This is a genomic window from Streptomyces sp. NPDC001889 (genome assembly GCF_053594535.1).
Genome location: NZ_JBSFER010000008.1, coordinates 172,296 through 229,151 on the forward strand (window position 1 = coordinate 172,296; position 56,856 = coordinate 229,151).

At 73.7% G+C, this 56,856-nt stretch carries 48 protein-coding genes, 4 tRNA genes and 1 other RNA gene (2 of these 53 running past the window's edge); 23 read left to right on the forward strand and 30 right to left on the reverse strand.

Annotation, left to right across the window (positions count from 1 at the left end; all coding sequences use genetic code 11):
• On the forward strand, positions 1-2,613 hold the 3' portion of the coding sequence (locus ACWCRA_RS11075) for a CHAT domain-containing protein (RefSeq protein ID WP_451067280.1). Its footprint begins 1,857 nt before the window's first position; only the last 2,613 of its 4,470 coding nucleotides appear in the window; the start codon falls outside the window, past its left edge; its stop codon occupies positions 2,611-2,613.
• The gene (locus ACWCRA_RS11080) at positions 2,607-3,272 is read left to right on the forward strand and encodes an RES family NAD+ phosphorylase (protein ID WP_451067281.1); all 666 of its coding nucleotides are present in this window, start codon (positions 2,607-2,609) and stop codon (positions 3,270-3,272) included. The genes ACWCRA_RS11075 and ACWCRA_RS11080 overlap by 7 nt, the downstream gene beginning before the upstream one ends.
• Positions 3,273-3,381: 109 nt before the next feature.
• On the opposite strand, the gene ACWCRA_RS11085 is transcribed toward ACWCRA_RS11080, so the two are convergent.
• The 4 genes from ACWCRA_RS11085 to ACWCRA_RS11100 form a co-directional block, all read right to left on the reverse strand.
• Positions 3,382-3,891 carry an FHA domain-containing protein gene (locus ACWCRA_RS11085; protein ID WP_451067282.1) on the reverse strand — a complete coding sequence of 170 codons (510 nt, stop codon included), beginning with the start codon at positions 3,889-3,891 and terminating at the stop codon, positions 3,382-3,384.
• 227 nt (positions 3,892-4,118) lie between these two features.
• On the reverse strand, positions 4,119-6,251 hold the full coding sequence (locus tag ACWCRA_RS11090; RefSeq protein ID WP_451067283.1) for an AAA family ATPase: 2,133 nt from the start codon (positions 6,249-6,251) through the stop codon (positions 4,119-4,121).
• Positions 6,252-6,631: 380 nt separating this feature from the next.
• Positions 6,632-8,338: a hypothetical protein gene (locus ACWCRA_RS11095; protein ID WP_451067284.1), complete on the reverse strand. Its 1,707-nt coding sequence runs from the start codon at positions 8,336-8,338 to the stop codon at positions 6,632-6,634.
• Positions 8,335-10,851: a protein kinase domain-containing protein gene (locus ACWCRA_RS11100; RefSeq protein ID WP_451067285.1), complete on the reverse strand. Its 2,517-nt coding sequence runs from the start codon at positions 10,849-10,851 to the stop codon at positions 8,335-8,337. The genes ACWCRA_RS11095 and ACWCRA_RS11100 overlap by 4 nt, the downstream gene beginning before the upstream one ends.
• Before the next feature lie 101 nt (positions 10,852-10,952).
• Here ACWCRA_RS11100 and ACWCRA_RS11105 point away from each other — a divergent pair, with 101 nt between their 5' ends.
• Together ACWCRA_RS11105 and ACWCRA_RS11110 are read left to right on the forward strand one after the other, a co-directional pair.
• Complete coding sequence (locus ACWCRA_RS11105; protein ID WP_351544870.1) at positions 10,953-11,336, forward strand: hypothetical protein; 384 nt, start codon at positions 10,953-10,955, stop codon at positions 11,334-11,336.
• Positions 11,337-11,468: 132 nt separating this feature from the next.
• A complete protein-coding gene (locus tag ACWCRA_RS11110; RefSeq protein WP_351544867.1) occupies positions 11,469-12,608 on the forward strand; it encodes a macro domain-containing protein in 1,140 nt (379 codons plus the stop codon).
• A 193-nt stretch (positions 12,609-12,801) separates the two neighbouring features.
• Here the strand turns inward: ACWCRA_RS11110 and ACWCRA_RS11115 are convergent, their stop codons facing one another.
• Positions 12,802-13,506, reverse strand: coding sequence for a 4Fe-4S cluster-binding domain-containing protein (locus ACWCRA_RS11115; protein ID WP_451067286.1), 705 nt, complete (start codon positions 13,504-13,506; stop codon positions 12,802-12,804).
• Positions 13,507-14,134: 628 nt separating this feature from the next.
• On the opposite strand from ACWCRA_RS11115, the gene ACWCRA_RS11120 reads away from it, so the two are divergent.
• The 4 genes from ACWCRA_RS11120 (at position 14,135) to ACWCRA_RS11135 (ending at position 17,741) form a co-directional block, all read left to right on the forward strand.
• Positions 14,135-14,800, forward strand: a complete 666-nt coding sequence (locus tag ACWCRA_RS11120; RefSeq protein ID WP_351544862.1) for a hypothetical protein — start codon at positions 14,135-14,137, stop codon at positions 14,798-14,800.
• Complete coding sequence (locus ACWCRA_RS11125; RefSeq protein WP_351544859.1) at positions 14,797-15,585, forward strand: hypothetical protein; 789 nt, start codon at positions 14,797-14,799, stop codon at positions 15,583-15,585. The genes ACWCRA_RS11120 and ACWCRA_RS11125 overlap by 4 nt, the downstream gene beginning before the upstream one ends.
• Positions 15,563-17,062 (forward strand): hypothetical protein, encoded by a 1,500-nt coding sequence (locus tag ACWCRA_RS11130; RefSeq protein WP_451067287.1) that lies wholly within the window; start codon positions 15,563-15,565, stop codon positions 17,060-17,062. Before ACWCRA_RS11125 ends, ACWCRA_RS11130 begins: the two co-directional genes overlap by 23 nt.
• A 532-nt stretch (positions 17,063-17,594) precedes the next feature.
• Entirely contained in the window at positions 17,595-17,741 is a 147-nt protein-coding gene (locus ACWCRA_RS11135; RefSeq protein ID WP_351544853.1) for a hypothetical protein, read from the forward strand.
• Positions 17,742-17,778: 37 nt separating this feature from the next.
• Here the strand turns inward: ACWCRA_RS11135 and ACWCRA_RS11140 are convergent, their stop codons facing one another.
• The 7 genes from ACWCRA_RS11140 to ACWCRA_RS11170 all read right to left on the reverse strand — a co-directional run bounded on the left by ACWCRA_RS11140 (position 17,779) and on the right by ACWCRA_RS11170 (position 23,890).
• Entirely contained in the window at positions 17,779-18,372 is a 594-nt protein-coding gene (locus tag ACWCRA_RS11140) for a hypothetical protein (protein ID WP_451067288.1), read from the reverse strand.
• A 132-nt stretch (positions 18,373-18,504) separates the two neighbouring features.
• A complete protein-coding gene (locus ACWCRA_RS11145) occupies positions 18,505-19,746 on the reverse strand; it encodes a hypothetical protein (RefSeq protein WP_351544847.1) in 1,242 nt (413 codons plus the stop codon).
• 270 nt (positions 19,747-20,016) lie between these two features.
• The gene (locus ACWCRA_RS11150; RefSeq protein ID WP_451067289.1) at positions 20,017-20,505 is read right to left on the reverse strand and encodes a hypothetical protein; all 489 of its coding nucleotides are present in this window, start codon (positions 20,503-20,505) and stop codon (positions 20,017-20,019) included.
• A complete protein-coding gene (locus ACWCRA_RS11155) occupies positions 20,492-20,998 on the reverse strand; it encodes a SigE family RNA polymerase sigma factor (protein WP_351550760.1) in 507 nt (168 codons plus the stop codon). Before ACWCRA_RS11155 ends, ACWCRA_RS11150 begins: the two co-directional genes overlap by 14 nt.
• 96 nt (positions 20,999-21,094) lie before the next feature.
• Positions 21,095-22,516, reverse strand: a complete 1,422-nt coding sequence (locus ACWCRA_RS11160; RefSeq protein ID WP_351550757.1) for a DUF2252 domain-containing protein — start codon at positions 22,514-22,516, stop codon at positions 21,095-21,097.
• Between the two features lie 152 nt (positions 22,517-22,668).
• Positions 22,669-23,259, reverse strand: a complete 591-nt coding sequence (locus tag ACWCRA_RS11165; protein WP_351550754.1) for a lytic polysaccharide monooxygenase auxiliary activity family 9 protein — start codon at positions 23,257-23,259, stop codon at positions 22,669-22,671.
• A gap of 298 nt (positions 23,260-23,557) precedes the next feature.
• Positions 23,558-23,890: a cupin domain-containing protein gene (locus ACWCRA_RS11170; protein ID WP_351550751.1), complete on the reverse strand. Its 333-nt coding sequence runs from the start codon at positions 23,888-23,890 to the stop codon at positions 23,558-23,560.
• A 71-nt stretch (positions 23,891-23,961) separates the two neighbouring features.
• Between ACWCRA_RS11170 and ACWCRA_RS11175 the strand changes: the two genes are divergently transcribed.
• Positions 23,962-24,912, forward strand: coding sequence for a helix-turn-helix domain-containing protein (locus ACWCRA_RS11175; RefSeq protein ID WP_451067290.1), 951 nt, complete (start codon positions 23,962-23,964; stop codon positions 24,910-24,912).
• Positions 24,913-25,380: 468 nt separating this feature from the next.
• On the opposite strand, the gene ACWCRA_RS11180 is transcribed toward ACWCRA_RS11175, so the two are convergent.
• The 9 genes from ACWCRA_RS11180 to ACWCRA_RS11220 all read right to left on the reverse strand — a co-directional run bounded on the left by ACWCRA_RS11180 (position 25,381) and on the right by ACWCRA_RS11220 (position 34,145).
• Entirely contained in the window at positions 25,381-26,457 is a 1,077-nt protein-coding gene (locus ACWCRA_RS11180) for a hypothetical protein (RefSeq protein ID WP_451067291.1), read from the reverse strand.
• 534 nt (positions 26,458-26,991) lie between these two features.
• Positions 26,992-27,585 carry a histidine phosphatase family protein gene (locus tag ACWCRA_RS11185; protein ID WP_451067292.1) on the reverse strand — a complete coding sequence of 198 codons (594 nt, stop codon included), beginning with the start codon at positions 27,583-27,585 and terminating at the stop codon, positions 26,992-26,994.
• Positions 27,578-28,339: an SDR family NAD(P)-dependent oxidoreductase gene (locus ACWCRA_RS11190; protein ID WP_451067293.1), complete on the reverse strand. Its 762-nt coding sequence runs from the start codon at positions 28,337-28,339 to the stop codon at positions 27,578-27,580. The genes ACWCRA_RS11185 and ACWCRA_RS11190 overlap by 8 nt, the downstream gene beginning before the upstream one ends.
• Positions 28,324-29,460 (reverse strand): hypothetical protein, encoded by a 1,137-nt coding sequence (locus ACWCRA_RS11195; protein ID WP_451067294.1) that lies wholly within the window; start codon positions 29,458-29,460, stop codon positions 28,324-28,326. Before ACWCRA_RS11195 ends, ACWCRA_RS11190 begins: the two co-directional genes overlap by 16 nt.
• Positions 29,457-30,569 (reverse strand): glycosyltransferase family 9 protein, encoded by a 1,113-nt coding sequence (locus ACWCRA_RS11200; protein WP_451067295.1) that lies wholly within the window; start codon positions 30,567-30,569, stop codon positions 29,457-29,459. The genes ACWCRA_RS11195 and ACWCRA_RS11200 overlap by 4 nt, the downstream gene beginning before the upstream one ends.
• 41 nt (positions 30,570-30,610) lie before the next feature.
• Positions 30,611-31,186, reverse strand: a complete 576-nt coding sequence (locus ACWCRA_RS11205; protein ID WP_451067296.1) for a phosphoribosyltransferase — start codon at positions 31,184-31,186, stop codon at positions 30,611-30,613.
• A gap of 44 nt (positions 31,187-31,230) precedes the next feature.
• The gene (locus ACWCRA_RS11210; RefSeq protein WP_451067297.1) at positions 31,231-33,030 is read right to left on the reverse strand and encodes a DUF4254 domain-containing protein; all 1,800 of its coding nucleotides are present in this window, start codon (positions 33,028-33,030) and stop codon (positions 31,231-31,233) included.
• A complete protein-coding gene (locus tag ACWCRA_RS11215; RefSeq protein WP_351550726.1) occupies positions 33,027-33,674 on the reverse strand; it encodes a hypothetical protein in 648 nt (215 codons plus the stop codon). The genes ACWCRA_RS11210 and ACWCRA_RS11215 overlap by 4 nt, the downstream gene beginning before the upstream one ends.
• A 3-nt stretch (positions 33,675-33,677) precedes the next feature.
• Positions 33,678-34,145, reverse strand: a complete 468-nt coding sequence (locus ACWCRA_RS11220) for an NUDIX hydrolase (RefSeq protein WP_351550724.1) — start codon at positions 34,143-34,145, stop codon at positions 33,678-33,680.
• A gap of 271 nt (positions 34,146-34,416) precedes the next feature.
• Here ACWCRA_RS11220 and ACWCRA_RS11225 point away from each other — a divergent pair, with 271 nt between their 5' ends.
• The 3 genes from ACWCRA_RS11225 to ACWCRA_RS11235 are packed head-to-tail and all read left to right on the forward strand — an operon-like array spanning position 34,417 to position 37,004.
• A complete protein-coding gene (locus ACWCRA_RS11225; protein WP_451067298.1) occupies positions 34,417-35,490 on the forward strand; it encodes a helix-turn-helix domain-containing protein in 1,074 nt (357 codons plus the stop codon).
• A 25-nt stretch (positions 35,491-35,515) separates the two neighbouring features.
• A complete protein-coding gene (locus ACWCRA_RS11230; RefSeq protein WP_351550718.1) occupies positions 35,516-36,085 on the forward strand; it encodes a cysteine hydrolase in 570 nt (189 codons plus the stop codon).
• 4 nt (positions 36,086-36,089) lie between these two features.
• Complete coding sequence (locus ACWCRA_RS11235) at positions 36,090-37,004, forward strand: FAD-dependent oxidoreductase (RefSeq protein ID WP_351550715.1); 915 nt, start codon at positions 36,090-36,092, stop codon at positions 37,002-37,004.
• Positions 37,005-37,395: 391 nt separating this feature from the next.
• Here the strand turns inward: ACWCRA_RS11235 and ACWCRA_RS11240 are convergent.
• Positions 37,396-37,483: transfer RNA gene (locus ACWCRA_RS11240), tRNA-Ser, on the reverse strand.
• Positions 37,484-37,555: 72 nt separating this feature from the next.
• Between ACWCRA_RS11240 and ffs the strand changes: the two genes are divergently transcribed.
• The 6 genes from ffs to ACWCRA_RS11270 all read left to right on the forward strand — a co-directional run bounded on the left by ffs (position 37,556) and on the right by ACWCRA_RS11270 (position 46,704).
• An RNA gene (gene ffs / locus ACWCRA_RS11245) (signal recognition particle sRNA small type) lies at positions 37,556-37,654 on the forward strand.
• A 64-nt stretch (positions 37,655-37,718) separates the two neighbouring features.
• Positions 37,719-39,980, forward strand: coding sequence for a DNA polymerase III subunit gamma and tau (locus ACWCRA_RS11250; RefSeq protein WP_351550712.1), 2,262 nt, complete (start codon positions 37,719-37,721; stop codon positions 39,978-39,980).
• Between the two features lie 59 nt (positions 39,981-40,039).
• Positions 40,040-41,290 (forward strand): phosphoribosylamine--glycine ligase, encoded by a 1,251-nt coding sequence (gene purD / locus ACWCRA_RS11255; protein WP_351550709.1) that lies wholly within the window; start codon positions 40,040-40,042, stop codon positions 41,288-41,290.
• A 909-nt stretch (positions 41,291-42,199) separates the two neighbouring features.
• On the forward strand, positions 42,200-43,882 hold the full coding sequence (locus tag ACWCRA_RS11260; protein WP_351550706.1) for a hypothetical protein: 1,683 nt from the start codon (positions 42,200-42,202) through the stop codon (positions 43,880-43,882).
• A gap of 325 nt (positions 43,883-44,207) precedes the next feature.
• Positions 44,208-45,674, forward strand: a complete 1,467-nt coding sequence (locus ACWCRA_RS11265) for a N,N-dimethylformamidase beta subunit family domain-containing protein (RefSeq protein ID WP_351550703.1) — start codon at positions 44,208-44,210, stop codon at positions 45,672-45,674.
• Between the two features lie 106 nt (positions 45,675-45,780).
• Entirely contained in the window at positions 45,781-46,704 is a 924-nt protein-coding gene (locus ACWCRA_RS11270) for a phosphoribosylaminoimidazolesuccinocarboxamide synthase (RefSeq protein WP_351550700.1), read from the forward strand.
• A gap of 60 nt (positions 46,705-46,764) precedes the next feature.
• Here ACWCRA_RS11270 and ACWCRA_RS11275 read toward each other — a convergent pair.
• The 8 genes from ACWCRA_RS11275 to ACWCRA_RS11310 all read right to left on the reverse strand — a co-directional run bounded on the left by ACWCRA_RS11275 (position 46,765) and on the right by ACWCRA_RS11310 (position 51,781).
• A tRNA-Gly gene (locus ACWCRA_RS11275) sits at positions 46,765-46,837 on the reverse strand.
• Positions 46,838-46,859: 22 nt separating this feature from the next.
• Positions 46,860-47,468 carry a response regulator transcription factor gene (locus tag ACWCRA_RS11280; RefSeq protein ID WP_351550698.1) on the reverse strand — a complete coding sequence of 203 codons (609 nt, stop codon included), beginning with the start codon at positions 47,466-47,468 and terminating at the stop codon, positions 46,860-46,862.
• A 49-nt stretch (positions 47,469-47,517) separates the two neighbouring features.
• Positions 47,518-48,903 carry a sensor histidine kinase gene (locus tag ACWCRA_RS11285; RefSeq protein WP_351550697.1) on the reverse strand — a complete coding sequence of 462 codons (1,386 nt, stop codon included), beginning with the start codon at positions 48,901-48,903 and terminating at the stop codon, positions 47,518-47,520.
• Positions 48,904-49,044: 141 nt separating this feature from the next.
• The gene (locus tag ACWCRA_RS11290; RefSeq protein WP_451067299.1) at positions 49,045-49,896 is read right to left on the reverse strand and encodes an ABC transporter permease; all 852 of its coding nucleotides are present in this window, start codon (positions 49,894-49,896) and stop codon (positions 49,045-49,047) included.
• Positions 49,897-49,999: 103 nt separating this feature from the next.
• Entirely contained in the window at positions 50,000-50,917 is a 918-nt protein-coding gene (locus ACWCRA_RS11295; protein ID WP_351550692.1) for an ABC transporter ATP-binding protein, read from the reverse strand.
• 155 nt (positions 50,918-51,072) lie between these two features.
• Positions 51,073-51,148 (reverse strand) — tRNA-Gly (locus tag ACWCRA_RS11300).
• Between the two features lie 78 nt (positions 51,149-51,226).
• Positions 51,227-51,298: transfer RNA gene (locus ACWCRA_RS11305), tRNA-Gly, on the reverse strand.
• Positions 51,299-51,439: 141 nt separating this feature from the next.
• Entirely contained in the window at positions 51,440-51,781 is a 342-nt protein-coding gene (locus tag ACWCRA_RS11310; protein WP_351550689.1) for a histone-like nucleoid-structuring protein Lsr2, read from the reverse strand.
• A gap of 299 nt (positions 51,782-52,080) precedes the next feature.
• Here ACWCRA_RS11310 and purS point away from each other — a divergent pair, with 299 nt between their 5' ends.
• From purS to ACWCRA_RS11335, 5 genes are all read left to right on the forward strand, one after another.
• Positions 52,081-52,326, forward strand: a complete 246-nt coding sequence (gene purS, locus ACWCRA_RS11315) for a phosphoribosylformylglycinamidine synthase subunit PurS (protein ID WP_351550686.1) — start codon at positions 52,081-52,083, stop codon at positions 52,324-52,326.
• Complete coding sequence (gene purQ / locus ACWCRA_RS11320) at positions 52,323-53,003, forward strand: phosphoribosylformylglycinamidine synthase subunit PurQ (protein ID WP_351550683.1); 681 nt, start codon at positions 52,323-52,325, stop codon at positions 53,001-53,003. Before purS ends, purQ begins: the two co-directional genes overlap by 4 nt.
• Entirely contained in the window at positions 53,000-55,249 is a 2,250-nt protein-coding gene (purL, locus tag ACWCRA_RS11325; RefSeq protein ID WP_351550680.1) for a phosphoribosylformylglycinamidine synthase subunit PurL, read from the forward strand. Before purQ ends, purL begins: the two co-directional genes overlap by 4 nt.
• A gap of 102 nt (positions 55,250-55,351) precedes the next feature.
• Positions 55,352-55,897 (forward strand): ArsR/SmtB family transcription factor, encoded by a 546-nt coding sequence (locus ACWCRA_RS11330; protein ID WP_451067300.1) that lies wholly within the window; start codon positions 55,352-55,354, stop codon positions 55,895-55,897.
• 205 nt (positions 55,898-56,102) lie between these two features.
• Positions 56,103-56,856 carry the 5' portion of a M23 family metallopeptidase gene (locus ACWCRA_RS11335; RefSeq protein ID WP_351550674.1) on the forward strand. It continues 110 nt past the right edge of the window, so 754 of the gene's 864 nt are visible here — the first part of the coding sequence; its start codon is at positions 56,103-56,105; its stop codon lies beyond the right edge, outside the window.

Genomic DNA, 56,856 nt, shown 5'->3' on the forward strand with positions numbered 1-56,856 from the left:
CTGGCGAACGCCTACCGCGCGCGCGGCGACCGGGCGCGGGACGACGGCGGGTCCGCCGTCGCCGCCGCCCGGGACTCGCTGCGGGTGCTCGCGGAGGAGGTCCTGCTGCAACTGGGCGCCGAACACGGCCTGGAGGTGGCGAGGACCAGCGCCGAGCGGGGGCTGCCGGCCGCCGGGTGGGCCGCGGGCGATCTGCGCGCGGACCGGGCGGTGGAGGTGCTGGAGACCGGGCGGGCCCTGGTGCTGAGGGCGGCGGCGGCCTCGGCCGGGGTGCCCGAGCAGTTGGCGGCCCGGGGGGAGCCGGAGCTGGCGGCGGAGTGGGAGAACGCGCTGCGGAAGCTGCGCCCGGCGGAGCGGCGGCCGGCACTGCCGGGGGATGCCTCCGCCGACTGGGAGAACGTGGTCGGGCAGATCCTGCCGAGCGGCTCCCCGGAGGAGTTCACCATCCCGAGTACGCTGCGCCGCCGGGCGCTGGGTGTTCTGCGGCAGCCGGACGGGGGCGGCCGGGACTCGCTGCGGGAGCTGCTGGAGGCCCCGGGCATCGCGGAGCTGCGGGAGGGGCTGACGGCGACGGGCGCCGACGCGCTGCTGTATCTGGTGCCGGGGCAGGACTCCATGGACGGGATGGCCGTACTGGTCCGCCCGGAGGGGGAGCCGGAGGTGCTCTGGCTCCCGGGCCTCGGCGCGGCGGGCCGCGGGCCGCTCGAACGCTATCTGGACGCCGGAGCCCACCGCTCGGCCGCCCGGTCCCTGGACCGCGCGGCCCGCGAGGAGGCCCACCGCGCCTGGGAGGCCGCGCTTCTGGAGCTGTGCGCGTGGTCGGGCGAGGCGGTGATGGCCCCCGTGCTGGACGCTCTCGGTGCGCCGTCCCCGGACGGAACGGCCCCGCCCGGGGGCCCCGGGGAGTCTCGGGACGCCCATGGCCCCGGCGGCCAGGCGGCGTCCGGCGGTCCGGTGCCGCCGCTGCCGCCGCCGGTGCGGCTGGTCGTGGTGGCGTGCGGGAATCTCGGGGTCGTGCCGTGGCACGCCGCCCGGCTGGACCTGCCCTCGCCCACGCTGCGCCGCGCCCACAGCCATCTCTGTGAGCACGCCGTCCTCACCTACGCCGCCTCCGGAGCCGAGTTCCTGCGGTCCGCGCGGCGGGCGCGGATGGCCGTCGGGGAGCGGCCCGTGCTGGTCGCCGACCCCACCGGGGACCTGGCCTGGGCGGAGGACGAGGTCAGTGCCCTGCGCACCGCCTACTACCCCGACGCCGCCCTCTACGGCTGGCACGACGACGCACCCGAGGACGCCCCGGGCACCCCGGACGACATCCTCGGCCGGCTCCCCGGCGGCCACCCCACGACACCTCCCGCGAGCCTGCTCCACCTCGTCGTCCACGGACTGGCCGGGCTGAACCCCACCGGCTCCGTCCTCCATCTCGCCCCGCCCGCCGGCGCCGACGCCCGGGGCGACGGCGACAGCGGCGACAGCGGTGACGGCGGGCTGCTCAGCGTCGCCCGGCTGCTCGACGTACCGCACGGACACCGGCCCGACCAGGGCCCGCTCATCGTCCTCAGCGCCTGCGAGACCGATCTGAGCAGCCGGGACCACGACGAGGCGCTCACCCTCTCCACCGCCCTCCTCGCCCGGGGCGCCGCCGATGTCGTGGGCTCCCGCTGGGAGGTCCCCGACACCGCGTCCGCCGCGCTGATGGTCGTCTTCCACCACCACCTCGCCGTCGAGGGGCTCGCCCCGGCCGACGCCCTGCGCGCCGCCCAGGTGTGGATGACCGACCCCGACCGCCGGCCCGTCCCCGGCCTGCGCGGGGACCTCCTCACCGGGGTCGAGCGCGACCCCGGCCACCTCGCCGAACCGGCCTCCTGGGCCGCCTTCACCCACCAGGGCAACCCCGCCCCCCGTCCCCCGCGTCGAAGGGCCGCACCCATGACCTCGGGCACCGATGAACTCCTGGAGCTGCTCCGCGGCCACCAGCCGGAGATCCATGCCTCGCTGACCCCCGGGCAGTTCGACCGCTACCGCGGCGCCGTCCGCGCCCTGCGCGCCGCCGGTGACGACATCCGGGCCGTGCGCGTCGCCGTGCGCGGTGTGCGGCAGGTCCTGCGGGCGCTGCCGCCCGACAGCGAGCCGAGCCGGCTGCTGCGCCAGGTCCGCTCACCCGTCACCGCCGCGGTCCTGCCGGACACGGACCGGCTGGAGTCCCTGATCAGGCTGCTGGAGTCGGTGGACTGGCCGGCCCTGGAGCCCGCGAGCGCGGAACTCGCGCGCGGGGTGCGGGAATGGCTGCTGGCCGCCCCCGCCCGGGGCGCGGACCGGCTCGGCGAGGAGGCGTCCGCCGATCCCGGCGGCGCCGCGCTCATCCGGCTCACCGACGGCGAGGGCACCGCCCGCTACCCGGACTTCCAGTTCGACCCCGATACGGGCGAGCCGCGCCCGGTCGTCCAGCGGATCAACCGGCTGCTCCTGGCCGACCAGGACCCCTGGGGCGCCGCCGACTGGTGGCTCGGCGGCAACGAGTGGCTGAGCGGCACCCCGGCCGCGCTGGTCGGACAGGTGCCGGACGAGGAGCTGACGCGGGCCGCCCACGCGCTGCTGGAGGAGGGCGCGTGGTAGGCCAGCCGCCCCCCGAGGGAGCCGCGATGGAGCCCGCCCTGACCGTGGTCCCGGCCGGTACCGAGCTGTGGCGCTGCCACGCGTCGGCCTACGCGGCCACCGCCTTCAACACATCCCGCGCCCACCCGCACTTCGACGGCGCCCGCTTCGACGGCACGGTGGACGACCCCTACCCCTTCCTGTACGCGGCACCGGAGCCGACCACCGCGCTCGCGGAGGTGCTGCTGCGCTCCGTGCGGTTCTCCGGCCCGGCCGGGACGCGCCAGGTGCCCTGGGCGCTGGCGGCCTCCCGGACCCTGTCCAGGGTGCGGGTGACGGAGGACCTCACCCTGGTCCGGCTGGTCTCCGAGGAGGATCTCGCGGCGGTGTTCCAGAGCTCCTGGCTGCTGGAGGGCGACGAGGGCCGCTATCCGTCGACCCGGTTCTGGGCCCGGGAGATCCGGCGTCAGGAGCGGCGGGCCCAGGGGCTGGTGTGGCAGTCGCGGCGGAACCGGCCGCACCACGCGGTGGTGCTCTTCGGGGACCGCTGCGGCGCCGAGCCGCTGAAGGCCGAGCCGGGGCAGGGCTGCTCGCTCGGCACCTTCGAGGGCGCGATCGAGGCCAACCGGCTGCTGGCGCCGCTGCGGGCCGTCGTCGTCCCGCCGGGGGCGCGGCTCTGAGACGTGGACCGGGCCGCTCGGGGGACGGCCCGGTCCACCTGCCGACCGGCGTTCGGCACCCGGGCCCGTGCGCGGGGCGCGTCCGCCGGACGCGCCTGTGCGGAGCCGGTCACCCCGGTCCGTACAGCCGCACCGAGAAACCGACCACCCGCAGCCCGAGCCGGAGTTCGTCGCCGTCGCGCAGCGGGGTGCGCAGACCCGGGGTGATCCGGGCGCCGTTGAGATAGGTGTGGTTGAGGCTGCCGGACGCCGCCGCCTCCTCCACCCACGCGCTGCCGTCCGCCTCCACCGTGACCGTCGCGTGCCGCCGGGAGATCCTGAGCAGTTCGGTGAAGGCGGCGGCGGTACGGGGGGACCAGCCGGGGTCCCGGCCGAGGTTCAGCGGGGCGCCGGGGCCCTGGGCCAGCTCCAGACAGGGGGAGTCGCAGAGCAGCAGGACATGGGTGCGGGGGCTGCCGCAGGAGGCGCAGAGGGGTTCGCGGGGGTCCAGCGGCTCCCGGCAGTGCCAGCAGTCCCGGGGCCCGTCGCCGGTCGGACCGGGGCGGCTCCCGGGGTCCCCGGGCGGGGTGTGGCGCGGGGCCCCGGGCGGGGCGGGGGCGGCGGGGGCCGGTTCGGGCACGGGCTGCCAGCCGCCGGTTCCGGTTCCGGCTCCGATCGGCCCCGCCGCCGGTTCCGGTTCCGGTTCGGATTCCTGTTCCGCTTCCGGTTCAGGTTCCGTTTCAGGTTCCGTTTCCGGTTCGGATTCCGGTTCGGGGGTGGGGGCGGGGGCCGGGTCCGTCAGCGGGACCCAGCCCCGCGCCCGCCGCCGGAGCGGGCGGGACGCGGACGCCCCGCCCTCCTCCGTACTCACGCCCCGCCCTCCGCCGGCGCCACCCGCAGCTCCAGCTCCGCCGTGCCGTCCCCGTCCAGCCGCACCCGCTCCACCGAGACCGCCGTGCCCCGCAGCGCCCCCTGGTCGAACAGCGCCCGCGCCAGCGGGTTGATCAGATGGGTCTCCAGCAGCATCCCGATGCCCCGGCCGCCGTTGTCCGAGTCGGCCGTGCAGTGCGCGGACAGCGTGCGCCGCGCGGCGTCGGAGAGGCTCAGACGCACACCCTGCTCCTCCCGCAGCACCCGCTGGATGTTGCCGACCTGCGAGTCGAAGATCTCCGCCGCCACCTCGGCCGAGATGTAGTCGAAGACCACCACGTTCCCGCCGAGCCGGTTCATCAGCTCGGGCCGGCCGATCCCCTCCACGAAGTGCTGCTTCACATTGTCCAGGATGATCTCCTCCAGCTCGTGGTACGGCATCCCGGGCACGGCCACCCGGCCGCCGGACACCTCGCCCTGGCCCGGCCGTTCCGCCCGGCTCCGTACCCCCAGATTGGAGGTGAAGATCAGCACGCACTCGCTGAAGTAGGTCGTCACCCCCTGTCCGTCGGTGAGCCGGCCGTCCTCCAGCACCTGGAGGAACTTGTCCAGCACCCCCCGGTCCGCCTTGTCGATCTCGTCGAACAGCACCACCCGGAAGGGGTCGTTGCGGACCGCCGTCGTCAGCTCGCCGCCCGCCTCGTACCCCACGTATCCGGGGGGCGCTCCCACCAGCCGGTCCACCGAGTGGGCCGCCGAGAACTCGCTCATGTCGAAGCGCAGACAGGCCTCCTCGGTGCCGAAGAGAACCTCGGCCACGGACTTGGCCAGCTCCGTCTTGCCGGTCCCGGTCGGCCCGGCGAAGAAGAGCACCCCGCGCGGGCGGCTGCCGGGGTGGGAGGCCTGTGCGCCGGAGAGGCCGAGGGCGGCGCGCTTGAGGATGTCGAGGGTCTTGCCGACCGCCTTCTCCTGGCCCTTCACCCGGCTCCGGATGTAGGTCTCGCCCTTGGTGATCTGCTCCCGCACATGGGAGCGCTGCCAGGGGTTGTCCTCGACACCGAGCTGGTAGACGCGCACCGCGTCGCGCATGGCCGAGAACGGCAGCCCCCGGTCGAGCGCCATATGCGTGCTCTCGCGCATCGCGCGCAGCGTCAGCCCGGCGGTGGCCCGGGCGAAGGTGTCGATGTCCTGGGCGTGGTCGCGCGCGTGGCGCTTCTTGTCGAGCAGGACGGGGCGGCCCTCCCGGAGGGCGCCCGCCCGCTCCTCGTGCTCCTCCGCGAGCAGCCGGGCCATGCGCCGCCGGCCGCCGAGGTCCGGCAGCGGAAGGCCGATGGTGCGGACCCGCTCGCTCCCGGCCACCAGCCAGGTGGGCAGCTCGCGCTCGCCGTCCGCGAGCCAGATCACCGGGTTGAAGACCCGGCGCCCGGTCTCCTCGTCGAGCAGGGGGCGGGCGTCCTCCGCGAGCTTCAGACAGTTGAGGAAGAAGTCCCGCTCGGGGTCGCTGAGCCGGGTGACATCGGTGGGGATGCGGGCCGCGTAGTCGATCAGCAGCGCGGCCCGGTACGGGTCCTTCCGCCGGGCCGCCCCCAGGTGCGGCCTGCCCTCGGCCGGCCGGCGCTCCGCCGCCCCCGGCTGCTGCCAGCCGTTCGCGATCGCGCGGATGGTCTGCTCGGCACCGGCGAGGTGCCCGGGGGGCCGGTCGCGGTCGCCCGGCAGCCGGCCGGCGGTGCGCGGGGACGGCAGCAGGGCGCGGACCTCCTCGGCCGCCGGGCCCGTGACCACCGTGAACCCGTCCACGATGTCGTAGCGGAGGAGGACCTCGTACCCCTCCTGCCAGAGCGCGTTCCACACCACCTCGGTGAGGGTGTGGTGGCCGTCGTGCGGGGCGCCGACGCCGTCGTCGTGGCGGACCAGGTGGATATCGCGGATGTTGCCGTGCAGGACGTACTGCGAGTGGACGCTGAGGGTGCCGGTCAACTCCTCGGCGAACGCGGGCAGCCGCCGCTCCCTGACCCCACCGCCCCCCGGCCCGGCCACCGGCTCCGCTGTCCCCTCCGGTTGGTGTTCCGGTCGCGGGGGTGCCTTCCGCAGCCTGTCCCGGAGCGTCTCCTGCGGTGGCTCCTGTGTCATCGGCGTGCCTCCTGGTGGTGGTGGCGTGGGCTGGGGGGTGCGGTGCGCGGTGCGCCACCGGCGGGGTGGTCGTGGCTTCGGTACGGGGCGTTGTCCGGGGCGGGGGCCGGTGGGCGGGTGTCCGTTTCCGCCGGGGCGGGGTGCTGTCGGTGCGGTGGTCCGGCTGGTACGGGGTGCCGGGGTGCGGGCTGCGGGGCCCGGAGGGGTGTTCCTCCCGGCGGGCTCGGCGTGGCACCGGCGGGGTGGTCGGTGTGCCGGGTGCGGGGGTGGCTCCTCCGCCGGCGGGGCCCCGGCCCGGGGCCCCCGCCCGCACGGGCGCCGCGCGGGGGTCCCCGGTCCGGGCCCGCCCGGACAGGTGGCGGGCGGGGCAGCCCCGGGTCTCATCGGCGAGGGCCTCCGTCGTGGTGGCGGGCCCTGGGGCCCGTGCGGGGGTCCGCGCGGCGCTGCGGGGGCGGGAGGGTGTGCTCCGTGGCCCCGTCGGCCGCCCCCGCCGTGGGGTGCTCCGGTGCCGGCTCGAAGGTGAACCGCAGCCGGAGCCCTGAGCGTTCCGCGACCTCCTCCAGCGCGCTCAGCCGGGCCGGGGCCTCCGCGCAGCGCAGCCGGTCCAGCTCCCGGTCCGCCTCGGTCTCCCCGGTCGCGGTGCGGTCGCGGTGCATCGTGATGACGCGGGCGCTGCCCGATCCGTCCACCAGGACGCGGAGCCAGTGCTCGTCCCCCCAGCCGGGCGGCGTCCAGTCGATGGCCCGCTCAGCGCTCCCGGCGGAGTGCTCCGCCCCCACCTCCCGTACCGCCGTACGGATCACCTCCCCGGTGTACAGCCGCTGGAACACGGCGGTCCGCTCGCCGACCCGCGCCGAGACCCGGGCCGTCTCGGACTCGCTGAGCGCCGTCCCCTCGGCGAGCGCCCGCTCCAGGGCGGCGATCTCGGCGCCGGCGTCCGGCAGCGGGAGACCGGCACCGGGCGGGGTGTGCCGGAGGAAGGCGAGCTTCCGCGCCGCCCACTCCTGATCCCGCTGCCGGCGCTCGGCGGCGCGGGCCGCCCGGTCGGCGAACCGGGTGGCCTCGCGCAGATGGCGCTTGGCCGCCGCGGGCCGCTCGGCGGCCACCTCCGCCGCCGCCGCGATCGTCTCCTCCACCAGCCGGTGGTCCGCCGGGGAGACCGTGTGCGGCAGCCCGGCCAGCAGTTCGGCGCCGATCCGCAGCACCTCCTCGCCGGAGGGCCCGGCGCCCGCGGCCGGCCGGGCCGGTACGGGGTCCGCCGGGGCGGGAGGGCTGCCGGTCCGCTCGTACTCCGCCAGCGCCTCCCGCCGCCGGGCCCGCAGCCGGGTGTGCCAGGCGCTCGCCCCGGCCGTGCCCTCCGCCGCGCCCGCGCCGTCCATCGCGGCCCGCGCCCAGGCGGCCTCGGCCCGGCGCAGCCGGCCCTCGGTGTCGGCGAGCCGCCGCCACATCTCCTCCAGCCTCAGCCCGGCGGGGGCGAGCGGCGGCGGCAGATCGGGCGCCCCGGGGAGCCCGGGCGGCCGGGGCCCGCCGGGCCCGGCCGCCGCGCCCGCCCGCGCGATACGCGCCCGCAGCACATCGAGCCGGGCGTTGACCTGCGCGGCGGCGAACGCGGCGTCCCGCCAGCACGCGGCGGACCGCTGGGCGTCGAGCCGCTGCTCCCGCAGCGCGTCCTGCGCCTGCGCCGCCCGGATCGCCGCCGTCGCGAGCACCTGCGCCCCGGCCATGGCCGCCCGGCCGGCGAGCAGCGCGCCGCTGAGCGAGCCGAGCCCGATCAGAGCGGGCACCAGCAGGTCCTGGAGCTGGTCCACGGCCGAGTCCACGGCCTGGCCCGCCGCGTCCGTGACGGAGAACTCCGGCAGCACGTCGGGGACGCCGATGCTCCCGGGCACCGTGCCGGCCGACCCCGCGGCCTCCCGCAGCACGTCGGGGACGCCGATGTTCCCGGCCGCCGAGCCGGCCGACCCCGCGGCCTCCCGCGCCGCGCCCTCCACGACCCCCTGCGGGAAGGTCACGGCGAACGGGTCCGCCGGGAAGTTCACCTGTGTCATGACCTCGCTGATGCTGGGCAACGCGATTCCTGAGCTCATCCGAGCCCTCCTCTCCGCACCGGGCGCGCGGTCCGCCCGCCCGCCGTCCCGTCCTCGCCGTCCTCGCCGTCTCCGCCGTCTCCGCCGTCTCCGCCGTCTCCGCCGTGTCCGCTGTCCCCGCCGTCCGCACCCTCGCCGTCGCGCCGCCGCCCCCCGGTCCCGGGTCCCACCCGCGCCCGCAGTTCGGCGACGTACACCTGCCAGCGGTACAGCCGCCGTACGCACCACCAGGCCAGCGCCGTCACCGTGACGACCGGCCAGATCCAGCCCGCGTACACCACCGTCAGCCACATCGCCCCCAGCGGCAGGAGCAGCAGCAGCCCGCGGACCGGGAAGCGGGCTCCGGGCTGCCGGATGAACCGGGCGAAGGGCAGCGCCCGGTCGATCACCAGGCCCGCCAGGGAGCGGTCCGGGTGGTAGCCGGGGCTGCCGATGCGGTACGCCGTCCACAGTTCGAGCGCCAGCACGGCGGCGGCCCCCGGGACCGCCAGCAGCCAGGCGATCAGCACACTCCGCTGGTCGGCCCACCCCGCCACATCCGTGATCCCGATGACGAAGATCCACGGCAGGATGAGCGCGGCGGCCCCGCCCACCGCCCAGCCGAGGGTGGGCAGCATGTCCTGCCGCCGCAGCCACAGCGCGGCGGCGTCGAGATCCCGCTGCTGGCGCAGGACCGCGCGGTCCGCCTCGATCCGGGCGTGCGCCTGCCAGGACTCCTCCTCGGCGAGCGGGGCCAGCCGCTCGGCCAGATGCATCCGTACGAGATCGTCGCGGTCGCGCACCAGCCGCTCGTACCAGGCGACGGGCTGCGGCAGGGCCCTGAGGGTGCGGGCCGTCCGCTCGGCGAGCCGGCGGCGGCCCGGTTCGGCGTCGGCCGCCAGCGAGAGCAGGGCGGCCCGCCGGTAGCCGTCGAGCCGGGCGGCGAGACGGATCTCGTCCCGGGCGCCGCGCAGCGAAGGGGTCTCGTCGATCAGCTCCGCCACCAGGTGCTCCCAGCGGGAGAGGGCGGTGAGCCAGCGCCCGTGCACCTCCCGCAGCCCCTCCCCGCCGGGACGGTCGTCGAGCAGCGGCAGGATGGTGTGCCGGCCCAGGTCCGCGACCACGGACCCGGCGAACTCGTCGCCGCGCCCGGCGTCGGTCAGCAGATCCCGCAGCCCCGCCCGGTCCAGCGGCGCTCCCCGGTAGGAGGCCTCCAGGCCGGGGCCCAGCCAGCCGATCAGCCGGACCAGCGTCGCGGGCCCGGGCTCGTTCGCCAACAGCCCGATGAGGGAGGCCAGTTCGGCGCCGTCCCGTCCCGGGGCGCCCTCGAACTGCCGCAGCCAGCGGGTGAAGGTCTCCCGGCCGCGCCGTCGGGCCAGGGCGGCGCGGGCGTGCCGCCAGTTCTCGTCGAAGGCCCTGGCCAGCGGCGCCGGTCGGGTGTACTCCTCGCCGAGGAAGGCGTACGGCTCGACTCCGGGGCCGTCGGCGGGGTCCGGCCCGCCCGGCGCGGAGCCGGGGTCCCACCGGACGTCGGGGGCCTCGCCCGCCAGCCACCGGGCCACCTCGTCGCCGCCCCAGCGGTGGCCGGGGTCGGGGTCGCGGGTGAGCAGCCCCTGGCAGAGCCGGAGCAGCCCGGGGTCGGTGACCAGCCGCAGATCGGGGTCGCGGGAGCTGATCTCCTCCCGCACGGCGTCGTTCTCGTGGTACCGGACGGGGTGCCGTCCGCCGGCCAGCTCGGCGACGATCATGCCCAGCGACCACCAGTCGGCGGGCGGGTGGATGACCTGGTTGCGCAGCGACGCCTGCGGCGACATGTAGCGGGCGGTGCCGGCCCAGCGCTCCCGGCTGTACCGCTCCTCGGGGGCGTGGGCGGAGACTCCGAAGTCGACGAGGACCAGCTCCGGATCGGCCGGGTCCAGGGTGCCGAGCACCACGTTGGCGGGGCTGAGGTCCCGGTGGACGATGTCCAGCTCGTGCAGGGTGGTCAGCGCCCGGTGCAGCTGGCGCACGAGGCTGTGGATGAACACCGGGTCCGCCGGGCCGGGGTTCTGCTCCAGATGGTCCGCGAGGTTGATCTCCCCGTAGGAGGGGGCGAGGTCGTAGGGGTGGCCGTCGGCGCCGGTGGGGTCGGCCTCGGAGAAGTGGGTGAGGTGGGGGCGCGCGCTCTCGCGCAGCAGCGCCCACACCTCGGGGTCCGGGGCGTGCGCGCGGTCGTACCACTTGAGGACGTGGGTGGCGCCGTGCTCGTCCTCGACCCGGAAGACGGCGGCCTGTTCGGGCCGTTCGGCGCGGCGGAGCACGGCCCGCAGCCGGAACCGGGCGCGCAGGGAGGCCGGCAACTGCCCGGTGTCGGCCCGGGGCGCGGTTGCGGGGCCGCCGGTGCGGGGCTGCCCGGCCCGGGTGTCCTCGGTGGGCGGCGCGGCTCCGGGCGGCCGTGGGTCGCGGGCCTCGAACTCGGTGGGCGGCGCGGCTCCGGGGGTGGGGTGACCGGCTTCGTACTCGGTGGGCGGCGGCGGTTCCGGTGGGAGGGTCACTTCAGTCACCTCGTGCGCGGGTGGACGGAGTCGGCGGCGGGGGCGGGTGCAGGGCCAGGGGCGGGTGTCGGTGGCCGGGGTCGGGAGCCGGGGCCGGGGGAGTGGAACGGAGCGGAACGGGCGCTTCGGCCGCCCTTTCCGGGCGGCGGCGGGAATTCCCGGACCCGCGTGCGGGGAATTCGCCGGTCCGGTTCGGCGGACCCGGCCGGAATCCGCGCGGAACCGGCCGCGCGGGCCGTGCCGTGCGTCGGCGCGCGGAATCGCGGCAAAGGCGGCGCCGGCAGCGAGGGTTCGACGGCTCGGACGGTATTGATCGTGCCGGCCCCATCGATGAAACCAACGACGTCAACGACGTCAACGACGTCAACGACCTCAACGTCAACGACCTCAACGACCTCAACGACATGGACGACACCGACGGCGCCGAATTCGGCCGCTTCGGCCGCGAAACCCCCGTACCCCTCCTTGTGCCGCCGCGATCGTAGCGAAGCCCCGGCGACGGCGGGAGGGATTTCCCTTTTCCGCCGTGTCCGGGGGGTGTTCGGCCCGCTGTGCCCCGGGTGCCGGATGTGCGGAAACCGTCGACCGGAGTACGGCCGCTCGCTACCGTGGTGGCCATGAGTCAGGAGCGGTTGCCGCACTCTCTGCCCGCTTATGATCAACTTCTGGAGGAGCTGCGGAATCTGCGCAGGCCCGGCCTGGCCGGTCTGCGCGGAACGGAGTATCCGGCGCTGCGCTCCGCCGCCCTCGCCGGTGGTTTCGGCGACGGCCCGGACGACCTCCCGGCGGGCATCGAGGCCCTGCTCAAGGAGGCCGTGCGACGGCTCGGGGCGGGGGATCTGCTCGGGCGGGCCGCGGCCCACACCTTCGGTCTGCTCCCGGACCGCCGGGGTGCCCCCGCGTCCGAGCGCCGCAAGATGGCGGCGGCGGTGTACGGGGTGACTCCCGAGCGCTTCCGCAAACACCAGGAGCCCCAGGTGGTGCAGCAGTTGGCGGAGGCGGTGCTGACCGTGCTGAGGGAACCGGCGCGCACCGTGGGCGTGGGCGCGGGCACGGCGGCTGCCGAGACCGGGCCCGGCGCCGGGGCGGGGACCGGGGGCGGGCTCGAACCCCCGCGGCAGCCCGCGGGCCGGGTCCCGGTCGGCGCCCACGCCGGCTTCACCCTCCATGTCTCGCCCATCGAACTGCTGCGGGACATCGATGTGCTGGTCTCCTCCGAGAACATCTACCTGGAGATGTCCAAGACCTTCCGCCCCACGGTCTCCGGCTCGCTGCGGCTGGCCGCCGCCGTGCGCGACCCGGCGGGCGAGATAGTCGACGATGTCCTCGCCCGGGAGCTGGGCGAGTGGCTGCGCGCCCATGGCCGCCCCGGACTGCCGGTGCGGCCCGGGACGGTGGTGCCCACTTCGCCGGGAGCGCTGGCGGCCCGCGGGGTGCGGCGGATCTACCACGCGGCGGTGGCCACACCGTACGAGGACACCTACCGGGTCAGCCCGGAGAGCATCGCCCGCGCGGTGGGCGCCTGTTTCGCCCTCGCCCGGGAGGAGGACGCCGCGCTGGCGGCCGATGGCCGGGGCCCGGCCCTCGCCTCGCTCTGCTTTCCGCTGCTCGGGGCCGGGCGCGGTGGGCTGACCCCGCAGGTCAGCGCGGTCTGGCTGCGCTGGGCCATCCGCGACGAACTCGCCCGGGACCCCGGCCGTCAGGTGCATGTGGTGGTGCGCAACCGGAGCACGGCGGAGGCGCTGGGGGAGCTGTGAGAGCGGAGCGCGGGGGCGGCCCTGGCCCTTCTGCCCGCCCTGCCTGCCCTGTTCGCCCTGCCCGCCCTGCCTGCCCTGTTCGCCCTGCCCGCGCAGCCTGCCCTGTTCGCCCTGCCCGCGCTGTCCGCCGCACCCGCCGTGCTCGCCCTGCCGGGGGCGGTGCCCGGGTCGGCGGCGCGGCGGGCGGGGTGTCTCATGGCCGCCAGCTGGGCCCGTCGAGCCCCATCCCCAAGTCCCTGAGCCGCCTTTCCAGCGCGCGGAGTTCACCGCGCCGGGGCACCCCGTAGAGCCGTACATCGCCCTCCCCCTCGACCATGTGCACCTGGAGCCGGGAGCCGGTGTCGGTCCGGTGCAGATGCGGCCCGTACCGCGCCCGTCCCAGCTCCGTCCGTGGCCGCATCCGCTGGTTCGCCGAGCCGCGCCACACCAGCGCGGTCGGCTCGGCCGTCCGGAACCGGCCGGTCACCAGGCAGTCCGCGTGCCGGACCGCCGCCGTGCGCGCCTCGTCCGCCTCGGCCTCGCCGTCCTCGTACCCCGTGTAGAGGAGCAGGTCCGCCTCCCGGCCGGACGCGGAGGCGATCCGCGCGGCGCCCGCGAGCAGGGCCGCCACGGCGGCGGGCTGGTCCAGGGGCTCCCCGCCGCTGACGGTGAGCCCGTCCGCCCCGGCGGCCAGGGCCGCGCGCCAGAGCGCCAGCAGGGACGGGACCGTACGGGCGAGGCCGCCGTGCGGGTCCCAGGTGTGCCGGGACATGCAGCCGGGGCAGCCGAGGCCGCAGCCCTGGACCCAGACGCAGAGCCGCTTCCCCGGCCCCAGCGTCCACACCGGGAAGTGCGTCCCGGAGACCCGCAGCACCGGCCCGTCCTCCGCCGCCTCGTCCTCCGCCGCCTCGTCCTCCACCGCCCCGGCCCCCGCCCGGCCCTCCTCCGTACCGTCCGCCCGCCCGTCCCCGGGCCGCCGTCCCTCGTCCGGCCCGGCACCGGCACCGGCACCGGCACCGGCACCGGCACCGGCACCGGCATCGGCACCGGCACCCGTTCGGGACGCGCTCCCGGGGGCCGTGGACGGGCCCGCTGACAGGCCCGAGGACCCGGTGGTGCCGGCCATCCGCCCCACTCCCTTTCTCTCCCCTGAGGCATTTCAGTATGGCCCGCTGGAGACGGCCCCCGAGGGCGTTCTCCGGTCGGCTTCCGGGCGACTTCGGGAACGGTCGCCGAATTGGGCGTTCTCGGGTACGGAAGCGGGAAACCTCCGCTACGCTCCTGCCAGTTATCGCCTTCAACCACCCGGGGTGCCGCGCTCGACGGAGCCGGCCCGATCCGTATCCGGACCGGCTCCGATCCGTATCCGGACCCCGCGTCGATCCGCATCTCCGATCCGTATCCGATCCGAACTACCGTTCGCGGTCCCGTGGGGGCGGTACCGCGAGCCGGCCGTAAAGGGCCGTATTCGGCATGCGTGAGCACGATGAATTGCACCTCTGTCCGGCGCGGAATTCGCGCTGTGGGAAATCGGGGGAAAGACATCCATGATCAGAGCCGACAGTGTCAACGCGGTGGCCCGCCGGGGCCGGCTCGGCCGCACCACACGAACCGTGGCCGGATGGCGCGGCCGGCGGGACGGCGCCCGGGGTGTCCCCCGCGTCCCGCTCACCCCGGCCGACGGGCCGCCCGCCGGACCGGCCGACACCGACCTCCTGCTGGTCACGCCCTATGTCACCGAGGTACGGGAGACCGCTCGCCGCACCACGGAACAGATGCGCTCCGCCCTGATCCTGCGCAAGCGGGAGCTGATCGCGCGGCTGCGCTCCGAGTCGGTGCGGGTCGTCAACCAGTACGACATCCGGGCCGAGCCGCTGCCCGCCGCGCTGGCCCGCTACGGCCACTGGGTGGGCGAGTGGCGCACCAGCACCGACCTCTGCCGCTCCCGCGCCCAGGCGGTGATCGACCGCTCCAATCAGCAACTCGCCTGCTACTGGGAGGCCGTGTGGATCACCCACCCCCAGCTCTCCCGGCTCGGCCGGCGCCCGAGCGCCGACTGGCTGCCCGGCCGCACGGCGCTGGACGACAGCTGGCGGCGGCCGGAGATCTGGCTCCTCGACGACGACGAGACCGACTCCACGGCGACCTCGCGGGCGCTGCGCATTCTCGACCGGCAGATGCCCGGCAGCGCCGGGAGGAGGACCACCCGATGACCCCGACCCCGACCCGGACCCCCACCGCCACCCCGCCCCCGCCCCGGACCCGCGCCCGGCGCTCGCTCCCCCTGGCCCTGCTGCTCGCCCTCGCCACCACCGCGACCGCCTCCTGCGGGTTCAACGACGAACCGGAGCGCTGGAGCCAGGCCTGCGGGGTGGTGGTCGACGGCTCGGGCTCGGCCGCCGCCACCAAGGACGGCTTCGACGCCAAGGCCAAACTGGACGCGAAACTCGCGGGGTTCCTCGCCGACAACAAGTGCCGCAGGACGGCCTTCGCCCCGATCACCCGGGTCTCCCAGGCGTCCAAGTGCCAGGTCGGCGAGGTCGATCTCGACCCGGACCTGCCCGGCACCGCGGACCGCGACCGCACCCGCACCGCGCTGCGGGCCGCCGCGGTCGCCGGTGCGCGGAAGCTGCTGGCCTGCGCGCAGAAGGAGGAGCCCGGCTCGGACGTCATCGGCGGGCTCTCCCGTATCGCGCTCTCCAGGCCGGACCGGGGGGACACCTCCTTCGAGGTGCTGGTGGTCAGCGACTTCCAGCAGAACGACCCCGAGTTCCGGATGGGGAGGCAGGATCTGTCCACCGCCGCGAAGCGCGAGGCGGTCATCGACGACCTGCTCTCCTCGCACGACATCCCGAAGCTCGACGGCGCGGACATCCACCCCGTCGGGTACGGCATGAAGTTCGACACCAAGTCCTCGCGGTACCGCCAGTTCGACGCCTTCTGGACGGAACTCCTGGAGGGGAGGATCAAGGCCCGTGTCCACACCACTTACCGGTAGGGACGAACGCCCCCGCCGGCTCCGGCCGCGGCGCGGCCGGCCCGCCGACGACCGGGCCCGGCGCGGCCGGCCGGACCCCCGGCTCTTCCCGGACGGCTCGCTGCCCCAGCCGGAGCCCATCGAACCCGCCCTCATCCGGGGCAAGGACACCGAGTGGCTGAGGCGCGGGGCCCGTGAGCACGGCGCCAGGGCGGCGAAGGCCGGGGTCTACGACCCCTGGGTGCTCAGCGGCCCCGAGCCGGTCCCGTACTTCGCCGAGCTGGCGAGCGCGCGGGACCGGGTGCGGCAGCAGCTCACCGTCGAGGCGGCCCGCGCCGAGGAGAGCGCGGCGCTGGAGGCGGGCAGGGTGCGGGCGGCCCTCACCGCCGCCGAAGCGCGGCTCCGGCGCGCGGACGACCGGCGGACGCTGCTGGAGTCCCAGCGGGACCGGGCCACGGCCCAGCTGGACCGGCTCGCCCAGCGGGCCGACCGCTGGCACGCCTTCCGCGACCGGGTGGTGGGCCGGTTCGACCCGCGCGGGACCCGCGCCGGGCTGCCGCCCGACCGGGACGACCCGGAACCGCGCCCCGGCGACGACCGGGAGCCGGCCGCCGGCCACCCGCGCTGGTACGCCCTCTCCGACACCCCGCCCACGGCCCCGGCGGACACCCCGGACCCGCTCCCCGCCCCCGCCGCCGACCCGGCGGCCCGGGCCGCCTGGGAGGGCGCCACCGCCCGCCCCGGCATGCCCGTCTGGGGCCGGCTCGCCCTGCTCGCCCTGCTGGCGCTGGTGGAGATCCCGGTCTACTACGCCGTCTTCACCGAACTCCACGGCACCGGCGACACCGCCGCCGGGCTCACGGTCAGCCTCACCCTCGCCGTGTCCACGGTGATGATCCTCGGCCCGCACTTCGCGGGCCGGATTCTCCGGCGGCGCTCCGCCACCGGCGCGATCCGGCTGGCCGCCCTGCCCGCCCTGGCGGCCCTCGTGGCCTGGGGGTACGGCGCGTGGACGCTCGGCGACATGAGGGCGCGGCTGGTCTTCCGGGAGGAGCCGCCACTCCAGCTCTCCCCCGATGTGGAGCCGATTCCGCAGGTCAGCCTGATCGACTCGCTGAATCTCTCCCCCGACACCGTCTCGCTGATGTTCGTCGCCCTGCTGCTGCTCTCCGGCGGTGTCGCCCTGCTGCTCGGGCTCGGCGACGAGCACCCCCATCTGGGCTCCTACCGGAGCGCGGTCGAAGCCCTGCGCGCCCTGGACGAGCGGATCGAGGAGGAGCAGGCCGGCGCCGAGCGCGCCCGACAGGCCGAGGCGGCCCTCGACATCCGTACGGCCGCCCGGCGCAACGCCCACGACGCCCGGCTCGACGCCGTCGGCCACCTCTACGAGGCGGCGGCCCAGGCCTATCTCGACGGCCTGTCCGGCGCCTCGTCCGACCCCGCGGTGACGGAGGCCGCCATGCGTCTCTCGCGCCGCCGCCCGCTGCTCCCGGCCTGACTCCTCCCCGCAGGCCCTGAGGGAGAGGCCCCGGCCGCCCCCGGTACCGCGCTGAACAGGGGGGCGGCCGCGGGGTGGGCGGGGCGGCGATTCCTCATCGCGCCGGGAAGCGGGCGGTACCGCCCGCTCCCCGAGAGCGAACAGCTCGCCTCCGTGCCCGCCGGCATCCGCGCCGCGACCGGGCACGACGGAGCCGGGCAGAGCCGCCGGAAGCTCCGGCGCCGGCCGGCGGCCGAGCGGGATCTCACCGAGCCCCGGTGCGCGCCGCAGTGCGGGAGCGGTGCGTACGGGAGCTGACGGACGGCACCGAGGGGCTGGTGGCCCGCGCGCCCGGCTCGGTCGTCGTGTACGAGGCACGGTGCGCGCACCCCGGCCGGCCCCCGCTGACCCCAGTCACGCCGGGCCCGCCGGGCCCGCCACCGGATGTGCGGAATCCGGTCTTCGGCCGGCTCGTACCGCCCCGGCCGGGAAGCGCGGCCGGTGGCCGGAGCCGGTCGGGCGCCGGGTCGGCATCGCCGACCGGACGGATCTGGTGGCACCGGCGAAGACGCCGGCGCCGCTGTTCGACGGGCGCGTCGAGGACGTCCTCGTCCACGACGGCGCCGGGGCGCACGGCCTCCGCCCGCATCTCACCGCGCGGGAGACCGGGCAGGCCGTCGCCGGAGCGCCGCGGGGCTGACGGGCCTCACCCGCCGCCGCGCCCCGCGCCCCACGGGTCAGGTCGCGCTGTCCTCGAAGCGCGCGTCCAGCACCGCGTCCAGCTCCGCCGCCCAGGTCTTCAGATCGGCCCGGGTCGGTGCCTCGACATCGTTCTGGAACCAGCGCTGGGTCGAGGTGTAGACCGTGACGCTGAACCGGCGGCCGAAGCGCGGGGTGTCGAACTCCACCGCCTTGATCTCGTCCCAGCCGAAGCCGGCCTCCTCCGTGTCCAGCCGGAAGGTGACGCCCGCGCCGTCCGCGACGATCGCGCCGCGCCGGTCGGAGACCTCGAAGACGGGCCCCTCGTCGGGCGCGCCGCCCTCGCCGCTCCCGTCGGCGTCCTCGGACTCCCGGGGCTTCCCGGACTCCCCGGACTCCCCGGACTCCTCGGGCGCCGCCTCCTCGGGCGGGGCGTTCTCGGGCACGGCATCGGATACGGCGTCCTCCCGGACACCGTCCGGCGGCGGCGCCCCGGTCTCCGGCTCCGGGGTCTCCCCGGTGTCCGCGCCGGCCCCGGCGGGGCGCGCGGGCATGAGCCCGGGGATGTACGCCGGGTCGACTCCGGCCGCGTGCGTCGGCGGGATTTTCGGTCCTATGTGCTTCTGCTCCACGGCAGGAGTATGGCGGACAAAACTGTGCCGGCAACCGCCGGGCCGCCAGGAGGGCGGGACTTCGGGGGGAAACGCCCCCCGTTCGGCAGCTTGTCCCCACTGTCCCGCGGCCCTCCCGCCGGGGCGGCGGCCTCAGATCGCGTACTTCCAGGACGTGAGCATATGGGCGCCGTACCAGCTCCCGAAGAGCGTCGCCGCGGTGAGCGAGACCACGACCGTACGGGTGCCGGCCCGCGCCAGCGCCTGCGCCAGGGGCACCAGGAAGAGCACGGCGGGGATCAGCAGCCGCAGCTTGGAGTGGTAGTAGTTGCTCTGCCCCAGGGTCAGGACGAGCACGGTGGTGCCGTAGACCAGCAGCGGCGGCCAGACACCGCGCCGCCAGGTGACGGCCGTGGCGCAGACCGCGAGGACGAGGAGGACGGCGGTGCTCAACGGCACCCAGTCGTCGCTCCGGAGGAAGGTCCCGCGCAGAAAGTCCACGAAGGCGGCGCCGTTGTCCCAGTGGGTGCCCCACCCCGCCTCCTGGATCACGAACCAGGCGTTGAGCTGCCCGGAGCGCTCCCCGACCCAGGCCAGATAGACGGGGGTGCCGGCGCAGGCCAGCACGACCGCGGCGATCGGGCGCCAGGCGAGATCGCGCCGGCGCCGCAGCTCCAGGAGGGCGGCCAGCGCCAGGGCGAGGGCCAGGGCGAGCGCGGCGGGCCGGGTGAGCCCGGTGAGGAAGGCGAGGACACCGGCGAGAAGCCAGCGCCGGCGGTGGGCGGCGAGCAGCGCCCCCGCCGCGAGCGCGAGGAACAGCGCCTCGCTGTACGCCATGAGGAAGGTCAGCGCCATCGGCTGCGCCCCCGCCAGCAGCACGATGCCGATCGTGGCGGTACGGGGCCCGTACAGCAGGGCCAGCAGACGGTGCACGGCGATGAGCGCGCCCAGCAGCGAGAGGTGTGCCACGACGATGGCGGCGATGCCGGTCTCCAGGCCGGTCAGTTGGTGCACGGACCGGGTGAGCAGCGGATAGAGCGGGAAGAACGCGAGGTTGTTGCCGGTCGGCTCGCCCGTCTCGGAGCGGGTGAGGCCCTGGGGGTAGCCGTCCTCGGCTATGGATATGTAGAGGTGTCCGTCCCAGGCCTGGAGCCGCTCCCGCAGCGGCGGACCGCCCGGACCGCCCATCAGGGCGAGGATCACCAGATGGATCGTGGTGCTCACGGCGTGGACCGCCAGCGCCGTGCCCGCCGTGCGGGCGAGGACATCCCACCGCCGGGCGGGGAAGCCCGCACGGGAACCCGCGAGGAAACGCGCGCCCGTCCGCTTCCGGGTACGGGGGACGGAGACGGCGGCCGGGGGCGGACGGAGGTCGGTCTGTGTGTGGTTGGCCATCGGCTCCTCGCAAGGTCAGTATCTGATGGCCTTACGCCCGGGGCCGGGGCCGGGGTTGACCGAGTGAGAGATGTGTCACTGTGGCCCGCCCCTGCTCGGAGGGGGCCTCCAGGCCGTCTCTTTCGGATCGTGCCGGGCTCGCGAGCCCTGGTGCCGCGCCTTGCCGCGTTGTCGTCGGTCGCCGGTGCTCCGCGTGGGCTCCCTCCTCCGCCTCGCGATCCCCGGCACCGGACCCCGCTCACCGGTCCGGCCCGATCCGAAAGAAACTCCCTAGGGCAGCGGGCCGCGCTCGGGGACGGCCGGCTCGCCCGGCCCGGTGGTGACCGGGCCCGTCGCGTCCGGGAGGGCCGGGGCTCCGGCGTCCCCCCGGGGGGACGCCGGAGCCCCGGTGGGGTCCTGCCCCGGCTCGCGGAAGGCAGTCGTGGCCGGTGGCCGGGAGACGGAGAGACTCCGGGACGGAGCCGGGGCGGGACCGCTCGTCGGGACGGCCGTCGGGGTGCTCGTCGAGGCCGGCACGCTCGCGGGCACGGCGGGCGGCACCGGCTCGGGCTCCCCGCCGCCCGCCAGCAGCGTCACCGCCAGCGACACGGCTGCCGTCAGCCCGCCCGCCCCCGCCGCCACCGTCAGCAGCCGCCGGCGCCGGTGGCCGCGCCGCGCCCGGTCGGTGATCCCGGGTACGTCCATGGGCCGCACCCGCTCCGCCGCCTGATCCGCGGCCTGCCGCAGCTCGGCCGCCAGCCGGCTGTCAAGGTCGGACATCATGGCTCTCCCCGGTGAGCGAAGGATGGTCGAGGCTGTCGGCGAGCCTGGTCCGGGCCCGTGACAGATGGGTCTTGACGGTGCCGGGCGACAGCCGTGTCTCGGCCGCTATCTGCTCCACGGACAGATCGCAGACATAGAACAGCGCGGCGCACTGCCGCTGCCGGGGCGGCATCCGGCGCAGCGCCCGCTCCACATCGACCATCCCCGGCTCCGGCCCCCCGCTGGTCTCCGGATCGGTGCGCCGGCTCCACGCGCGCTGCCCCCGCACCACCCGCCGCCACCGGCTCACCGCGAGCCGCCAGGCCACCGTCCGCACCCAGGCCTCGGGACCGAGATCCCGCTCCAGCTGCCGGCGCCGCCCCCAGGCCCGTACGAAAGCCTCCTGCACCACGTCCTGGGCCTCGTGGAAATCGCCGGTCATCACATACAGCTGGCCCGTGAGCCGGTGGACCGAACGCCGGTAGAACTCGGCGAACTCCTCCTCGGTCAAGCGTCGGCTCTCCTCGTGCGTCTTCCGGATACCCGGGAGACGGTACGCCCGGCCACCCCGCCCCGCGCCGGGCGGGGGCGGGACCGGTGCGCGCGGTCAGGCGGCCGTCGCGGTGACCCTGCCCTCGCGCACCGCCGCCAGCAGCGCCGCGTGGTCGCGCTCGTTCTGGTCGGCGTAGCTCTCCGCGAACCGGGCCAGCGCCCGGTCGAGGACATCGCCGGAGCCCAGATAGGCGGCGATGGCGATCCGGTCACCGGAGCGGGCGTGCGCCCGGGCCAGGGTCGCCCCGCAGAGCTCGCCGAAGATCCGCATGCCCTTCGGGACCATGATCTGCGGCTCGACGATGCCCTTCCAGTCGTGGAGCTGGCGCACATAGAAGTCCCGCCGCCGGCCGTCGAGCCCCTGGACCCGGTCCCAGCCGAGGAACACATCGCCGACGGCCTGCATCAGCCGCTGCCCGGCGACCACCCGCCGGCCCTGGTTGTCGTAGGCGCTCTCGCCGGTGTATTCGGCGAGCACCGAGTGATCGGCCTCCTTGGCCTGGAGGATCAGCGGGTCCTGGTCGTCCTTGCCGAGGAGCAGCAGAATCCAGCAGCGGGTCCCCACACTGCCCACGCCCACCACCTTGCGGGCGATGTCGGCGACCCGGTACTGCCGGAGCAGATGCTTCCGCTCGGTGGTCAGGCTCCGGGCGTACCGGTCGACGAGCCCGTGCAGCTCCGCGACGAACCGGTCCCGCTCGCCGCCGTGCAGCAGCTCCCCGACCGGGACGACCAGCGGCGGGTCGGGGGCGAACCGGCGCTCGCCGTCCTCCAGGCGGGTGAGCTTGGTGAACGCCTTGAGGCTGTCCCGGGTGCGGGCCTTCGCCATGGCGTCGGAGAGGCGCCGGTTGCCGCGCGCGCCGAGCCGCCGGCCGGCCACGGTCCGCAGCTCCTCCATGTCGGCCCGGTCGTACCAGACCTCCAGATTGCCCATTCCGGCGTACGCCCGCATACGCGTCCGGTAGGACCGCACGGTCGCGCGGACGATCCGGGCCCGTACCTCCGCCGGGTAGCCGTTCTCGCGGCCGGCGATGACCAGACTGGCGGCGAGCCGCTTCAGATCCCACTCCCAGGGGCCCGGCAGGGTCTCGTCGAAGTCGTTGATGTCGAAGACCAGCCGGCGCTCGGGGGAGCCGAGGAGCCGGAAGTTCAGCAGATGGGCGTCGCCGCAGAGCTGGGCGGTGAGGCCGGTGTCCGGGGTGGTGGAGAGATCGCCCGCCATGATCGCGGCGGCGCCCCGGTAGAAGCGGAACGGGGACTCGGTCATCCGCCCGTACCGGATGGGGACCAGCTCCGGGACGCGTACGGCCGACTGCGCCTCGATCACGTCGACCGGGTCGCGCCGGCCGGCCCCGGGGGAGAAGTCGCCGTGCCCGGACCTCGGGGCGGCCCGGCGCGCGGCCCGGCCCCGCTCGGCCCGCTCCCGGGGTGTGGGGTGCTCTCTGCTCCTGCCGGAGCCCCCGCTGCCCTTGGCCATGGGAGCCCACCTCCGTCCGAGCGCGCGCGGCTGCCCCCGCCTGCCATTATCCGGCGCGGGGCGGCGCGCGCACCCGGGAACGGCGCGCGGCCGGTCACACGACTGGCCGTGTGACCGGCCGCGCGGGGTTCACCGGGGCATGCCGGGCGGGGTCAGAACCGCACGTCCGAGCAGGCGTAGAAGGCGTTCTCCGTGTTGGAGACATTCCAGACGCCGAGGATCAGATGCTTGCCGGACTTGCGGGGCAGGGTGCCCGAGTGGCTGACGGTGGAGTCCGGCCGCGCACCGCCGAAGGGCACGGTGAGGAAGGGCTGCGGCTCCAGATCGGCCCGGGTGAGCGGCTTGCGGGGGTCGTAGCCGTCCTTGGTGATGTAGTAGCGGAAGTCGGAGGTGTTGTGCCGGGCGGTGATCCGCCAGGTGAAGGTGTGGCTCTGACCGCCGCTGAGCTGCGTGGCGGGCCAGGCGCCGCCGCGCGGGTCGTCCAGCTCGGAGAACCGCCCGTTGCCACCGGCACAGATGGCCCCGTCGACGGGCCCGCGCCCGGGGAACCCCTTGGGCCCCTCGACGCTCGGCGGCTCCCACTGGATCTGACCGCAGTTGCTCACGGTGCCGTTGCCGCAGAGCTGCTGACGGCTGATGGGCGAGTCGGTGTAGCCGTGGCCCTGGGCGCTGCCGGAGGTGGCGAGCAGCGAGACCCCGGCGATACCGAGGCCGAGCAGGGCTGAGGTGATCTTTCTGCGCATACGTCGCTCCTGGGGTGCGTGGGGGGATGCCAGGCTGGCGCAGTTCAGGTCTAGACCAAGTGCGAGGCTAGTGCGGTGCCGGAGGCCTGTCCATACGGCAACGGGGGTGTGTGCGGGTGGAGTTGGCTGGGGCGGGGTTGGCGCGGGCGGCTGGTGCTTGGACGGATGCGGGATGCGGGATGCGGGGCGCGGGGGCCGGGGACGGCGCACGCGGCACCAGCCCGTGCCCCGTGCCCCGTACGCCGTACCCCGCATCCCCCATCCCCGGGGCCCTGTTCTCCGTACCCCCGACGGCCGGTCACCCCTCCGGATAGAAGAGGAACAGCGTGCAGCCCGTCGCCGTCTGCGGGATGTGCGAGGAGCCCGCGGGGGCGTGGATGAAGGAGCCGGCGGGATAGTCCCGGTAGCCGTCGTTGAAGACACCGGAGACCACGAAGACCTCCTCCGGCCCGGGTTCATGGACATCGACCCCCTGCCACCGGGCCCCCGGGTCCATCTCCAGCACATGGGCGGTCGCCCCCTCGTCCCCGCGCCACAGGGTGCGCAGACGGATACCCGGGAAGAGCTCGCGCGCCTCGGCGTCCCGGACGGCGGCCCACACATAACCGGCGGTGCTCTGCTCTGTCGTCATGCGGTCCAGCCTCGCCGCCGGGCGCCGTCCCACCGAGTGTCGGAAAAGACATCCTGCGGTACTTTCCTGCCATGCATCGAGTGGTGGCCCTCGTCCATCCGCCGCAGTCGACGTTCGAACTCGCCTGCGCGGCGGAGGTGTTCGGGATCGAACGGCCCGGACTTCCCGTGCGGTACGCCTTCGGGGTGTGCGCCGAACACCCCGGTCCGGTCCCCACGCCCGCCGGGTACGACATGCTCGTCACGGACGGCCTGGACGCGCTGGACCGGGCGGACACCGTGGTCGTACCGGGATGGCTGCCCATCGGGGAGCCGCCCTCGCCCGCGGTCCTCCGCGCCCTGCTCCGGGCGCACGCCCGCGGGGCCCGGGTGGTCAGCATCTGCTCCGGCGCCGCGGTCCCGGCCCGCGCGGGCCTGCTGGACGGGCGCCGGGCGACCACGCACTGGGCGCTGGCCGAGGAGTTCGCGACGCGCTTCCCGGCCGTCCGCCTCGACCCGGACGTGCTGTACGTGGACCACGGCGACGTCGCCACCAGCGCGGGCGCCGGAGCCGGCATCGACCTCTGTCTGCATCTCGTCCGCCGGGACCAGGGCGCCCGGTACGCCGCACAGGTCGCCCGGAACATGGTCATGCCGCCGCACCGCGAGGGCGGCCAGCTCCAGTACGCGGCGCCGCCGCACCCCGCCCAGATCGACGGCACGCTCGCCCCGCTGCTGGAGTGGGCCACCGGGAGGCTCGGCGAGGAACTGACCCTCACCGGCCTGGCCGCCCGCGCCGGCGTCTCGCCGCGCACCCTGGCCCGCCGGTTCACCGACCAGCTCGGCACCAGCCCCGGCCAGTGGCTCCTCGCCCAGCGGATCACCGCGGCCCGGGAACTGCTGGAGACCTCCGACCTCCCCGTGGAGGCCGTGGCCCGCCGCACCGGCCTCTCCTCGGCCACCAACCTCCGCCGCCGCTTCCTCACCACCCTGGGCACCACCCCGGGCGCCTACCGCCGCGCCTTCCGCACCGGACCGCACTGACCTCTGCGGCGCCGGGCCCTCCGCACGCGAGTGCCCGGTGAGGCACTGGCGGAGGATACGAGATGCGAACTCGTGAGGGGTTGCCCCGAACACCCTTTCCAAATGTTCGTACGGGGGGCCGGTGGGGGTCGTGGGCGTCCTGATCGGCGGTGGAGGGTGGAGCGTTCGCGGTGGCCCCGCCCGAACGGGCCCGGACGGGGGCGAATAAGACCAGAACTGAGACCAGGCTCAGGTCGACCTGATCACTCGATTGCGCGTGGGCTTGATCGCTAGGTGTGGCGCTGCTGGCGGGCGAGGTGTGGTAGTCCGGTCGTTCGGGCCCGCGCACTCCACGTGAGCACGGTGACCACCTGCCGGAACCACTGAGTACGGCACCCCCGCCGCTATTGGGTCAGCACAGCAGGCGCATCGCACCTGGTCCCTTGCCACTGCAACTCCTCTTCAGCTGGCGTTTCCGTCCTGCGGGTGCTAAGCCGTCTCGACGTCCAGGTCCAGTGAATCCTGCTCCACGGCGAGGTAGGTATCTGCCGTCGCAGCCTCAAGGAATCCGTCCTCCGACGGCGACGTGAGGCGCGGTGTGATGGAGATGAGCGCCTCCCAGGGGCTGGCATCACCCGCAGCGAATCCACGCCGAGCAGCCTGGCCGAAATCGTCTCGGTATCGCTCTCGATGGCTGCGCACTCGCTCGTCTCGCTCTGCTATGTGTCTCTTGTATTGCCGCTCACTCGCATCGCTGGGTGCCGTTGCGACAAGGTCCGTGCGTATGACAGGGAGTGGCTGCAGTGTTGAGTACACGTCGGTCATGGCCGAGGTCTCCTGGATCTCCGCGACCATCCTTCTGTCCATCTCCGCCAGCTCCCGGCAGGCCCCGAAGAGACGTCGGGACATGCCGATCATCAGATCGGTGCCCGGAAGCCTTCCTGCCAGCATGTCGACACCGTCCCCTCTCGTGATGGCGGGGCCCGTCGCTCCGCTGTCGAGTCGATGCCGCAGGTCGGCTGTCTCATCGTCGCTTTCGAGGAGGTGGACAAGGCTCCCCGTTCGGCGCCGAGAATTACCAGTTCGTCGGCCGCCCACGGCTGCGAGCTTCAGACTGCCCGGAGGGAGGGACACCAGGGCGAGGTACAACAGCATGCGAGCACGCGCGAGCTCCACTAGCGCGTCGTTGTCGTGCTCCAGTGCGTCATCCATCTGCTCAGAGGAATCGCCGCTCTCTGGGAGGGAGAGACCGCTCTCGATGTCGATCATCATGAAGAGCCGCTGTTGCAGGCTCGTACCGCAGAGAACTTTTTGGTGCCTCACCGGCACGAGAGGGCCCACATCCAGCTGCCGGGCACCCTTTCGGCGGCTGCTCGCACCAAGGGTGCGGCCCCCCTTCGCCTCCACCAGCCAGAGATCAGTTGTCAACGGGTGGGTGCCAAAGAGGTCGGGCAGACTCTTGCGCTTTTGCCAGCCAGGCAGCGCGCCAGGGGGTATGGCGCTCTCGGCATGGGTCGTCGGGCCGAGACCCATAAGCCCTCTGCAGGCCCACTCTGCCATCGTCATGCCGACGTGGTAGCCAAAGGCGGAACGGGTCGAGCTCTCGGTCCCGTGTGTGTATACGACGCTTGGTACAACAGCGTGGCCCGAGCCGTGTTGGTGCGCTGTGGCCCCACTTCGGATCAGGTAGGCGGCGAGCGGGTAGCGCCGTGCAGCGATCTCGCGGCGGGCGAGTCGGGGGACAGCAGTGATCCACGGCGCGATATCCCGGCCCACAGTGGTGGCAGCGTCCAGTACGTCACGCCACGTCGTGGTCACTAGGTAGTCGCCGTCGGGTGGCATGTTCGCGGGCGTCGGCCATGCTTGGTCGGCTTGGGACACCGTTTGCGGCTTCGGGCGCGGCGCTGGCTCCAAGGGCGAGCTCCGTCGTACGAACACGGGGATGTCGAAGGCATCGGGCGCTGACAGAGTGATGTCGGCGGCCCCTTGTGGCGGCAGCATCCGAGCACTGTGTCAGAGAGGTCTGACACTGCCCTTCGGAGTTGAACAGTTCTTACTTCTTGAATGTGATGGGCGCTGGTGCTGCCAGATACAGGCCATTCATCGTTCAGGTTGGTGAAGGCCAGGTGTGTCTCTTGGATGGGCGGGCAGAAGTCGGAGCTCAGTAAACTGCCAAGGCGTTTTCGCGGCGGTGACGAAAGCGGCGGGGCCTTCTGAGAGGTGTGTGAGGACGCCCAGGAGGAGCGTGTGGGAGACGGCCAAGAGGGGGCCGTGGCGCCCGGCGGTGTGGTGGAGGAAGGCGGCGCAGTGGCGGGCGCGGGTGTGGAGGTCGGTGAGGCTTTCGCCGTCTTCGCAGCGTAGGGAGGGGTTGGCGAGGCGGCGGGCTCGCCAGGCGCGGTAGGCCGGCGGGTAGGTCTCGGCGGTTCGGCCGAGGACGATGCTCGGGGCGCGCCATTCGGCCAAGAGGCCGGAGACGGCCACGATCGGCAGGCCCGTGAGGTGCGAGACGAGGGTGGCGGTCTGGCGGGCGCGGGGAACCGGGCTGGTGACGATCGCGGTGATGCCGTCGGGGAGGGGGAGGGAGCGGCGTACCTGGTCGCTGCCCTCCTGCGTGAGGGCGGCATCGTGCGGGGCGTGGTGGCCGGGGCGGTGGCCTTCGTAGGCGCCGTGGCGCATGAGCCAGATGTCAGCCAAGGACCCAGCCCCCGTCCACGCGCAGGGTCTGGCCGGTGATGAAGCCGGCGTCGTCGGTGGCGAGGAAGGCGACGGCGGCGGCGACGTCGTCCGGGCGGCCCCGGCGCTGCACGCACTGGCGGGCGAGTTGGCGGACGGTCATGGCCTCGGGGTCGTCGACGACCGTGTCCTCAGCGGGGACACGGATGGAACCCGGGGCGACGCAGTTGGTGGTGATGCCGGCGGGGCCGAGTTCGCGGGCGAGGGCGCGGGTGAGTCCTTCGAGGCCGGCCTTGGCGCTGATGTAGCCGGCGAGGTCGTGGCGGCCTGCCGTGGCGAGGACGGAGCCGATCGTGATCATCCGGCCCCAGCCGGCGGCCGTCATGGCGGGGGTGAGCTCGTGGGCGAGGAGGTAGTGGCTGGTCAGGTTGGTGGCCAGGGCATCGTCCCAATGGGTGGGCGTCATCTCGGGCCAGGGGCGGCGAGGGTAGGCGCCGGCGTTGCTGACCAGGATGCCGATCGGGCCGAGCCGGTCGTGGGCCTGGTGGCAGAGGGCGGCTACGGACTCGGCGTCGCGGAGGTCGGCTCCCAGGGGGATCGCGGTGCCGCCGCTGTCGGTGATGTGGGTGGCGAGCTCGGCTGCGGCCCGGTCGTCGTCGAGGTGCGCTAGGGCGACGGTGGCACCGTCTGCGGCGAGGCGGCGGGCAATGGCCGAGCCGAGGCCGCCGGTGGCTCCGGTGACCAGGGCGGTGTGGCCGTTCAGGGGGCCGGGCATGGCGACTCCAGCGGGCAGAAGTAGGAGGTGGGGTTGAAGGCAGGACTCATGGCCTCGGCGAGCCGGGCGAGGAGGGCGAGCCGGTCCTCGGGGGCCAGGTCGGCCAGGTTGTAGACGCCGAGGATGCGCATGGCCAGGTAGGGGCGGAGGAGGTTCGCCAGGTCCTCACCGGGCCAGAGGCGGTCGGCGACCGGCCGTACGAGCTGGTTCCAGTACGCGGTCACGGCGGCTCGCCGGGGCGTCGAGAGACGCGGGGCGTAGTTGATGTGGATGGTGCTGGTGGTGTGGTCGACGTCTGCTCGCCGGATCTTCGCGGTGTTGGCCGGGACATGGTCGAAGGTGGCGGGGTGGTCGGCGAAGGCAGTCGGGTTGTGCGTGGGGACGAGCCAGCCGCCGAGGGTGGAGGCGTACCAGAGGAAGTTGGCGAACTCGCCGGGGATGCTGTTCATCCCGGCGGTGTCATAGTCGAACCAGGCGAGCGGGTGGGCGAGATTGACGTCGGTGGGGTCGCCCTGGGTGAGGGCCGCCCAGACCGGCTCGCTCGTGGCGAAGTGGGCACGCAGCCGGCGGAGGGTGGCGGCCCAGCCGAGGCGGTGCCGACGGCCGTTGATGTTCAGGGCGTAGGTGTCGAGGCGGGAGACCGGGATGTCGATGAGGCCATCGGCCATCAGGAAGTCCTTCCCGGCGTAGTACGTGTCGAGTCGGCCACCGGGGGCCGCACGGTCCCAGTACAGCTTGCGGACGACGTGCGCCGGATCGGCCGACCATGCCGTCGTGAGGATGACCTCGCGGTACGCGGACGTGAGTTGGTCCATGTAGATGTGGAGGTCGTCGCTCGGCTCGTCCGCGTTGAGGAGGTCGAGCAGGAGGCCCTGGTCGGTGCCGCCCGGGAGGCGTTCGTACGCGAGGAGGTACCCGCCCGGCACGCGCAGGTGGGCGTGCCGGGCAGGGACGCGGTAGCGCCGGGCCAAGTGGGCGTGGCCGCGGATCTCCTCACGGGCCTCGGCCACATCGCGGGTGTACTTCAGGAGCAGCGGGCGGCCGAGGAGGTCGACGGGGCGGAGCAGATTGCGGGTGAAGCGCCGTACCGGACCGAGCCGAAGGGGTGGCTGGAAGGTCATCGCCTCACCTTGGTAAGCAGTTCGAGGCCGACCTGTGCCAGAGCGGTGGGCGGGAAGGCGTCCATGTGAACGTCCGTGTCCGGGGTGATGGCGTCGCGGACGGGGCAGAGGTCGCCCTGGTGCATGCGGTCGGACAGGTCGGTGGCGACGGCGTGGTGGTGCGGCATGCCGGTGCGCCACTTGCTGTGGCTGTGGCGCGCGTACAGGCCGATGACCGGTGGGCTGCCGCCGTCCCGGTCGCGGGCCATCGCGGCGAGGTGGGTGAGACCGGTGTCGTTGCCGACGATGAGGTGGCAGTGCGGGAAGAGGTCGGCGAGGTGATCGGCCGGCATCCCGTCGAGGCGGAGGACCTGCACATGGCGCCGGGGAGCCTCCGCGGTGACGCGGAGGTCGTCGCCCGGGTTGCCGCCGATGAGCAGCAGCCGGGCCTGGGTCTGTCGGGCCTCGGCGATGTGCTCGGCCAGGGTGATGTAGCGCCGCGCGGTGTAGTCCTTGCGCTCCGGCCAACTGGTGGCGGTGATGGCGGCGATGTTCAGACCGCCGAGCCAGCCCGCCGAGCGCAGTTCCTCCACGAGGTCGTTCGGCCCGGTCGCGAGGGTGGGAGCGAAAGGGGTCGTGCCGGGCAGGCGAATACCGAGGCGGCGCTCCGGCGCCAGGTAGTGGCGGGCGGGCAGATTTGGGTGGGCGCGGCCGTCGGTCGACCAGCAGGGTGGGGCGGCCGGGTCGAGCACCAGGCGCACCGCCGCCGTCGAGCCGTGTGCCTCGATTCCCGCGCGGTCACCGATCACGGCCCGATGGCCGTTCGGCGCGGTTGCCTGGGGCCGCGTGATCAGCCCGGTGCGGGCGATCAACCCCGCGTACGGACCGACTGCCCGGACGGCCACGCGAACCGAGCGCAGCCGCAACCAGTCGAGGATCGCGCGGACCCCCGACAGTGCCAGGAGGGTGTCGCCGAGCTTCCCCTCGAAAGCCGCCACGACCTCGCCGCACCCGCTCAGGCGGTGGACGAGCTCGGCGGAAGCGGCAAGCGGGAGCGGTGCGCCGACGGGAACGCTGTCACGGTCGTATCCGAGCGGGGTGGTGTGGACGGCCCCGGCGGGGATGACCACGGAACCGTGGTGGAACCGGATCCCTGCCGGGGCGACCGCGGTCACGCCGGGCCTTCGATCGTGGTGAGCGAGACCAGGGGCAGACCGAGGTCGGTGAGCAGGTTGCGAGCTCCGCGGGTGGGGTCCTCCACCAGGCAGGCCGCCGCCAGCGGGACGGCGCCCGCCTCGCGGAGGTGGTGGGTGAGGTCGGCCAGGGTCCGGCCGGTGGTGATCTCGTCGTCCACGATGACGATGCGCTGCCCGGGGGCGATGCCGTACGCGAAGACGTCGGTGCGCATCGCGTGGGGCTCGCTGAAGCGGACCGCGCCGTCGAGGGGAAGGTGAAGCTTCCAGGCGATCTTGTACGGGAGATGGGCGGCGCCGGCGAGGGAGACGGTCGGCAGGATGCCGCCGGCGTCCAGGCCGAGGAGGAAGTCCACGGAGCCGAGTCCGTCCGGCACCTGCTCCTGGAGCAGACGCCACAGGTCGGCTCCGGTGTTGGCGAGGGTGTCGGGGTGAACCGGGTCCTCCAGGCCGTCCAGGGAGTGGATGACGCGCTCGCGGCGGCTCGTGGCCCCGACGCTGAGGCGCTCGACGATCCGGGCGGAGAAGGACGGCGTGGTGATGGTTTCGGGCATGGCGAAGCTCCTGTTGGAGGGAGAAGGATGAAGGGGGAGGCTGTTCAGGCGGCGAGCTGGATGGCGTACCAGGTGAGGAACTGGTCGACGGCCGTGACGACGGGCTTGAAGGCACGGTCGGTGTCGCCGTCGCGCCAGGCGCTGGAGATCTCGGCCAGGGAGGGCACCGAGAGGTTGACCAGGCCCGGCATGCGGGAGGCCGCGGTGAGGATCCGGTCGGGTCCGGACTCCCACTGGTTGTGTTCCCGGAGGAGGAGACGGCAGGCGAGCACGAGGTGCTTGTAGAGCTGCCGCAAGGTGGCCGGCCCCGCGTCGGCGCGCAGGCGGCGCATGGTGAGGATGACCTGGGGGAGTTCCCGGACAGCGGCGAGCGCGAGCTCGTCTCGGGTGATCGTCGGCAGTTTGAGGTCGGGTGCGGCGTGCAGGACGGGGCTGCCCTGCTGGAACTGGTGAAGGACGAACGCCAGGCGCGGGGTGAGGCGCCGGGCGGACAGCTCGCCGGGCGTGACGAGGGTGGGGCCGAGGGAGGCCGCGCCGTCCAGGGCGGTCCGGTACTGCTCCAGGGCCTTTTGGACCCGTCCGAGGGCCTCGTGTTCGGCGATGACGAGCAGGTCCAGGTCGGACCAGCCGGCGATCCAGCTGCCCTCGCCGGGGCTGCCGGTCAGGGCGACGAGCCGCACGCCGGGGCCGTATGCCCGTACAGCGTCGGTGAAGTCGGCCGTCGCCGAGGCGACCGCGGCCGGCAGGCCCAGCCCGTATGGGGTGGCCACACGCAGAGCCGTGACCGTCGGCGGGGCGGCGATGCGGCGCAGCCGTGAGCGAAGGGCGGCGATGCTTCCCGTGTTGTCGATGACGTGGTCGGCGAGCGCGGCGACCTGGTGGGCGCCACGGCTCATCTTGATCTCGTCCTTCGCGGCGACGGCCTGGGCCAGCGTCCCGGACCGTTCGACGCGTACGGCGAAGGAGGCATCCAGGTAGACGATCTGGAGCGTGTCGTCCATGAGCTGCTTGAGCTCGGCGATCGAGGCGTCGTCGTGGACGGATTCGATGGTGAACAGCCGTGTGTCGACGTGGGCGTCCGCGAAGCGGTTCAGCTCGCCGAGCAGCAGCTCGGCCTGCCGCCGGGCCGACAGCGCGTACGGGTCCGCAAGGCCCTCCCGGTGGGCAGCCTGCCGCAGCAGGAAGCCGATCTTGAAGCGCTGGGCACCGCACGTGCGCTGGACGAACTCGGCGCTGGTGCTCTTGCCGCACTCGCTCAGGCCACCGAAGGCGATGACCCGGCGCAGGTGCCGACTCGGTTTGACCTCGGCGGGGGCCGCGTCGGCCCGGCCGTACAACTTGAAGCGGGCCGGCACAGGGAGTCGACGGCGTCCGGCGACGACATCGCCGACCAGCGTGTCGAGGGCGGCGCACAGCTCCTCCCGCTGGCTGTGGAGGGCGGGGACGCGGCGGCGGGTCAGCTCGTCCCGGGCCGCCGCCCGCTCGCTGTGCCAGATCCGCAGCGTCAGCACCGACAGACGGTCGACGACGGAGGCGAGTGTCTCGGTATGCAGCGGTGCGTCGGCGCGGCCCGCATCCGCCAGCGAGCCGAGGACCTCGTCGGCCCGCTCGGCGAGCGCGTTGCGTTCGGCGTTGAGCTGATCGATTTCCCGCTTGCAGTCGGCGACCTGCGCGGCGGAGAGCAAGGTGCCGCGCACCCGGTCCTCGGTGCCCCACAGGTGCCCGTTGACGGTGTGGAGTCGGGTGACGGTGTCGTCCAGGCGATGTCGGTCCTTGTTCGGGAGCGTGGCTATGGCGCGGGCGAGGCCGGGCGGCAGGACCAGGGGCGGGGAGTTCTGGGTCACCGGGGACTCCCATCAGTGCGTGTACTGAGGTCAAGGCGATCGAGGATGTTGCTGTGTACGTCGTCCAGAGAGCGGTCCTCGCAATCCACGACCGTGTTGTACGCGCCGTGCGCGGTCTGGTGGAGCAGGACCGCGTGCAGCGACTTCTGATAGGCCGGGTAGATCCCGGTCCACGGGCGGCCCTCGCGAGCGCTCGTCATGGCGTAACTGCGCTCGGCGTCAAGGGACGGGAGCAGGAGAATCGAGGTCTCGGAGGCTGCGGCACGCGAACCGGCGATGCCCGTCACGGTCTTGAACGCCTCGCCGACCGTAAGACCGTCCTTGACCACGCAGGTCGCGGCGGCCACGGCGAGGAGCATGGGCAGGCCCCTATCCAGCAGCCCCGTACGCCCGTCCTCGCGGGCGGCGGCCCGCCTGGCGTGGCCGGCGAGCAGCATCTCGGTCAGCTCGACGGTCGTGGACGTCTCGAACCACCACCGGGCGTAGTCGTCGGCTGCCACCCGCGCCCACGCTTCGGGGTCGTGCTCGTGGACCGCGCCCAGCGGCTGGAAGCCGTCCCACCGCTCGGCCAGCCGTACCAGGTGGGTCGTCTTGCCGGCGTTGTCAGGGCCGTTGAGACTGACGAAGTCCGGGGCGGGCGTCATCGCTCACGCTTCGCGGATGGGGGTGTCGAGGACGGAGACGATCGCGTCCGTGTTGGCGGCGATGAACTCGGCCAGCTCCGGCGGCATCAGGTTCAGCTCACGGACGGCCTTGGCGGTGAACGGCACCCGGACCACGTCGTACCCACCCCGCTCCGGCTTGGCGAACTCCGTGCCCGTACGGGCGGCCAAGTCCATCGACTCCAGGCGCGCGGCGAAGATGTGCTGGACGCCGGCGCCGCCCTCCAGCTCGTCGGTGATCAGGTGGACGAGCTCGGCGCGCTCCAGCTTGCCGCCCAGCTCCTCGAACACCTCCCGGTGCAGCGCCGCCTCGATGGTCGCGTCGTCCGCCTCGACCCCTCCGCCGACGGTCACCCAGTACGGCTCCCTGCCCGGCTTGGTGCGCTTGATGAGGACGAGCTCGTCGCCGTCGACGAGGATGGCGCGGGCGTTGCGCTTGACGATGTCGGTCATGCCATTTGCTCCTTCTGGTGGTGATACCGGAGAGAACGGGCGGAGGGCCGCCTGGTGGCGGTGGACACCCCGGCTCGATGGACCCAGCATGGTGCAGGGCGATGGCGGGGTGTGACGTACGCGCTCTGCAGCAATGCCGCACTGCTGCTGAACGAGGCTGGCCAAGCTGGTCGTTTCGGCGTTCCACCGGGTGAGGACAGGGGGTACGACGGTGGTCACGGTGCAGCGATGGTCCGGTCGGGAAGCCCGGCTGTTACGCGACGCCCTGCGCATGAGCCTGCGGGATTTCGCTGCCTACCTGGGCGTCAGCGACCGGACGGTATCGAACTGGGAGGGCGGCGGAGCGAGGTACCAGCCTCGTGCCGAATCTCAGGCCGTCCTCGACACCGCGCTCGGTCGCGCGTCGGACGACGCGAAGGCCCGGTTCGCGGCGGCGCTGGGAATGAGTGACGCGGGTGCGTCCGTCGCAGGCCGGATCGAAATCGACTCACACAAGTTCCTGCCGGTCTTCATCGGCGTCGAGCGCTCCCGCCGGCTCCGCGCACACATGACACCGAGCGTGGACGACCAGTGGTTGGAGTCCTCATCGGCCCGTGTGGACCATCCTGAAGCGCAGGACTGTGTTCTGCACGTTCTCGCGTGCGGGGTGGCTGTCTTCCACCTCGTCCAGCCGCACGAGCCTGCCGCGCTCACCGACCTCGCCGTCTGGCGCTACCGCTCCTACGCCTCCGATCTGCCCTGGGCGCGAAACAAGCTCCGCGATCTCTTGGACGAAGACCACACCCGCGTCCCCAACCCGGAGTATGTCCTCTCCCTCTACTGGGTCACCTCCGGCCCGTGGGCGGGAGACGTCCACGACACCGCGCTGCGCTTGCTGTCCACGCCCTCGGTTCTCGTCGACCGTGGCGCCCCGGACGGGCCCGCACCCTTGGACGGCACGGTCGAGGAGTCGCTCCTCGCCACCGGCTTTGACCACCCGGACATCGTGTCCTTCGGCGTGCGCGGAGTCTCCACCGGCTACGCCGGCTGGTCCGGCGTCGCCTACGCCTCCCATGCCTGCGAGCGCAGCCTCAGCATCGACGAGCTGGTCGCCTGCGAGCTGACCGTCCAGGCCCTGTGGTGCTTCACGCGCCAGATCCAGCAGATGATCGAGGACGGCCAGGACCCCTCCATGCCCGAGCAGTACGGCTGGCGCTTCCTGCGCGCTGCCTACTCCCGGCTCACCACCGCCCGAGCCCAGGAGACCGCGCAGCACGTCCTGATGCGGGAGGCCATCATGAAGACCAGCGGACTGGCCGAACGGCTACGCGCCGCACAGGACGCTCTACGCGAGAGCGTCGGCTGAGAGCACTGGGCAGGAGAGACACCAGATGGACATCGGCAGTGCCGCGCTGGTCGTGATCGACATGCAGAACGGCTTCGTGAACCACCACAGCCGCCACGCCGTGCCAGCGGTCTCCGACCTGGCCGCCCAGTGGTCCGCCGCTGGCCGACCCGTGATCTTTACCCGGTACTTCAACTATCCGGACAGCCCCTACGAGCGCTTCTTCCAGTGGAGCCGACTCCAGGAACCGCCCGAGACCGACATCGTTCCCGAGCTCGCCGATGCTGCCGCCCACGCACACGCGGTCGTCGACAAGACCGGGTACACGCTCCTCACCCCGGAGGCCGCCGAACTGATCCGCCGGGCCGGCTGGACCGACCTCGTCTTCTGTGGGATCGCCACCGAGAGCTGCGTCCTGAAGTCCGCCGCCGACGCCTTCGAGCACGGCTACGCGCCGTGGATCGTTACCGACGCCTGCGCCAGCGACGCCGGCCCCGACGTCCATGACGCCGGACTCCTCGTCGCCCGCCGCCTGATCGGAACCGGCCAACTCGTCACCACCGAACACGTGATGGGGCAACTCACTGCGTACGCCGGGGCGCCGGTGCTGGAATAGCCTCATGGCCGACGCGCTGTACGACACCGATCTGATCATCATGGGTGGAGGCCCGGCCGGCTGCGCCGCTGCCCGCATGGCCGCCAGCGTCGGCCTGCGCTCGATTCTGGTCGAGCCGGACCGGCTGTGCCGCAACCTCTATCGGATCCCGGCACTGAACAACGTCCTCGGCGGCTACACCAGTGGCCCTGAGCTGGCCGACTCCATCGTCGCGGAGCTGAAGGGCACGGAGCTTTGCCGGCTCGAACTCGGTAGGCGCGTTACCGAGCTTCGTGCCGACGATGTCCACGTGACCGTCACGGTCGACACCGGCGTCCGTCTCACCGCTCCGTACGTCATCGCTGCCACCGGCGTCGGGCCCCTCCAACCCCGCGACGCCACCTGGATCACTGCCCCCGACGGCCTGACCCTGCCCCCGCTCTGGCAGGCCGAGGCGGACGACGCCGAGGGCCGGACACTCCTCGTCCTCGGCGGCGACCGCCCGATCGGCACTTTCCTGCGCGCCCACCCGGCCACCGGCACCCGTCTGCTCGTGGCGTACCCGGCGGTCGACGAATACAAGATCGAAGAGGTCCGCGAGGACCCCCGCGTCACGCCCCTCCCCGTCGAGCACCTGGCGCTTCGGCCCACAGAGGGCACAGGGGTGTCAGCGGAAGCGATGGGCCAGAGCGGCACCCTGCGGACGATCGTGGCGGATGCCGCCTACCTCAGCATCGGCAACGCCCCGACCGCCCCGTCCGGTGACCTGACCCGTGGGGTGGACGGGTACTGTCCGCCGGCTGACCAGCATCCCCGCGTCATCGTGGCCGGCGATCTCCGCTCCGCCCGCTTTCAGCGGATCATGACCGCCTTGGGTTCGGGGAGCGAGGCCGCACTGCATGCCTACTACGCGGCCAGAGAAGTGCTCACCAAGAGCTGAGGCCACCTTGACGGAATGACGCACCTCCGAGACCCGGTAGTCCGTCGGGTCGACGAATGTGCAGTCGTACCTGCCGTCCCCGGTCGACAAGAGCGTTTTGTTCTTATCAGTCCAGGTCGGTTCGAGGCGGTCCTGGTGTCGAGTTCGAGGCCATGCGGCGATCCCTTGCGGTGTGGAGATGACGGTGTCCATCCTGTAGGAGTCCCGACGGAGACCGCGGTGAACCGCGACACTGACCAGGTGCTGGGTGCCTGCTACAGCCGTTCCGGCCGGAGGATCGCGCGACATCCGGACCTGTTACCCACTGTGATGGCCCGGTAACTGAGGCCATGCACGTCGAAGGCCCCCATCTCGCGATGGGGGCCTTCGACGTTAGTGCCCGGTGAGGCACTGGCGGAGGATACGAGATTCGAACTCGTGAGGGGTTGCCCCCAACACGCTTTCCAAGCGTGCGCCCTAGGCCACTAGGCGAATCCTCCGCGGCAAACAATACAAGACGCTGAGGGGTGCTTGCGAACTCGTTCGCACCCCCCACCATCGGGTACCCTGTGCGGAGCCCCTCACGTGGCGCTATCTGACTGAACTCCCCCAGGGCCGGAAGGCAGCAAGGGTAGGTCGGCTCTGGCGGGTGCGTGAGGGGCGCTTGCGTTCCCGGGGGCAGGGGCGGGGCGGGAGCGGAGACGGTTGTCGGTGGGCCCCGATAACCTCGTAGATGTGTCGTCCCTTGCGCTGTATCGCCGCTATCGCCCCGAGTCCTTCGCCGAGGTCATCGGGCAGGAGCATGTCACCGACCCGCTGCAGCAGGCCCTGCGGAACAACCGGGTCAATCACGCGTACCTGTTCAGCGGGCCGCGCGGGTGCGGGAAGACGACCAGTGCGCGCATCCTCGCCCGCTGTCTGAACTGCGAGCAGGGGCCCACACCCACCCCCTGCGGCGAGTGCCAGTCCTGCCAGGACCTCGCGCGCAACGGGCCGGGGTCCATCGATGTCATCGAGATCGACGCCGCCTCCCACGGTGGTGTGGACGACGCCCGCGACCTGCGCGAGAAGGCCTTCTTCGGCCCCGCGAGCAGCCGGTACAAGATCTACATCATCGACGAGGCCCACATGGTCACCCCGCAGGGGTTCAACGCCCTGCTGAAGGTGGTCGAGGAGCCCCCGGAGCACCTCAAGTTCATCTTCGCGACCACCGAGCCCGAGAAGGTCATCGGCACCATCCGGTCGCGTACGCACCACTACCCCTTCCGGCTCGTGCCCCCCGGCACCCTGCGCGAGTACCTCGGGGAGGTCTGCGGCAGGGAGGGCATCCCCGTCGCCGACGGAGTGCTCCCGCTCGTCGTGCGCGCCGGGGCCGGGTCCGTGCGGGACTCGATGTCCGTCATGGACCAGCTGCTCGCCGGAGCCGCCGACGACGGTGTGACGTACGCCATGGCCACCGGCCTCCTCGGCTACACCGACGGCTCGCTGCTCGACTCCGTCGTCGACGCCTTCGCGGCGGGCGACGGCGCCGCCGCGTTCGAGGTCGTGGACCGGGTCATCGAGGGCGGCAACGACCCGCGCCGCTTCGTCGCCGACCTCCTGGAGCGGCTGCGGGACCTGGTGATCCTCGCCGCCGTGCCCGACGCGGGGGAGAAGGGGCTCATCGACGCCCCCGCCGATGTCGTCGAGCGGATGCAGGCGCAGGCGTCCGTCCTCGGGGCGGCCGAACTGAGCCGCGCCGCCGACCTGGTCAACACCGGGCTCACCGAGATGCGCGGCGCGACCTCGCCCCGGTTGCAGCTGGAGCTGATCTGCGCGCGGGTGCTCCTGCCCGCCGCCTACGACGACGAGCGCTCGGTGCAGGCCCGGCTCGACCGGCTGGAGCGCGGCGCCGCCGCCCGCCCCGCCGCCGGTGGTCCCGCGCCCGTCTTCTCGGCCGGCGGGCCCGCCGCGCCGATGGGGTACGTCCCCGGGCCGGAGGCCGCCCCGCACATGCCGGGTCCCGACGGCCCCGTCCCGCCCCCCGCCGCCGCCCCGCCGGCCGCACCGCCCGCGCCGCAGCCCGTCCCGGAGCCTCCCGCCGAGCCCCAGCCCGCCCCGGCGGCGGCCCCCGCCGCCCGCCCGGGCGCCTGGCCCGGCGCCGCCCCCGCCCCCGCTCCGGCCGCCGTGCCCGAGCGGCGGCCCGGAGGATGGCCCACCGCCTCCACACCCGGTCAGGGCGCCCGGCCCGCCACCCCGCAGCAGCCCGCCCAGGCCCCGGCCCAGCCCCCGGCCGCCGCTCCGGCACCCGCCGCGCAGCCCCAGGCACAGGCGCCCGGCATGGCCCAGGGCGCCGGCCAGGTGCGCAACATGTGGCCCGAGATCCTGGAGGCCGTCAAGAACCGACGCCGCTTCACCTGGATTCTCCTCAGCCAGAACGCCCAGGTCACCGGCTTCGACGGCACCACCCTCCAGATCGGCTTCATCAACGCCGGCGCCCGGGACAACTTCTCCGGCAGCGGCAGCGAGGAAGTCCTCAAGCAGGCCCTCGCCGAGCAGTTCCATGTGCAGTGGAAGATCGAGGCGATCGTCGACGTCTCCGGCGGCTCCGCCGGACCGGGCTCCCCGGGCTCCGCGGGTTCCCCGGGCTCCGGCGGCGGTGGCTTCGGCGGCCGGCCGCCCCAGCAGAGCGCCCCCTCCCACCAGCAGCAGCCCGCCGCCACCCCGTACCGGTCCGCCTCCCAGCAGGCGCCCGCCCCGGCACCCGCCGCCCCGGCGGACCGCCCCGGACCGGCCGCGTCCCGGTCCGCCGCGCCCCGGCCCACCGCCGCCGAGCCCGCGCGCCCCGCGTCCGGACCGGCCGCCCCCCCGGCCCCGTACAGCCCGCCCCCGGTCTCCCCCGAGGACGACGTCCCCGAGGACGACGACCCCGATCTCGTCGACTCCGCGCTCTCCGGCCACGACCTGATCGTGCGCGAGCTGGGGGCGACCGTTGTGGAGGAATACACAAACGAGTAGCCGGTCCGCTTCGGTAGGGGCGTACAGGGCCGCGCGCCGCGGCGGTTAGGCTGACTGCCGTGAAGGTCCTTGTCATCGGCGGCGGCGCCCGCGAACATGCCCTGTGCCGCTCTCTCTCCCTCGACCCCGACGTCACCGCTGTGCACTGCGCGCCGGGTAACGCCGGCATCGGCGAGGTCGCCGAACTGCACCCGGTCGACGCCCTGGACGGCGCCGCCGTCGCCCGGCTCGCCACGGACCTGGAGGCCGGGCTCGTCGTCGTCGGGCCCGAGGCGCCCCTGGTCGCCGGGGTGGCCGACGCCGTGCGCGCGGCCGGGGTCCCCTGCTTCGGCCCCTCCCGCGAGGCCGCCCGGCTGGAGGGCTCCAAGGCCTTCGCCAAGGATGTGATGGCCGCGGCCGGGGTGCCCACCGCCCGCAGTTATGTCTGCACGACCCCCGAGGAGATCGACGAGGCCCTCGACGCCTTCGGCGCTCCCCATGTCGTGAAGGACGACGGCCTCGCCGCCGGCAAGGGCGTGGTCGTCACCGACGATCTCGCCGCCGCCCGGGAGCACGCCGTCGCCTGCGGCCGGGTCGTGATCGAGGAGTATCTCGACGGCCCCGAGGTCTCCCTCTTCGCCATCACCGACGGCGTGACCGTCCTGCCCCTCACCCCCGCGCAGGACTTCAAGCGCGCCCTCGACGGCGACGAGGGGCCCAACACCGGCGGCATGGGCGCCTACTCGCCGCTGCCCTGGGCCGACCCCAAGCTGGTCGACGAGGTCCTGGAGACCGTCCTCCAGCCCACCGTGGACGAACTGCGCCGCCGGGGGACCCCCTTCGCCGGGCTGCTGTACGCCGGTCTCGCGATCACCTCGCGCGGTGTCCGGGTCATCGAGTTCAACGCCCGCTTCGGCGACCCCGAGACGCAGGTGGTACTGGCCCGGCTGCGCACCCCGCTCGCCGGAGTGCTCCTGCGCGCCGCCAACGGGACCCTCGCGGACGAGCCGCCGCTGCGGTGGCGCGACGACGCGGCGGTGACCGTCGTCGTCGCCTCCCACAACTACCCGGACACCCCGCGCACCGGCGACCCGATCGAGGGGCTGGCCGCCGTCGCGGCGCAGGACGCTCCCCACGCGTACGTCCTGCACGCCGGGACGCGGCGCGAGGGGGAAGCGGTGGTGAGTGCGGGGGGGCGGGTGCTCTCCGTCACCGCCACCGGCAAGGATCTGCGCGAGGCGCGGGAGCGGGCGTACGAGGCCGTGGGGCGGATCAGCCTCGACGGGTCTCAGCACCGCACGGACATCGCCCGCGCGGTGGCGGAGGCCTGAGACCGACCGCGCGCACTCCCGGGGTCAGCGCTGTGGGCCGACCCCGGGGCCGCTGCCCGGGCACCCGGCGCCGGGCGGCCTGAGCCCGCCTCGGGGCTCCGTGGGGTGCTCCCGACGGGGAGGGGTGGGGTTGCCCGGGCCTGCACTGTGCCCGCGCCTGTGGTGCGGGGTCCGTCCTCAAACGCCGGACGGGCTGGGGTTGCCGTGCCCGCGCCTGGGCGCCCTGGGGTCCGTCCCCTAGCGCCGGACGGGCTGGGATTGTGCGGGCCCGTGCCGCGCGGGCGCCTGTGGTCCAGGTTCTGTCCTCAAGCGCTGGTCGGGCTGGGGTTGCCGTGCCCGCGCCTGGGGCCCTGGGGTCCGTCCCCTAGCGCCGGACGGGCTGGAATTGTCCGGGCCCGTGCCGCGCGGGCGCCTGTGGTGCGGGGTCCGTCCTCAAGCGCCGGACGGGCTGGGATTGTGCGGGCCCGTGCCGCGCGGGCGCTTGTGGTGCGGGGTCCGTCCCCCAGCCCCGGTCGGGCTGGAATTGTCCGGGCCTGCCCTGTGCCCGCGCCTGGGGTCCAGGCTCTGCCCCCTAGCGCCGGACGGGCCGGGGTTGCCGCGCCCGGGGCGCCGGGTTTCGTTCGCGAACGGATTGTCCGACGGGCTGGGGTTGCGCCGGGCGGGGCCGGCATGCGCAGACTCGGGCACCCGGAGTGAACCTTCGCCGTGCCCCACCCGTGCCCACCTTTACCCAAAGCCATTCCATCGAGTGATGGGTGAGCCATCCGGATGACGCCCGCCGAACCCCCAACTAGGGTGCGGCGCAGGCGTTCCGGCACTTGGCCCACCGGCATTGCGATGTCAGTGGTGGGTGCCACAGTGGGGGAGTGCACCCAGACCGTCGCGAGGCAGAGGGGGTGATGACCGACCGTGTCCAGTACCGGCACCGGTATCGGTGAGTCGATCGGCGCGCTGGCCGCGCGCTCACGAGCGCTGGCCGTGCTGCGCGTCCGCAGCAGAGCCCTCGCCGTCGCGCTGCTGCCCGCCGCCGTCGCCGTCGTGCTCCTCGCCGGCGAGGTCACCGGGCACATGCGCGGCGCCGGCTGGTCCGCGGCCCGCTGGGCGGTGGGCGTCCTCGCGGTCGTCGTGCTGCTGCTCGCCGCCGCCGTCGCGGCCGTCATCGTCCGGGCGAGCCCCGCCCTCAGCCCCACCGTCGAGCTGTCCGAGCGCGGCGCCCCCGACCTCTACCGCCTGGTCAGGGATCTGGCCGAGCGGCTCGATGTGCCCGCGCCCTCCGCCCTGGCGCTCACCCCCGACTGCGACAGCTGGCTGGAGGACCGCACCCACCCCGCCCACGCCCTGCCCCAGGCGATACGGAGCGGTCCCCGGCGGCGCACCGCCGAGGCCCCCGTCCTGGTGATCGGCTCGCCCTTCCTCTGGTGGATGCGCGTCGCCGAGCTGCGGGCCCTGCTCGCGCCGGTCGTCGCCGGGACCGCGCCGTCCGCGCACCCCGACATAGCCGCGGCCCGCCGCTTCGTCCGCGGTCTCGACGCCGCGGTCGCGGTGGCCTCGGAGGCCGGGCCCCCCGGCCCGCTCAGGCCGCTGCGGCGCGCCGCGCTCGGCTTCGTCGGCGGGATCGCCCGGCGGCTGCTCCACAGCTGCCAGCTGTACGCGGGTGAGATGGAGCGCGGGGTCGCGGCCGCCGCCTCCGAGCGCGCCCAGAGCGTCGACTACGGCCTGCGGATCGTCGCCCAGGAGCAGGTCGGCCTCGCCTACGCGGGGTGGGACCGGCTGCTGACCCGGGTGGCCCTGCCCGCCTGGCGCATGGGCCGCTGGCCGTCCCGGCTCGACGCGGGCGTGGTCTCCGCCCTCACCGAGCTGTCCCGCCGCGACCGCCTCGCCGAGGGCTTCGCCTCCCGGCTCGGCGACCGCCCCGCCTGCGATCTCCTGGAGGAGCCCGGCGCGGTCGACGAGGCCGCCTCGCTGCTCGCCGCGCGCCTCTTCCACGGCGGCCCCGCCGAGACCGGGGTCGGCTGGTCCCCGGTGGACTGGCAGCAGTATCCGGAGGAGGTCGTGGACCGCAAGTGGCGTACGGAAGCGGCCCGCCTCCACCGAGTGCTGGACGATCTCGGGGTCACCCCGTCGAGCGGGCCCCAGGGGCCGACGCTCGCCCGGGTGCTGGTCCATCTCACCGCCGGGGGGGCCGACGCCGGGGAGAACCTCGCGGCGGGGATCAGCGCCGAGGTCGCCCGCGAGGAGACCGCCCGGCAGAAGCCGGCCGTGGGAGCGGCCGTCGCCAAGAGCCCGGGGGACGTGCTCAACGGATGGGGCGCGGACCCCCTGCCGCTCTTCCCCCTCCAGCCCCCGCGCACCGGGCGCGAGCTGCTCGCCGACCACCTCACCGCCATGGTCTGCTGCGCCGCCGTCGACACCGCGGGTGCCGCCCCCGGCCTCGACTGGCTGGACGGGCCCACGCTGCTGATCCGAGGCGCCCGCTGTGCCGACCTCATGGCGCCCGTCCTCAGCCTGACGGAGGACGGCGACCCCAGGCCGCTCCACGCCTGGCTCGCGGGCGCGGCCGTCCGCCCGGAGAAGCCCGTCCGTCTGGTGTAGCCCCCGGGCCGGACACCCCGTTCCGCCGGTGCGGCCCCCCACGGACGCCTGCCCGGTGCGGGCGGCCCCCACGACGCCTGCCCGCCCGGTGCACCCGCGCCCGCCACCCCGTTCCGCCCGGTGTGCCCCCGGCCGGCCCCACCACCCCGGCACCGCCCCGGCGCCACCCCGGTACCACCACCGCGCCTCCCCCGGCCCGCCCACGCAACAATTCACGACGAAGGGTGACGGCCCGCATGCGTTATGTGATGTGCTGGAGCCCGGTGCCGGGCGAGCGGCGCGGCGGGAGCCGCCCCGGGGGTCCGGGGGCGGCGAGGGAGGGCGCATGGGGGCGGAGCACATCCGGCGGTGGGAATCGGGGGCCCTCGCCCATGCCGTGTCGGACCCGTTCGGGCAGGGACCGCTCCCCTGGCTGCGCGGTGCGGAGCAGTACTTCAGCGACACCGGCAGGGTCATCCCCTGGTACGCGGAGCCGGACCGCCCCGAGGGCGCCCGAGCCTCCCGGGGCCCCCGCGCAGCCAACGACCGGGACCTCCAGATCAAGGGCTTCGTCTCGCGGGGAGGTGTCGCCCCGGGCGAGTCGATCGACTTCCACATCACGGTGAACCCGCCCCAGCAGTTCTCGATCGACGTCTACCGCATCGGGCACTACGCGGGCCACGGAGCCACCAAGATCACCACCAGTCCCCGGCTCCCCGGGATCGTCCAGCCGCCCCCGCTCACCGCCGGCCGCACGGTCTCCTGCCACCACTGGTGGCTCTCCTGGCGGCTCCAGATCCCCTCGTACTGGTCGATCGGCGCGTATGTCGCCGTCCTCACCGCCGCCGACGGCCACCGCTCCCACATTCCGTTCACCGTCCGCGACAGCCACCCCGCCGACCTGCTGCTCCTGCTCCCGGACATCACCTGGCAGGCGTACAACCTCTACCCCGAGGACGGCCGCACCGGCGCCAGCCTCTACCACGCCTGGGACGACGAGGGCCGGCTCCTCGGCGAGAAGGACGCCGCCGTCACCGTCTCCTTCGACCGTCCCTACGCGGGCGCCGGCCTGCCCCTGCACGTCGGCCACGCCTATGACTTCATCCGCTGGGCCGAGCGCTACGGCTACGACCTCGCCTACGCCGAGGCCCGCGATCTGCACGCGGGCACCATCGACCCCACCCGCTACCGGGGGCTGGTCTTCCCCGGCCACGACGAGTACTGGTCGGCCCCCATGCGCCGCACCGCCGAGACCGCCCGCGACCACGGCACCTCGCTCGTCTTCCTCTCCGCCAACACCATGTACTGGCAGGTCGGCCTCGGCCCGTCCGCGTCCGGCGAGCCCGACCGGCTCCTCACCTGCCGCAAGCGCCGCGGACCCGGGAAGTCCGCCCTCTGGCGCGAGGCCGACCGGGCCGAGCAGCATCTGCTGGGCATCCAGTACGCGGGCCGGGTGCCCGAACCGCACCCCCTGGTCGTGCGGAACGCCGATCACTGGCTCTGGGAGTCCACCGGCGCCGGCGAGGGCGATGAGCTGCCGGGCCTGGTCGCGGGCGAGGCCGACCGCTACTTCCCGCGCACCTCGCTCCCCGAGCATCTGCGTCGCGTCCTGCTCGCGCACTCCCCCTACCGGGACCGCAAGGGCGCCGCCCGGCACCAGGAGACCTCGCTCTACCGGGCCCCCTCGGGGGCGCTGGTCTTCGCCTCCGGCACCTTCGCCTGGACGCCGGCGCTCGACCGGCCCGGCCATGTCGACCCCCGTGTCCAGCGCGCGACGGCCAACCTCCTCGACCGCATCTGCAAGCGCGACTGACCCGGGCCCTTCCACGGGACCACCGGACACGCCGCCCCCGGCCCGACCGCCCCGCCCGCCGTGCGGGAGAATCGGAATCATTAGTTCAGAACCACGGGGAGGAACCGTGTCCGGATTCGTAGAAAAGCCCGAACCGCTTCAGGTGCCGGGCCTGGTTCATCTCCACACCGGCAAGGTGCGCGATCTCTACCAGAACGCGGCCGGCGACCTGGTCATGGTCGCCAGCGACCGTGTCTCCGCCTATGACTGGGTGCTGCCCAGCGAGATCCCCGACAAGGGCCGGGTGCTCACCCAGCTCTCCCTCTGGTGGTTCGACCAGCTCGCGGACCTCGTCCCGAACCATGTGCTCTCCACCGAGCTGCCCGAGGGCGCCCCCGCCGACTGGGCGGGCCGCACCCTGGTCTGCACCTCGCTGCGGATGCTCCCGGTCGAGTGCGTGGCCCGCGGCTATCTCACCGGCTCGGGCCTCACCGAGTACAACGCCACCCGCACGGTCTGCGGTCTCGCCCTCCCCGAGGGCCTCGCCGACGGCTCCGAGCTGCCCGCGCCGATCTTCACCCCCGCGACCAAGGCCGCGGTCGGCGACCACGACGAGAACGTCAGTTACGAGGAGGTCGTCCACCAGGTCGGCGCGGAGACCGCCGCCCTGCTGCGGCAGGCGACCCTCGCCGTCTACGGCCGGGCCCGGGACATCGCCCGCGAGCGGGGCATCATCCTCGCGGACACCAAGTTCGAGTTCGGTCTGGGTCCCGACGGCACCCTGGTCATCGCCGACGAGGTGCTCACCCCGGACTCCTCGCGCTTCTGGCCCGTCGCCGACTGGGAGCCGGGCCGGCCCCAGCCCTCGTACGACAAGCAGTACGTACGGGACTGGCTGACCTCGCCCGCGTCCGGCTGGGACCGCCGCGGCGAGCAGCCGCCGCCCCCGCTGCCGCCGGAGGTCGTCGACGCGACCCGCGCGAAGTATCTGGAGGCGTACGAGCTGCTGACCGGCACCCCCTGGCCGGCGAGCGCGGTGGGCCGGGCCTGAGAGACACCGGACGGCATGGCGAAGGCCCCGGTCCTGAACAGGACCGGGGCCTTCATCCGGAGCGGACGACCAGGTTCGAACTGGCGACCTCAACCTTGGCAAGGTTGCGCTCTACCAACTGAGCTACGTCCGCATGCGCCGTGGCGCGCAGCCCACTATACCCAACCGCGCTCCCGGGCGAGACGCACCGCCGTGTGCCGGTTCTCCGCACCGAGTTTGGACGCCGCGGACGAGAGATAGTTCCGTACGGTCCCCTGCGAGAGCGAGGCCCGCTCGGCGATCTCCGCGATCGGCGCCCCGTCCCCCGCCAGGGCCAGTACCTCCGCCTCGCGCGCGGTCAGCGGCGAGTCCCCGGCCGAGATCGCGTCGGCCGCCAACTCCGGGTCCACATAGCGGTTTCCGGCATATACGGTACGAATGATCTCGGCCAGTCGCTGGGCGCTCAGAGTCTTCGGGACAAACCCCCGCACACCGGCCGTCAGGGCACGCTTCAGATGGCCCGGCATGCCATGGCTGGTCACGATCATCGTGCGGCACCCGGGCAGTTCGGCCCGCAGGGATGTGGCGACACTCACACCGTCCATGCCCGGCATCTGAAGATCGAGCACCGCCACATCGGGGCGGTGGGCCCGCGCCATGACGAGCGCCTCGGTGCCGGAAGCCGCCTCCGCGACCACTTCGAGGTCGTCCTCCAGGGCGAGCAGCGCGGCCAGCGCGCCACGGATCAGATGCTCGTCGTCCGCGAGCAGCACGCGCACGGTCATGCCGTACCCCTCATGCCGTATCCCCCATGTCCTGTGTGGATGCCGTCTCTCATGTCGAGGCGATCGGGCCGGAGATCCCCGGAGCCGGCCGCCCGCCCGGGCCGCCCGGGACCCCTGGCGCACCCGAGACCCCCGAGGCTCCCGGTGCACCCGGGGCCCGGGGAGTCGGCACCCCGCCCCGGGCGCCCCCGCCCCCGGTGTCCCCGCTCCCCTCCAGCGGAACCCGGGCCGTCAGCCGGAAGCGACCACCGCGCGCGGGCCCCGCCTCCAGCACCCCGCCCACGGCCGACAGCCGCTCCCGCAGCCCCGCCAGCCCCGAGCCCGGCGTCCCCGACCGCTGCTGCCCGGGGGCGGGAGCGGGCGCGGCGCCGTCGTTCTCCACCACGAGCAGGGCGTCGCCGTCCACCGTCCCCACCGAGATCGTGCAGCGCCGGGTGTCCCCGTGCCGCAGCACATTGGTGGCGGCCTCCCGGACCACCCAGCCCAGCGCCGACTGGACCTCGTCCGGCAGCTCCACCTCGCCCACCACCACGGTGCAGGCGATCCCCGCCGCGTCCAGCACGCCCCGCGCGCCCTCCAGCTCCACCCTCAGATCCGCCTCGCGGTAGCCGCGCACGACATCCCGTACCTCGCGCTGCGACTCCCGGGCGATGCGCTGCACCTCCAGCATCTGGTCGACGGCCTCCGGACGGCCGCGCCGGGCGAGCTGGACCGCCAGTTCGCTCTTCAGCGCCACCACCGCGAGGTTGCGTCCCACCACGTCGTGCAGATCGCGCCCGAAGCGCAGCCGCTCCTCCGCCACCGCGAGCCTGGCCTGCACATCGCGGGCCTCCCGCAGCTCCCACATCACCGACAGCACCCACATGGACGCCCGTGCCGTGAACGCCATCCACCCGGTCATGAATCCGGTGAAGAGGACGAAGGCCAGCCCCTCCGCCCCCGGCAGCGCGGTGAACGAGAGCAGGACGTAGAGCAGCACCAGCAGACCGAGCTGGAGCAGGGCGGTGACCTTGGCCGGCACCATCAGGGCGTGGACCGTGGCCAGCGGCATCAGCGTCACCGTGAGCAGGGTCGGCAGCAGCTCCAGCACCATGGAGGTGTCGGCCGAGTGGCTCAGGGCCAGGACGGTGGCGGTGGCCGCCGAGGTCATCCCCACCGCCCACCGGAGCAGCCGCCCGGGCACCTCGCCCTGTCCCAGATAGGCGTCCATCACCCGCCGGGCGAGCCGGGCGCAGACCACCCCGACCGCGAGCCCCAGCGGCGGCCCGGCCACGGCGAGGGCCGTGGTGATCGGGTCGTCCAGCCGTTTCGGCGCGAGCAGCAGCAGAATCGTCAGCGTGAGGGAGCCCGTCCAGACGATCAGATAGACCGTGCCCCGGGTGTACAGATCCACCTTGGCGAGCCCGCTCCGCCCGCTCCAGCCCTTCACCCGCACCGCGGACCTCCTCGTACTCGCCCGACCGGACGGCGCCGGCCGCCGTACACCGAAAGCCGGTCACCCAATGCCGGTCACCCGACGCGGGTCACCGAATGCCGGCCGCCCGGGGCCCGCCACCGAGGGCCGGACTCCGGACGCTCAGCGCCGGGGCTCCCAGCGGAACCACCGCTGAACAGCAAACACCGAGAGCGCGGTCCAGGCCAAAGCGGTCAGCGCGGCGGTGGCCAGCTCCCCGCCGTCCGTGCCGCCGAGCCAGCCGCCGCGGATCAGCGTCATCACCCCGGTCATCGGGAGCAGCTCGCAGACCGAGGCCATCTTCTCGGGCATCACATCGAGCGGAATGAAGATCCCCGAGCCCGCGAGCGAGATCAGGAACATCGGCATGGTGGTGATCTGGGCGCTCTCCACGGTCCGGGTCACCGTGGCGGTGACCGCCGCGAGGGCCGTCATCAGCACCAGCCCGAGCGCGATTCCCCCGATCAGCAGCTCGGGCCGCCGCGGCGCGGTCACCTCCATGACGGCGATGCCGCCCCCGATCAGCAGCGCGCACTGCGCCAGCGCGAGCCCGGCGGCGGGCAGCGCGGTCCCGGCGAGGATCTCCCGGTCCGGCACCTCCCCGGTGCGCAGCCGCTTGAGCACCAGCTCCTCACGGCGGGCCACATAGGCGGAGACCAGGTTGAGATGGACCACCAGGATCAGCACGGTCCCGATCCCGCCGGTCAGCGACACCTCGGCGATGCTCATCCCGACCTTGCCGAGGTCGATCTGCTCCAGGGACGACTTCATCGCCAGCACCAGCACCACGGGCATCAGCAGGGCCATGAAGAGCGCGGTCCGGTTCCGCAGCAGGAGGGTCAGCTCCGCCCGCCCCAGTCCGGCCAGCCGCCCGGCCGCCGACGTCCTGCCCGCGGACCCCGCCGACCCCGCCGACCCCGTGGACCCCGCCGACCCCGCAGACCCAGCGGACCCCGCGGAACCGCCCGATCCCATGGAACCCACTGGCCCCACTGATCCCGCCGACCTCATCGATGTCCCCGACACAACCGTCCCCGTCCCCTTCTCTGTCCCGTGCTCGTCCGTCCGCGCCGCCATGTCAGACACCCGCCGTCTCGGTCTGCGCGATCTCCAGGAAGGCCTCCTCCAGCGAGGCCGACCGCGCGTCCAGCGCCTCCAGCCGAACACCGGACTCCGCCGCCCACCGCAGCAGTTCGCCCAGCGTGCCCTGGATGTCCTGGGTGCGGATCGAGACGCGCGGCCCGTCCGCCGCGGCCCGCAGCGAGAGCGGCAGCCGGCCCGCCGGCACCCCGTCGGGCAGGGTGAACCGGATACGGGCGGGGCGGGACGCGGTCACCTCGGCCGGGGTGCCGGTGGTCACGATCCGGCCCCGGTGCATGATCGCCAGCCGGTCGGCGAGCGCCTCGGCCTCCTCCAGGTAGTGCGTGGTCAGCAGCACGGTGGTGCCGGTGTCACGGAGCGCCCGCACCAAGTCCCAGGTGGCGCGGCGCCCTTCCGCGTCCAGTCCGGTCGTCGGCTCGTCGAGGAAGAGCACCTCGGGCCGGCCCAGCAGCGCCAGCGCCAGATCGAGCCGCCGCCGCTCACCGCCGGAGAGCTGTTTCACGCGTACGGTGTGCCGCTCACCGAGCCCGACCAGATCCAGCGCCTCCGCCACCGGGCGCGCGCCGCTGGTGCAGCGGGCCCACATCCGGGCCGTCTCGGCCACCGTCAGCTCGGAGGGGAAGCCGCCCTCCTGGAGCATGACCCCGATCCGGGGCCGGACGGCGGCGCGTTCGCGGTACGGGTCGTGGCCGAGCACCCGTACGGTGCCGGCGGAGGGGAGGGCGAGGCCCTCCAGCAGCTCGACGGTGGAGGTCTTGCCCGCGCCGTTCGTCCCGAGCAGGGCGAAGATCTCGCCGCGTGCCACCGAGAAGGAGATCCCGCTCACGGCCTCGAAGCCGCCCGCGTAGCTCCGGCGCAGCTCATCGACCGTGATCACATACTGGTCCGTGGTCATGGAACCAGCATTGCGGCGCCCCGGGAGCGCGGGCAGTGCGCGCTGTCACCGGTGCCCATGACAAATGTCATGGGCAGGTACCTGACAACACCCCGCTCCGGGCCGCACACAGCGAAAAACCCCGGATCTGAAACAGAACCGGGGCTTCGACTTGCTGGAGCGGACGACCAGGTTCGAACTGGCGACCTCAACCTTGGCAAGGTTGCGCTCTACCAACTGAGCTACGTCCGCATGCCTCCGCTCGGCTTTCACCGGGCGGCGCGTGCATCACTCTACCTGATCCACCGGAGTGGTCGGTAAGGCGATGAGAGCGGGTGACAGGAATTGCACACTGCGCCTTCCCCCTGGAAGGGGGATGTTCTACTACTGAACTACACCCGCACGCTGCTGAGGTGGGCCTTTGCGGCCTTGCCCCTCGGCGTGATCCAAACTCTAGCCGACGGTGGGGGGTGCAGCGCAACTCGGGACCGGCGCCGCCCCGGCGAGACGTTCGCGCCGGGGCGGCGGGAGGGGCCCAGGGGCTCAACTGGCCTCGCGGAAGGCCTCGTAGACCGCCTTGGGGATGCGGCCCCTGGCCGGCACGTCCATCTTGTTGGACTGCGCCCAGGCCCGTACGGCGGCGGGGGCCGGCTCCAGCGCGGTGTGCGTGTACGTCACCGGGCGCCCGGTCCTGCCCCGCCGTCCCGCGCCCGTCTGCCGGCGCGCCGCCGTCAGGTAGGGCGCCAGCGCCTTGCGCAGTTTCTTTGCATTGGCGGGATTGAGGTCGATCTCGTACGACTTCCCGTCCAGGCCGAAGCTGACCGTTTCCGCCGCTTCTCCGCCGTCGATGTCGTCGAAGAGCGTGACCACTACTCGCTGAGCCACGGATATCGGTCCTTTCCCGCGGCACCCCGCATGGGCACTGGTTCTGGCATGCGGGGACACCGGCATTCCGGCTGTCGAGGGGGTAAAAGTGCTGTCCTCTGCATTCCTTTGTACAGCGATCAGTGCTGCATTGTGAAGCCCACCCAATTATGTGCGCGTGTCCGATCAATGGCGAGCAGGTTATTTTTCCTGGATTTCCATCGGCCGAAACCCTGATATCCACCCATATCTACGCGAGTAGATTCCCGGGCCGGGTACGCTGAGGGAACCGCCTTCGCACCACATCACCGGGAGTGCCCGTGGCACGCGTCGTAGTCGACGTCATGCTCAAGCCCGAGATCCTCGACCCGCAGGGACAGGCGGTGCAGCGCGCACTGCCCCGCCTCGGTTTCGAGGGCATCGCGGATGTCCGTCAGGGGAAGCGCTTCGAACTGGAGGTGGAGGGGCCGGTCGACGAGGACGCCCTCGCCCGCATCCACGAGATGGCCGAAACGTTCCTCGCCAACACCGTCATCGAGGACTTCGTCGTCCGGGTGGACTCGTGACCACCCGTATCGGAGTCGTCACCTTTCCCGGCACGCTGGACGACCGCGACAGCCTGCGGGCCGTCCGGCTCGCGGGCGCCGAGCCCGTCCCGCTCTGGCACCGCGACAAGGACCTCCACCAGGTCGACGCCGTGGTCCTCGCCGGGGGGTTCTCCTACGGCGACTACCTGAGGGCCGGGGCCATTTCCCGGTTCTCGCCGGTGATGGAGACGATCATCGACCAGGCCAGGGCGGGGCTGCCGGTTCTCGGCATCTGCAATGGCTTCCAGATCCTCACCGAGTCGCATCTGCTGCCGGGCGCCATGCTCCGCAACAACCATCTCCACTTCATCTGCCGTGACCAGGCGCTGCGCGTGGAGAACGCGGAGACCGCCTGGACCGCCGATTACGAGCGCGGCCAGGAAATCTCCGTACCGCTGAAGAACATCGACGGCCGCTATGTCGCCGACGAGCGGGTCCTGGACGAGCTGGAGGCGGAGGGCAGGGTCGCCTTCCGCTACCTCGGCGGCAACCCCAACGGCTCGCTCCGCGACATCGCGGGCATCACCAGCGCCGAGGGCAATGTCGTCGGTCTGATGCCGCACCCGGAGCACGCCGTCGAGCCCCTGATCGGCACGGGCCGCACCGACGGCCTCGCCTTCTTCACCTCTGTCATCAAGAAGCTGGTCACGGCATGAGCCTCGATACGGTCAAGAACGCCACCGACACGCCCGAGACCGATCAGCCCTGGGCCGAACTCGGTCTCAAGCAGGACGAGTACGCCCGCATCCGGGAGATCCTGGGCCGCCGGCCCACCGGCGCCGAGCTGGCGATGTACTCGGTGATGTGGTCCGAGCACTGCTCCTACAAGTCGAGCAAGGTCCATCTGCGGCAGTTCGGCGAGAAGGCCCCGGAGAACGACGCCCTCCTCGTCGGCATCGGCGAGAACGCGGGCGTGGTCGACGTCGGCCAGGGGTACGCGGTCACCTTCAAGGTCGAGTCGCACAACCACCCCTCGTACATCGAGCCCTACCAGGGCGCGGCCACCGGCATCGGCGGCATCGTGCGCGACATCCTGGCCATGGGGGCCCGTCCGGTCGCCGTGGTCGACCCGCTCCGGTTCGGTGCCGCCGACCACCCCGACACCAAGCGCGTACTGCCCGGTGTCGTCGCGGGCATCGGCGGCTACGGCAACTGCCTGGGGCTGCCGAACATCGGCGGCGAGGTCGTCTTCGACCCCTGCTACCAGGGCAACCCGCTGGTCAACGCCGGCTGCATCGGTGTGATGAAGCACGAGGACATCCACCTCGCGCAGGCGTCCGGCCCCGGCAACAAGGTCATCCTCTACGGTGCCCGCACCGGCGGCGACGGCATCGGCGGGGTCTCGGTCCTCGCGTCCGAGACCTTCGAGAGCACCGGCCCGGCCAAGCGCCCCGCCGTCCAGGTCGGCGACCCCTTCCAGGAGAAGCTCCTCATCGAGTGCACCCTGGAGATCTTCCGGGAGAAGCTGGTCGCGGGCATCCAGGACCTCGGCGGCGCCGGTCTCTCCTGCGCCACCTCCGAGCTGGCCAGCGCCGGTTCCGGGGGCATGCGGGTGGATCTGGACACCGTGCCGCTGCGCGACGCGACCCTCTCGCCCGAGGAGATCCTCATGAGCGAGTCGCAGGAGCGCATGTGCGCGATCGTGGAGCCGGCGAAGGTCGAGCGCTTCCTGGAGATCTGCGAGAAGTGGGATGTCATCGCCACCGTCATCGGTGAGGTCACCGAGGGCGAGCGGCTGGAGATCTTCTGGCACGGCGAGCAGATCGTGGACGTGCCGCCGAGGACCGTCGCCCACGAGGGCCCGGTGTACGAGCGCCCGTACGCGCGCCCCGAGTGGCAGGACGCGCTCCAGGCCGACGACGCGGGCAAGCTGCCCCGCCCGGCGACCTCCGCCGAGCTGCGCGAGCAGGTGCTGCGGCTGGTGGCCTCGCCCAACCAGGCGTCCAAGGCGTGGATCACCGACCAGTACGACCGGTTCGTGCAGGGCAACACCGTGCTGGCGCAGCCCGAGGACGCGGGCATGGTCCGGATCGACGAGGAGACCAACCTCGGCGTGGCCATGGCGACCGACGGCAACGGCCGGTACACCAAGCTCGACCCGTACACCGGGGCGCAGCTCGCGCTGGCCGAGTCGTACCGCAATGTCGCCGCGTCCGGCGCCCGGCCGCTGGCCGTCTCGGACTGCCTGAACTTCGGCTCGCCGGAGGACCCGGGCGTGATGTGGCAGTTCGCCGAGGCCACGCGCGGGCTCGCGGACGCCTGTCTGAAGCTGGGCACCCCGGTCACCGGCGGCAATGTGTCGCTCTACAACCAGACCGGGGAGACCGCGATCCACCCGACGCCGGTCGTGGCCGTGCTCGGTGTGATCGACGACGTCAACCGGCGCACGCCGATCGCCTTCGCGGAGGAGGGCCAGCTCCTCTGTCTGCTGGGCGACACGCGCGAGGAGTTCGGCGGCTCGGCCTGGTCCCAGGTCGTCCACGACCACCTCGGCGGGCTGCCGCCGGCCGTGGACCTGGACCGGGAGCGGCTGCTCGCGGAGATCCTGATCTCCGCCTCCCGCGACGGAATGATCGACGCGGCGCACGACCTCTCGGACGGCGGTCTGATCCAGGCCGTCACCGAGTCCTGTCTGCGCGGCGGCAAGGGCGCCCGGCTGATCGTGCCGGACGGCCTCGACGCGTTCACCTTCCTGTTCAGCGAGTCGGCCGGGCGCGCGGTGGTCTCGGTGCCGCGCAGCGAGGAGCTGAGGTTCAACGACATGTGCGGGGCGCGCGGGCTCCCCGTGACCCGGATCGGTGTCGTGGACGGCGAGGAGATCGAGGTGCAGGGCGAGTTCAGCCTCCCGCTGAGCGAGCTGCGCACCGCGCACGAGGGGACCATCCCCGCGCTGCTGGTCTGAGACCACGCGCGCGGAGCGCCAGAGCCCCCGCTCCCTCCGAGGAGCGGGGGCTCTGGTGTGTGACCCTTGCACGGAGTTACGTAATTACGTATCTTTGCCGTTATGGAGCTGGAGGAGCGGGTCGCCGAGCTGGAGCGCCGGCTCGGCGCGCTGGAGGAGCGGGGGCGTGTGCCCCCCGCCGAGCCGGAGGCCGGTGGCGAGGGTGCGGGTGCGAGTGCGAGTGAGGGCGATGGCAGGTTCTGGGCGCTGGACGGGCTCAAGGACCAGCTCGCCCGCCTCGGCGCCGAGGACGGCGGGGTCGTCTTCACCGGCTCCGTGCGACTGCCGACCGGGCAGCGGTACGCGTGGCAGTACGGCGCCCTCACCGGCGACCTGCTGGAGGGCGACTGGACCGAGGCGGCCGACTCCTTCGCCGCGCTCGGCAACCCGGTGCGGCTGCGGCTGCTCCGCGAGATCCTCGGCGGGCTGCGCACCGCCGCCGAGCTGACCGGCCTGGAAGGGCTCGGCACCAGCGGCCAGATCTACCACCATCTGCGCCAGCTGACCGCCACGGGCTGGCTGCGCACCACCGGCCGGGGACGCTACGAGGTGCCCGGCACCCGGGTCGTGCCGCTGCTGGTGGTCCTGACCGCCGCGGCCCGCCCCTGACCGCCGCGCTCCCGCTCCCGACCGCCGAGCCCCGCCCCCGGCGACCGCGCTCCGGGCCCGCCCATCGCACTCCCGCCCCCGACGACCACGCGCCGGCCCCGGCCGCCGCGCTCCCGCTCCGACCACCGCCCCGCGGCCGGCCCGGCCGCCGCCCCGCGGCCGGCCCGGCCGCCGCGGCACCACCCACCCGACCCATGGGGGACCCATGCCCGCACGGACCCGAAAACAGCTGATGAACCTGACCCGGGGACTCTGGGTCGCCTTCCTCGTCCTGCTCCTCACCGACCTGCTCGCCGATCCGCCCTACGGAACCCTCTGGGTGCTCGCCCCCGGCGGAGCCGCGCTGGTCCTCGGGCTCGTCCTGGAGCGTCTCGCCGCCCGGGCCCACACCTCCGGCGAGCGGCCGCCCGCGACCGAGGTGCTGCCCCCGGTCACCGGCCGCTGGATCGCCCTCAACAGCCCCGCCGACAAGACCCCCAGCCATGGCGTGCACGGCTACGGCCAGGCGTACGCCATCGACATCGTCGCCGACCCCCGGAGCCCCGGGGCACCGGACGCGCCCACCCGGCCGCCCTTCGCATGGCTCTGGCCCGTGGTCCGCCGCAACCGCGACTTCCCCGCCTTCGGCGCCCCGCTGCTCGCCGTCGCCGACGCCACCGTCGTCCACGCCGAGGACCGCCAGCGCGACCATCTCAGCCGCAACTCCCCGCTGATGATCGCCTATCTGATGCTCATCGAGGGCGCCCTGCGCGATATCGCCGGCCCCCGCCGGGTCTTCGGCAACCACATCGTGCTCGACCTCGGCGACGGCGTCTGGGCGGCGTACGCCCATGTGCGGCGCGGCTCCCTCACCGTCCGCGCCGGGGACCGGGTGCGGGCCGGCCAGCCCCTGGCCCGCTGCGGCAACTCCGGCAACTCCACCGAGCCGCATGTCCACTTCCAGCTGATGGACGGCCCCG

Bases quoted from the DNA above. Each gene is read 5' to 3' on its own strand.
- ACWCRA_RS11090 (WP_451067283.1), bottom strand. From the start codon at position 6,251: ATGACACAGGAGCCACCGCAGGAGACGCTCCGGGACAGGCTGCGGAAG.
- ACWCRA_RS11095 (WP_451067284.1), bottom strand. From the start codon at position 8,338: ATGAGCTCAGGAATCGCGTTGCCCAGCATCAGCGAGGTCATGACACAG.
- ACWCRA_RS11110 (WP_351544867.1), top strand. From the start codon at position 11,469: ATGAGTCAGGAGCGGTTGCCGCACTCTCTGCCCGCTTATGATCAACTT.
- ACWCRA_RS11120 (WP_351544862.1), top strand. From the start codon at position 14,135: ATGATCAGAGCCGACAGTGTCAACGCGGTGGCCCGCCGGGGCCGGCTC.
- ACWCRA_RS11125 (WP_351544859.1), top strand. From the start codon at position 14,797: ATGACCCCGACCCCGACCCGGACCCCCACCGCCACCCCGCCCCCGCCC.
- ACWCRA_RS11145 (WP_351544847.1), bottom strand. From the start codon at position 19,746: ATGGCCAACCACACACAGACCGACCTCCGTCCGCCCCCGGCCGCCGTC.
- ACWCRA_RS11150 (WP_451067289.1), bottom strand. From the start codon at position 20,505: ATGTCCGACCTTGACAGCCGGCTGGCGGCCGAGCTGCGGCAGGCCGCG.
- ACWCRA_RS11160 (WP_351550757.1), bottom strand. From the start codon at position 22,516: ATGGCCAAGGGCAGCGGGGGCTCCGGCAGGAGCAGAGAGCACCCCACA.
- ACWCRA_RS11165 (WP_351550754.1), bottom strand. From the start codon at position 23,259: ATGCGCAGAAAGATCACCTCAGCCCTGCTCGGCCTCGGTATCGCCGGG.
- ACWCRA_RS11170 (WP_351550751.1), bottom strand. From the start codon at position 23,890: ATGACGACAGAGCAGAGCACCGCCGGTTATGTGTGGGCCGCCGTCCGG.
- ACWCRA_RS11175 (WP_451067290.1), top strand. From the start codon at position 23,962: ATGCATCGAGTGGTGGCCCTCGTCCATCCGCCGCAGTCGACGTTCGAA.
- ACWCRA_RS11180 (WP_451067291.1), bottom strand. From the start codon at position 26,457: ATGACGATGGCAGAGTGGGCCTGCAGAGGGCTTATGGGTCTCGGCCCG.
- ACWCRA_RS11190 (WP_451067293.1), bottom strand. From the start codon at position 28,339: ATGCCCGGCCCCCTGAACGGCCACACCGCCCTGGTCACCGGAGCCACC.
- ACWCRA_RS11195 (WP_451067294.1), bottom strand. From the start codon at position 29,460: ATGACCTTCCAGCCACCCCTTCGGCTCGGTCCGGTACGGCGCTTCACC.
- ACWCRA_RS11205 (WP_451067296.1), bottom strand. From the start codon at position 31,186: ATGCCCGAAACCATCACCACGCCGTCCTTCTCCGCCCGGATCGTCGAG.
- ACWCRA_RS11215 (WP_351550726.1), bottom strand. From the start codon at position 33,674: ATGACGCCCGCCCCGGACTTCGTCAGTCTCAACGGCCCTGACAACGCC.
- ACWCRA_RS11220 (WP_351550724.1), bottom strand. From the start codon at position 34,145: ATGACCGACATCGTCAAGCGCAACGCCCGCGCCATCCTCGTCGACGGC.
- ACWCRA_RS11225 (WP_451067298.1), top strand. From the start codon at position 34,417: ATGAGCCTGCGGGATTTCGCTGCCTACCTGGGCGTCAGCGACCGGACG.
- ACWCRA_RS11230 (WP_351550718.1), top strand. From the start codon at position 35,516: ATGGACATCGGCAGTGCCGCGCTGGTCGTGATCGACATGCAGAACGGC.
- ACWCRA_RS11235 (WP_351550715.1), top strand. From the start codon at position 36,090: ATGGCCGACGCGCTGTACGACACCGATCTGATCATCATGGGTGGAGGC.
- ACWCRA_RS11265 (WP_351550703.1), top strand. From the start codon at position 44,208: ATGGGGGCGGAGCACATCCGGCGGTGGGAATCGGGGGCCCTCGCCCAT.
- ACWCRA_RS11280 (WP_351550698.1), bottom strand. From the start codon at position 47,468: ATGACCGTGCGCGTGCTGCTCGCGGACGACGAGCATCTGATCCGTGGC.
- ACWCRA_RS11290 (WP_451067299.1), bottom strand. From the start codon at position 49,896: ATGGGATCGGGCGGTTCCGCGGGGTCCGCTGGGTCTGCGGGGTCGGCG.
- ACWCRA_RS11295 (WP_351550692.1), bottom strand. From the start codon at position 50,917: ATGACCACGGACCAGTATGTGATCACGGTCGATGAGCTGCGCCGGAGC.
- purL (WP_351550680.1), top strand. From the start codon at position 53,000: ATGAGCCTCGATACGGTCAAGAACGCCACCGACACGCCCGAGACCGAT.
- ACWCRA_RS11330 (WP_451067300.1), top strand. From the start codon at position 55,352: ATGGAGCTGGAGGAGCGGGTCGCCGAGCTGGAGCGCCGGCTCGGCGCG.